Below are 46,859 nucleotides of genomic sequence, written 5' to 3'. Positions count from 1 at the left end.
AAACTCAATCAAGGATGAGCCAGAGCCTCCAAAACAAAACCCGCTCTGATGTCCCAAATTATCTGACGACGGACACCAAGTTGATCTACCTCGCCATCCGCAAATTCGAAAAGGAGGGCCGCAATGTCAGGGAATGGTTTGCAGCGCGCAATCAGTTCGCCATAATGTTCGGCGAGCGCTTCGACGCTTGAGTATCTGAAACCGCATGGGCCGGGCCAGATACACAGAGTTCATGACACTCCCACCCCCGGGGATATCGGAGTAGGAAATCGTCGCCCCCTCCGAAGACGTGATGACAAGTTCTGCTGCGCCTTGATAAACCGGCGATGTCGTCCCACCGCTTAGAACAAAACCCTGGATCGTAGTGGTCGTCATGGCTTTCCCCCTTCAATGTCCTCTTCAAACCCGCAAGGCGCAAAGTGCCTCTTAGTCCATGAGTATAGTTAACATTGCGTTGGTTTCTGTCCACAGTTCAGCAACATTTTGTTGATCATTGTTAATATGTTGCATCTCCCACGACATGCTTCATGCCTAAGAAATGCGCACAGGCGATCCGCACCAGGTGCGTCGCCCTCTCCGCAACCTCAATTCTGATCGGTTTCGGGTAAGAAGCGGGGCTATGAGGGAAACAGGGTGCTGCCCTGTTCAGTCATCTGCCGGCTTAGACATTCAACGCGGCAAAGCGACGGGCACTACGAACGCACTTCGCTTACAAGTCTCTCAGCTGTGAACTTGTCGGTCACGAGGATGTCGATAACACCGGTGCGCAGCGCACCTCTGATTGCGTCGGTCTTTCGGTCTCCACCGGCAAGGGCGATGACGCGGCCTACCGTTGACAGCTCCTCAAGTGTCATACCGATGACCCGGTCGTCTAACGGTGTCTTCACGAAACGCCCGCTCTCGTCGAAGAACCTTAAGCTGATATCGCCGACGCCGCCCGCTTCTTCGATCTCCGCCAGCTCACGCGAGGAAAACACATTGCCGCTGCGCGACAGCATGGACGATGGTTCCGTTGCACCGATGCCGACGATGGCCAGGGTGATCCGGCCGAACAGGTCCATCGTTGACCGCACATAGGTATCACCAAGAAGAACCAGCTTGGCCTCGCGCGATTGCGCGACACCCGGCGCGGTCAGCAAATGCGGTTCGGCCCCGGTCAGCTTTGCCAGTCGTGTCGTCAGGTGGTTTGCATGTGTCTGCACTGTCGGGTCGCCCATGCCGCCAAGCGTTTGCACGACGTATTTCGCTTTGCCCGATTTCATCGGGTGGATGTTGTCGACCATGCGCAGGATGGTTTCGGACCAGCTTGACACACCGATGATTTCATCAGTTTGCAAGGTGGCCTCCAGGAAATGAGCCGCAGCTTCGCCGATGCGCGACATGACTGCGCCGGGGCGGTCCTCGGAACACTCCGCCACGATGGCCTCCGACAGTCCGAAGCGCGCGCGAAGGCCTGCTTCAAGTTCTGCATAAGTGCCCGAGGGGGCGACCACAGTGGTGCGCACGATTTCTTCTTCCTGCGCCTTCTTCAGCATTCGAGAGACGCTGGCCTGTGAAATCCGCAGATGCTTCGCTATGTCGGCCTGTCTTTGGCGTTCGACGTGATACATCTGCGCCACGCGGGAGATCATGCGAAGCTCGTTCAGGCGGGACATGTGTGTTACGGGCCATCCAGTGTATGAGGCAGTGAATAGATATTCATTACACGCTCAGCAAAGTGCGGGCAACGGCTTTGCGCCACGCGTCCAAGTCACGTTCTCGCGCCTGGGTCTCCTGTTGCGGAGCCAACGTGTCCGCATGGTTGGCCAGCTTGGAAATGGACTCCAGATCAGGCCACAAGCCGGTTGCCAAACCTGCCAGATGGGCCGCGCCTATGGCCGACGCCTCAGAGTTTCGGCAGGGCGTCACGGGGTGATCCAGCGCGTCGGCAACCATCTGCATGAGATAGGGATTTCGGCTTGGTCCGCCATCAACGAACAGCCGTCCAATGCCGCCAGCCGCTTGAGTCATGATCGCAAAAACATCAAAGACCTGAAACGCGATGCTCTCGGCCGCCGCACGGGCGATATGGGCGGGTTTCGTGCCGAATGACAGGCCGCAAACCAACCCGCGCGCGTCGGCATTCCAATGCGGAGCGCCAAGGCCCACATGAGCAGGGACCAATGACACCCCCCCAGTGTCGCCAACGGTCTGCGCGAGATCCAACAACGCATCAACGCCATCCAGCCCAAGCATTTCTGCGGTCCACGGCAGAATAGAGGCACTGACCAGAATGTTTCCTTCAAAGGCGTAGGTCGATTGTCCGTTCAGGGACCAGGCGATGGTGGTCGTGATGCCAGTTGGCGGAACGATAAAGCCCGGGATCGTCGTCATGACGGAAGACCCTGTGCCGAATGTCACCTTCCCGTCACCAGCCCCAAAGGCCCCATGCCCGAACAACGCCGCATGAGAATCACCAATTGCCGAAGCCACTGGAAGGCCGTCCGGCAGGCCAGGAATGCCCTTCGTCGTTGCGAAGACACGGGCGGAGTCATGCACCTCTGGCAGCATCGCGGGATCAATACCGAAGAGCCGGCACAGATCATCGTCCCACTGGCCCTGCGCGAGGTTGAAAAGCTGCGTGCGCGCCGCGTTTGACCGGTCGGTCGCATGAACCGTACCACCCGATAGACACCAGATCAGCCAGCTGTCCACCGTGCCGATACAGATATCCGCACCCGTGCCATGATGCTCCAGCAGCCACGCCGCCTTCGTTGGTGGGAAGAGCGGGTCGAGCGGCAGGCCGGTGCGCGCAATCACCTCTGCCTCATGTCCCGCCGCCCGCAGGGCCGCGCAGGTATCAGCGGTCCGGCGGCATTGCCAAGTGATGACCGGACCAAGCGGTGCGCCGGTTTTGCGATCCCAGATCAGGATCGATTCCCGCTGGTTCGAAATGCCAAGCGCCACAACGTCCACCCCTGGGGCGGCCGCCAGGCACGCGGCCATGGCTGTTTTGGTTGCCTGCCAGATCTCTCCCGCATCTTGCTGCACCCAGCCCGAGGCTGGGTGGGAAATGGGCACAGGAGCCGATCCGGTTGCAAGGATTTCACCGTCTTCCGCAACAAGTACCGCCTTGGAATTGGTTGTGCCCTCGTCGATCGCTAGAACGGCCCGCTGCACCATCGATTACCCTTTCCGTTTGATCAACGCCGCGGCGCTTTTCGCGATGCCTTCGGGCGACATACCGAACTCGTCCAGCAGGAAATTGGCAGAGCCCGTAGGGGCGAAGATACCCGGAACGCCAAGCCGCGTCATCGGCACGGGGTGATGGTCGACCACCACCTCGGCCACGGCACTTCCCAGGCCACCAAAAACAGTGTGTTCTTCGCAGGTCAGGATCGCGCCTGTGTCCTGTGCCGCCTCAAGGATGGCGTCAGCGTCGATTGGACGGACAGTGGCCATGTTCAGAACGCGCGCAGACACGCCTTGCGTGTCCAGAATGGCTGCCGCTGCGACGGCACGATGGGTCAGCACACCGTTGGCGATGATCGTCAGGTCGCTGCCATCGCGCAGGCGGTTGGCCTTGCCGGGTTCAAACACATGATCTTCGGGCAAAAGGTCGGGCACACCCACGCGGCTGAGCCGCAGGAAACAACCGCCTTCATATTCTGCCGCCCACTTAACTGCTGCAGCCGTTTCGATCCGGTCTGCGGGCGCAATCACCGGCACATTGGGCAGCGCGCGGATCCAGGCGAAATCCTCGATCGAGTGGTGCGTTGCCCCAAGCTCGCCATATGCCATGCCGGAGCTGATTCCAACGAGCTTTACGTTGGTTTCGGAATAGGCAACGTCGGCCTTGATCTGTTCAAGGGCGCGGCCAGTCAGGAAGGGAGAGGCGGCGCAGACAAACGGGATCTTCCCGCCATTGGCAAGCCCCGCGCCGACACCAACCATGTTCTGTTCGGCAATGCCCACGTTGACCAGCCGGTCGGGAAACTTTTCCCGGAACCCGCCAAGCTTCGAAGACCCAACAGAATCGTTGCACACTGCGACGATGTCGGTGTTTTCGGCGCCGAGCGCCTCGAGCATACCGACGAAGGCATCGCGGCAATCGTGCAGTTTCGCGGTTTCAAACGGGGCATTCATTTTGCAGCCTCCTCAAGCTCGGTCATGGCCTGCTTGTATTGTTCTTCGGTCGGCACCTTGTGATGCCAGGCAACATTGTCGGACATGAAAGAAATACCTTGCCCCTTGTTGGTATGGGCAACGATGCATTTCGGCTTGCCGGGGGTGATCGTATCGGGCGACAGGGCGGTGCAGATCTGCTCCATATCGTGGCCGTCGATCTCTTCTACCGCCCATCCGAAGGCGGCGAGCTTTGGGGCCAGAGGGGCCAGGTTTATGGTATCGGCCAGCCGTGCGCCTTGTTGCAGGCGGTTGTGGTCGATGATGAGCGTCAGGTTGTCCAAGCCGAACTGCGCGGCAGACATGATCGCCTCCCAGTTCGATCCTTCCTGCATTTCTCCATCGCCAGTGATGACGAAGGTGCGCCAGCTGGCTCCATCCAGCTTCGCGGCCTTGGCCATCCCAACACCCACGGGCAGCCCATGACCAAGCGGACCCGTATTGGTTTCCACCCCCGGCACCTTGGTGCGATTCGGGTGGCCGTTCAGGCGCGAGTGGGGCTTGAGGAAAGTCGAGATCTCTTCGGGGGGAATGAACCCCTTTTCGGCAAGCGTGATATAGAGCGCCAGCGCGGTGTGACCCTTGCTCAACACCAGACGATCACGGTCAGGATCGCGCGGGGACTTGGGATCAACAGACATGATATGGAAGTAGAGCGCGGTCAGGAGATCGGTGACGGACATCTCGCCTCCGATATGGCCAGCACCCGCTTCGAAAACGGCGCGCAGATCCCGGCGGCGAATCTTGTTGGCGATGGCGCGAAGGTCGTGAGTTTCCATGAGAGCCTCTGAATATTTATTCGATATACAGTAAACATTCTCACCTGCAATCTGTCAAGACGCTTCCTCGGCGATGCAGTCAGGAGCCTATTTCTATAGTTCAAACAGACATTGCGGCGAAATAGGTGCTGTTGATCAGCGGCCTCTCTTGACAGACTCACGGCTGTTGGCTAAGCATGTTTCATCAAGCCTGCATAATTATGCGAACAGGGAGGAGGCAATGAGCATGGTGAACTCTTCGGGCAAAGAGAAGATGCCGCTGCGCGAGGTCTTCTCGCTTGGCGGCGCGACAGGGCCACTTATCGGGCTTCTGATTCTCTGCGCTTTCCTTTCAATTGCGACCGACTCGTTCCTGTCGTTCCGCAACTTCCTAAACATTCTCGACCAGATCACCGTGCTGGGGATCATGGCCGTTGGCATGACATTCGTCATTCTGATCGGTGGTATCGACCTCTCGGTCGGCTCGGTTCTGGCGCTGTCGATGATGGTTCTGGGCTATCTCAACGTTCAGGTTGGCCTGCCGATGAGCGTGGCTATCACGGGCGCACTCATTGCCTCAGCGCTGAGCGGTCTGGTCTCTGGCATCCTCAATACCGCCTTCAGAGTGCCCGCCTTTATCGCGACACTGGCAATGATGTCGATCGCGCGGGGTCTTGCCAACATGATCACCAACGGGTCGCAGATCATCGGCTTCCCGCCCTGGTTCAACATGGGCGCCATCATCCGTAATTTCGGCTTCCTGACCATGACCGTGGCCGTGATGCTGATCGTCTTTGCCGTGGCCATCCTGTTCCTAAGGTATCGTGAAGGCGGTCGCGCGCTCTATGCCATCGGCGGCAATCCCGAAGTGGCACGGCTTGCAGGTATCAACGTCGGCCGCACGACCGTACTGGTTTATGTGACGTCAGCCGTTCTTTCCGGTCTTGGCGGCATCCTTTTGGCGGCGCGGCTCGACTCGGTTCAGCCAAGCTCGGGCGTGGCCTATGAACTCGATGCCATCGCAGCGGTTGTGATCGGGGGCACAAGCCTGTCCGGCGGCACAGGCGGCGTTGTCGGCACGATTATCGGCGTTCTGATTATCGGGGTACTGCGAAATGGTCTGAACCTGCTTGGCGTCTCGCCATTCCTGCAGGCTGTGATCATCGGCACCGTCGTGGTGCTGGCCGTCGCCGCCGAGACCATCAAACAACGCGGAAAATGAGATCTGGGGATCCGGGTATTGACCCGGTCCCCCGAAAACCTGGCCCGATCCGGGCCGCAACAGGGTCCAAGACAGCAAGACCCACCACACGGAGGAGAAACCAATGAAACCCACAATGAAGGCCCTTTCGGCCGTCGCACTTGCCGCGGCGATCGCAAGCCCCGCCGCCGCACAGGAAGTCGAGCGTATCGGCCTGGCGGTTCCGAACCTGCAAGCCGACTTCTTCAACCAGATCCGCCTCGGCGTTGAAAGCTACGGCGCCGAACTGGGTATCGAAGTGATCACCGTCGATGCCGGCAACGACACCGCGACCCAGGTCAGCCAGGTTCAGGACCTTATGACCCAGGGCATCGACGCCTTCATCTACATCCCCGCTGGTGCCGCCGCGGCCGCCGTTCCGACCCGCCTGGCCCGCGCCGAAGGCATCCCGGTCATCAACGTGGACCGCGTGCCAGATGGCGCACCCGGCGACACCTTCATCGCAGGTGAAAGCGTCGAGTCTGCCTACCAGGTGTGTAACCACATCATCCAGCTGGCTGGTGGTGAAGGCCAGATCGCGATCATTCACGGTCAGCGCGGCACCACCCCCGAGGTCGACCGTTATGCAGGCTGCTCGCGCGCAATCGAGGAAAACCCGGGCGTGGAACTGGTCGCGCAGCAGTGGAGCCAGATGTGGTCGCCGGATGAAGGCTTCTCCATCGCGCAGGACATCCTGCAGGCGAACCCCAACCTGCGTATGATCTTCGGTCAGGCCGACGGTCTTGCCATGGGTGCTGCTCAGGCGGTTGAAGTGGCCGGTCTTCAGGACCAGGTGATCATCGGTGGTTATGACGGCGACGTTGCAGCGCTGGAATACCTGGCTGCCTGCGAAGGTCCCTTCGTTGTGACCGCCACCCAGTCCACGCAGCTGATGGGCCGTCTTGCCGTTGACAGCGCACTGGCTGTTGCTGCGGGCCAAGAAGTGCCGGAGCGCCAGATCCCGAACGCCGTTCTGACGACCTGTGAGAACGCACCCGAGTTCGTGGCCAACCACCCGTAATCGGCGAAACCCGACACCCGTGAACACAGAGGCAACGCCATGACCAATTCCGGCAAGACCCCGATCCTATCCCTGCGGAACATCCACAAGTCCTATGGACCCATCGAAGTTCTGCACGGCATTGATCTGGATATTCATGCTGGTGAGGTCGTGGCGCTGCTTGGTGAAAACGGGGCCGGCAAATCGACCGTATCAAACATCATTTCTGGGACGGTTCTCCCTTCGTCCGGAGAAATGACTTGGCAGGGCGCGAGCTACGCGCCCGCCAATCCGCGAGAAGCGCTCGATTCCGGGGTGGGAATGATCCACCAGGAGCTGATGCTGCTACCGCACCTATCCATTGCAGAGAATATCTTCGTCGGGCGCTACCCGATGAAAGGCGGTCGAGTAGACCGCCGCGAGATGGAGAGCCGGGCCCATCATGGGCTCGAGCGGCTCGGCCTCGACATCTCGCCACGTCGCCTCGTCCAGGGGCTATCCACGGCCAACCAACAGTTGATCGAGATTGCCAAGGCGTTGACGCTCAATGCGCGGCTTCTGATCCTGGACGAGCCGACGGCGGCGCTTGGGGGCGAGGAAACCAAGCTCCTGTTCAAGCAGATTGAGCGCCTGAAGGCAGAGGGTGTGGGGATCATCTACATTTCCCACCGGCTGGAAGAAATCAAACAAATCGCCGACCGGATCGTGGTCATGCGAGATGGCTCGAAGGTGCAGGAATTCGACACCGCCGACCTGCCGGTTCGAACCATCGTCGAGGCAATGGTTGGTCGCAGCATGGAACAGATGTTCCCACCATTGGCCACGCCGACCGAGGACACTCTGCTAGAGGTCAAGGGGCTGGCATCGCCCGCCGGGCATTTTAGAGATGTCAACTTTTCCGTCCGAAGAGGCGAAATCTTTGGCATCGCCGGTCTTGTTGGCGCAGGTCGCACAGAACTGGTGCGCGCTATCGCGGGGGCCGACCCGATTTCCGAAGGCACCGTGACGCTGAACGGCGAGGATATCACGCCGTCGTCACCCAGGGACGCGATCCAAAACGGCATCGTCCTGGTCCCGGAAGACCGCAAGCTGCAGGGGGTCGTGCTGGATCACGCGATCCGTGAAAATATCGCCTATTCGAATTTCGAATCCGTGGGCAAATCTGGCTGGATCAGTGGCCGCCGTCTCCGCAGCTTTGCGGATGAGAATATCGCGCGCTTCGGCGTCAAGGGACAGGGCCGGCAGAAGGCTTCCGAGATGTCGGGTGGCAACCAGCAGAAGGTGGTGATTGCCAAGTGGCTAGCCCGCAATCCACGCGTGGTGCTGCTGGATGAGCCGACCCGCGGCATTGACGTCGGTGCGAGATCGTCGATTTACGAGATCATCCATGGGCTGGCCGCCGAAGGCGTGGCCGTGATTATCGTCAGTTCCGACCTCGAAGAGGTTCTCGGCGTGTCGAACCGCATCCTTGTCATGGCGGCGGGGCGGCAGACGGGTATCCTAGATCATTCAGAGGCCAATGACGTTTCGGTCATGGAACTCGCGACGGCCTAAGAAAAAGGACAAACGTATGCAACGTTTCAAAGGTCAGACTGTCGTTGTGACCGGCGGCAACAAGGGTATCGGCTTCGGAATTGCAGAGCGGTTCGCAGCTGAAGGTGCCAGCGTGGTCATCGCCTCGATCGAACCGCAGGTCGAAGAGGCCGCCGCGAAGCTGCGCGACTCCGGTGCCCGGGCGTCCGGTGTTATCTGCGACGTGACAGATCGCGGCGCTGTCACTGCACTCTATGACCGGGCGGAGGAAGAGTTCGGTTCTGTCGATGTCTCGATCCAGAATGCGGGCATCATCACCATCGCCAAGGTCGAAGATCTGACCGAGGGCGAATGGGACGCGACCATGGCGGTCAATACGAAGGGCGTTTTCCTGTGCTGCCAGGAAGCGATCAAGCGCATGCGCGCCTCTGGCAGGGGTGGGCGGTTGATCAACACGGCATCTGGCCAGGCGCGCGACGGGTTCATCTATACGCCCCACTACGCAGCTTCGAAGATGGGGGTCGTGGGCATCACCCAGAGCCTCGCCAAGGAGGTCGCACTTGATGGGATCACCATCAATGCAATCTGCCCCGGCATAATCTACAGCGAGATGTGGGACTACAACGATAAGATCTGGGGCGATATGCTAGGCAACTACGCGCCGGGCGAACTGATGAAGGACTGGGTCGAGAACAAGATCCCCATGAAGCGCGCAGGACAGCCCGCTGACGTTGCCGGCCTTGTTGCCTTTCTCGCCAGCGAAGATGCAAGTTACATCACCGGCCAGACCATCAATGTTGATGGCGGCCTGATCATGTCCTGACGTGCTAAGCCGCGCGGACTAAAACAGAAAAAGTCGGAGGACCAAATGGCTGGTATCACCCTAAACGCACCGGCGATGTTCGACCTGACGGGTCGTGTCGCCCTTGTCACCGGGGCGGGCAGCGGCATCGGCCAGCGCATCGCCATGGGGTTGGCGCAATGCGGGGCCGACGTAGCCCTGCTGGACCGGCGCACAGATGACGGGCTTGCGGAAACGGCCGATTTCGTCGCCCAAGCGGGACGTAAATCGGTTCAGATTTCCGCCGATGTGACATCGGGCGAAGCGCTGGCAGAGGCCGTCCGCCAGACCGAGGCCGATCTTGGCCCCCTTCGCCTTGCCCTGAACGCTGCCGGTATCGCGAATGCCAAACCCTGTGAGGAAATGGGAGAAGATCAGTACCAGACCCTCATGGACATCAACATGAAGGGCGTCTGGCTGTCCTGTCAGGCCGAAGCCCGCGCCATGCTGGCCCATGGGCAAGGCGGATCGATCGTCAACATCGCGTCGATGTCTGGAGTGATCGTCAACCGGGGCCTCACACAGGTGCATTACAACGCGTCCAAGGCGGGTGTCATCCACATGTCGAAATCCATGGCCATGGAATGGGTGGACCGCGGCATCCGCGTCAATTCCATCAGCCCCGGCTACACCGCCACGCCGATGAACACCCGCCCTGAGATGGTCCATCAGACCAAAGAGTTCGAAAGCCAGACCCCAATGCAGCGCATGGCCAGCGTTGACGAAATGGTCGGGCCCGCGGTCTTCCTGCTGTCTGACGCAGCCTCTTACTGCACCGGCGTCGATCTTCTGGTCGATGGCGGCTTCTGCTGCTGGTGAGGCAAAACCCGATGCATACGAAGCTTGTTGCCGGCAACTGGAAAATGAATGGCCTCAGCGGCGATCTGGTTGAGATCGAGCGGCTGAAGGACGGCATGGACGCGGCCGATTGTGAGGTGCTGGTCTGCCCACCTGCAACCCTGATTGCCAGGATGCACGATATGGCCATCGGCTCTGAATTGCTGATCGGCGCGCAAGACTGCCACGCGGCACTATCCGGGGCGCATACGGGCGATCTGTCGGCAGCGATGCTGGCCGATGCCGGAGCAAGCCATGTCATCCTAGGCCATTCAGAGCGCCGCGCAGATCATGGTGAAACCGACGCGCTGGTTCGCACCAAGGCACAGACCGCCTTGGATCGGGGACTGACCGTGATCGTCTGTGTGGGAGAAACCGAAGCAGAGCGCGATGAACAGCGCACGCTGGACGTGATCGGCGCGCAACTGTCTGGATCACTGCCCGATGGTTGCCTCGCGGCGCACACGGTCATCGCCTATGAACCGGTCTGGGCCATCGGAACCGGCCGCACACCAACGCTTGAGCAAATTGCCGAGGTGCACGGATTCCTGCGCAGGACGCTATCAGAGCGGTTCGGCAACGAGGGCCAGGAAATGCGGTTGCTCTACGGGGGCTCGGTCAAGCCTGGCAATGCGGCTGAAATATCTGCCCTGTCAGATGTCGATGGCGCCTTGGTCGGCGGGGCGTCGCTGAAAGCAGATGAGTTTCTGCAAATCATCAGGGCGTTTTCGGACCAATAGCCGGAAAAAATGCCGCGCAATGAACGTACGGATCGCGCCCTGTACAAGCCGCAACCCTCGTTTGCGTCAGGCTGCCTGATCAACTGCCAGAGCCGCCCCGTTGCGTAAGGTGCCTAGCGCGGATTGGGCGTCATCATGGCCTTTCTGCACAACATGCGCTTTGTAGATACTGATGTGTTGAAAGGTTCTTCGGCATCCTATGTGCCCCTTCCTTGGCCACGGGACCGCACCAGCCCCCACAAGACCGCCGACATCAGAAATCCCGGCTGTTTTGGGTCAGGACTCGATCTTGTTTCGAAGCTAGAACAAGACGACCTGCGCGAGGGCGATGGCTGACACAAAGACCTTTCAGCATCGGTCTTATCTGGTTGCGTCCTTCAACCCGCCGAACATGATCACGATGCGGTTGCGGCGTATGTACCGGCGTTTGTCGGATAACGGTATTGGTGCGCTGCTTCTGGGCAGGGATATGTCTCCGCTTGTTTTCCGGCGGTGACTCATGCCCACATTCGGAAATCAATGGGTCCTGACCCTAGGAAATATTTCTCAGACTCTTCCCGGTTGCATTCTCCAAGGCGAGGGCGGGCAGCGCCCGGCAAAGTTGAGGATTACAGATTTCAGGATATTGGAGACGAGTCATTCAGCATGGTTCAGAGTCCTCTTATCCGTCGTTAGTTCACTCTGTCATCTGGCGCTGCAATATTGCCGAGCTTGCTTCAAACACTCGCGCAAGGACTGTGTCCGCTCCTGCCGTTTTCAGGAGCGATGTCATGGGGACCTCAACCGAAAGGGGCGTGTTGGATGGGAGAGCGTCAAGGTAGACGGAGAGTTCTATCTCCCCCTCGCCCGGTGCCAAACGCTCATCTCGTGCGGCGTGAAGCAGCTCTGCTTCGCTATAAGTCTTCATGACGGGAGCGTCGCATAGATGTGCAAATGGAATGCGATGCGGGGGGAGCGCACGAAGATCATCGAATGAGGACTCTGAACGGTCAAAATGGAGTGCGTCTGGCAAAATACCAACAGTGGGGCCCGCGGCATCGACAACTTTTTGCGCGCTTTTTAAGTCTGGAACAACGGTCCATGGAAAGAACTCCAGAACGGTTCCGAGGCCTCGTTCGCGCGCGAGTTCATCAATCTCAGCAAGGGTGCTGGCCAAACGCCCTAGATTGGGGTCGTAGGGAGCCGTGATGACATGCTGAGCGCCAAGCTCAGCCCCCGCATCAAGAAACTGACAGAGATCACGCGGACGTGTTTCGGGCATGATCCTGACAAACTCGATATCCCAGACGCGAGTACCAGTAGATGCAAGCGCAGCTTTGGTGGCCCGCATCATAACTGGATCATCCATCAGCGGATATCCTGGGCCGTCAGGCGTGACGCGAATTAAACGTAATCCAACGCCATCGAACCCCACGCGTGCAGCAGCTTCGATGAAGGCTGGCGGGTCAAGGGTGATCGCCGTCAAGTGCGCAACCGAAAGAAGTCGGCTCATGTTACTCCCCCCGCTGCATGGCGCCCCGCGATAAATCCGAAGGTCATCGCGGGACCGAGGTTGATGCCGCCGCCCGGGTAGAAACCGCCAAACGGGCTGGCCGCGTCGGTGCCCGCTGCGTATAGCCCGGGTACCGCAGAGCCGTCCTCGCGCAGAACGCGGGCATGGCCGTCTGCCGCAAGACCTGAAAACGTACCGAAACTGCCGGGGACAACCTCGACCGCGTAGAACGGGGCATGGTGGATTGGGGCGACACAGGGATTCGGGCGCTGTTCCGGGTCGCCTTGTAGACGCATGTAGGGCGTGGTTCCGCGCCCAAAGGCTGGATCGTCGCCGCGCTCGGCGCCTGCGTTCCAGTCTTTCAGCGTTGCACTTAATCCTTCAGGGTTAATGCCACAGGCTTGCGCCAGTTCCGAAGGTGTCGCGCCGGTCTTGAGATAGCCGGAGCGAATCCAGCTGCGGAACGGAACCGGCGCGGGCCGCACGATTCCAAGGCCGAAGCGACGTAGGAAACGGTGATCACACACCAACCAAGACCGCGCGGGCCTGTCATCGGGGACAGCGGTTAGCATTGCCTCTACGTAGTCGTGATATCCAAGCCCCTCGTTGCAGAAGCGCTCGCCATTTTCGAGCACCCCGATCACACCGGGCTTTCCCCGGTCGATAATGTGAGGGAAACGCCCCTCAGTTCCGTCGGGCCAAGGCACACGTGACACAGGGCAAAAGGCGGCGGGGCGCGCTTCGGTACCGGCGACATGAGCCCTGACGGATTGCCCGAGCCGCAAACCATCACCCGCGGCCTCTGGTACAGCGAGAGCTAGGTGTTCGCTATCACGCGGAAAGCTGTCAGCTCGGCGTGCCGTGTCATGGGGGAAGCCACCGCTGGCGAGCACTACGCCGCGGCTCGTACGCAAGTTGCTCCCGTTTTGCAGAGCTACGCCTGTCACCCGGTCATCTTCGGATAACAACCCAACCACAGCATTGTTCACACGGACATCAACTCCATGATCTAGCGCTGAGCGCAGCAGCCGTGCGACCAGCGCATTGCCGTTGCGCAACTCCATCCCCCGGCCATGCAAAGCCATATCGCGAAGGTGACGTAGAACCCGACGACCGGCATAGGCGAACGATTCGGCTGACCGGTTCATGGTCATGAAGGCGCGCAGATCAGGACCGGCCTGGATGGTCATTCCATGAAACGTGGTCTCCGGCGCGGGCAAGCGTAACAACGTCAGCGCCTCACCAAGGCCGCGGGCGTCGTAGGCTGAGGCAATAACGGACCGCCCCCCGCTGCCTGCGCCGGGATGCTGGCCGTATGTGTCCGGAATGGTCAAGCCGCCCTCGAACTGCAACGTCGTTCGGCTTTCGAAGAAAGCTACCATCTCGGGCGCAGCTGAAAGAAAAGCATCAACACGTTCAGGGTTGAAGTGATTGCCTGTCACCGCTTGCAGATAGGCACGCGGCAGGGCCTTGTCCTCGACAATCCCCGCCCGCACGGCAACCGGGTTTCCGGGACACCAGATCCAACCGCCTGACCAGGCGGTGGTGCCGCCAACAGTCTCGGCTTTTTCAAGAAGCACAACCTTGAGACCGTGGGCCGCCGCAGTCACGGCGGCGGACAGGCCGCCCGCGCCGGACCCGACAACGGCAAGATCAAATTCGGCATCACTGTTCGTCTGGTGCCTTGCTCCCACACCCAACCCCTGCATTGGCTCTCGCTATGCGGAGAATTCAGCAGCTTGTACATAACGTCAAATGCCTACACTTTCGTTTGCATAACGTAATGTTAATTATGATCACACATGGGAGGGGGTTATGCGGGAAATCACGCTTCGACAGATCGAGGTGATCCGGGCGGTCATGCTGCGCGGCACGATCTCGGGCGCGGCGGAGCACTTGGGTGTTTCCGCCCCCGGTATCAGCCGGTTGATCAAGCACACCGAGGAATCGCTCGGTGTCCGGCTCTTTGATCGGCGGGCAGGACTATTCGTGCCCTCGGTCGAGGCCGACAAGGTCTTCGACCAGATCCGGGAGGTCTACAAAGGGGTCGAGAACCTGCAAACCGCCCTTGGATCTTTGCAGAAGGGGGAGGATGTGCAACTTGCCTTCGCATCAGCCCCATCGGTCGCACAGTTCGTAGCTGCCCGCGCTATCGGGCGCGTACGGCGTCATTTCCCTGACTTGTTCATCGATCTCAATATCCTGAAGATCGAGGAAACGCTCGACTACCTGCTATTGGAGCGGGGAGAGTTCGTCATCATGTCCTCCGCCATCGAAAATCCAGGGATTGAAACCGAAAAGATTGCTGAGGCCGATTTCGTAGTAATCCTGCCCGAGGATCATCCCCTCGGGGAGAAGGATGTTATTTCCGTGCATGACCTTGTCGACCAACCTTTGATAGGCGTAGATCCAAATGACCCCTACGGTCGCCATATTTCAAAGGTCTTTGAAAACGCCGGTGTACCGCTGCGCCATTCCATGCGGGGCCGCTTCTCGCAAACCGTGGTCAGCCTCGTGCGGCACGGGCTCGGAGTGGCGGTGATCGACGCGTTCTCGGTTTCCGAAAAGGTCCTGCCCGGTTTCCAGCGCCGCCCGCTAAAAGAGGCCGGGGCGATCTCGATCTATGCCACAACCAAGAAGGGGCGGGGGCTGTCTAGTTTTGCAGAGTACGCGATTGCCCAGTTTCGCCGGGAACTATCGGCGGCCGTGGATGGGCCCATTGCGCAGATCATGCAACACAAGAAATAACATGATGTTAATGTCAGTGCGATAATAATACTTGAGGTTAGCAAAAACCCTTGTGAAACTTAAAAGCGTGTTCCGGCAAGGAGAGGCCGATTAAATGGGAGGACCATCATGAAGCACATCATTCTCAGCGCCACGTCGGCGCTTGTTCTCGGTGCTGGCGTTGCCGCCGCGCAGGACTATCCGGCCCAGGAAATCCAGGGCATCATCCAGTGGGGGGCCGGCGGCTCTACCGATACCGTGATGCGTTCGATTACGCCCCATGCGGAAGAAATTCTTGGTGGTACCGTCGTGATGCAGAACATGACCGGCGCAGTGGGTGCCATCGCGCTGAACTATGTCGCCGATCAGGATGCCGACGGTTACACCCTGCTGATGGGCGCTGAGAACCCGATGCTCTATCGCGTCATGGGCCTGGGCGAACGTGACTACGGCGAATTCATTCCGATCAACCTCTTGGCCCGCGGCACGCCCATGCTTGTGACCCGCCCCGACGCCCCCTTCTCAGACTATGCCGGCATGATGGCCTATATCGCCGAAAACCCGGGCGAAGTGCGCTTCGGCTCGACCGGTCCGGGCGGCCTGCCGTCCGTGGTCACCGCGATGATGCAGACCGTTGAAGGCGACCTCGACGTGACCTTCGTGCCCTACGATGGCGATGGCCCGGCGCTGACCGCGCTGCAAGGTGGCGCGATTGACGTGATGCCCGCAGTTCTGGGTGCCGCGATCGAGCCGATCCGCGCGGGCAACCTGGTGCCGCTGGCCATGTTCGACACCGAACCGAACCGCTTCCTGCCTGACACCCCGATCGCGCCCGCGTTGAACGAGGGCTACTCCACATACCTGCCCTGGGGACCGTTTTTTGGTGTGTTCGTGCGCGAAGGCACCCCGGATGAAGCCGTTGAGGCCCTGACCGCTGCCTATGGCGGTGCCGTGGAGAACGAAGACTTCCTTAGCCTGATGGACAGCCGTGGCTTCACTATCATGAACATGTCGGGCCAAGAGGCCGAAGACTTCCTCGCCGCGTGGCAGTCGACCACCGCGTGGCTGCTGCATGACGCGGGCCTGTCGCAGAACGACCCGGCAGAGCTGGGTATTCCGCGCCCGGGCGAGTAATCTCTCCCCACGGCGCACTCAGATGCGTCGTCTACTCGGGCGCCGCCCTTCCCCCGAGGAGGGGCGGCGTTTTCTATTTTCAGGCTGCACAGACAAGCGGGGGACGCCATGACCAATCCTGACCTCGAATACGACGACCACCACGAAGGCACGTCTGATGCGACGCCGGGCGGGTATGAAAACGCTCGCCGCCCCGGAGAGCTGGTATTCGCCGCGCTTCTGACCGGTGTGAGCCTGTTCCTGCTATGGGAGGCCTACGGAATCTCCGGGTTCCGTGCGCTATCCTCGCCAGGATCAGTGCCGATGGCCACAACCGCGGTGATGGTAATCACCAGTGTCATTGTCCTGCTCAAAACACTGCGGTTGCCTAAGGTAGAGACCGAGAGCGTCGCGCGAGACATCCTGCCCGTGTCGGTGATCGTGCTGGCACTGATGCTGGTCGCCTATGGCGTTCTGCTGCGACCGCTTGGCTTCCTGCCGACCTCGGCCCTGTTCCTGATCTTGGCGATCAAGTTCCTGGCGCGCCGGTCCTGGGTGTTCACGCTGTCGGTGTCGCTTGGTAGTCTCGTGCTGATCTGGGTCATCTTCCGCCTCGTCTTTACCGTGCTGATGCCCGCCGGCATCGTGCCCGAAGCGCAATTCGTCCAAATCCTTCGCGATCTTTTCACCGGGGGGGCGAATTGATGGACGCACTTCTTGCGTTTCTTACGGTCTTCACGCAGCCCCAGTTACTGCTCCTAGTGGGCCTTGGTACTTTCGCAGGTGTCTACGTGGGCGCGATCCCGGGACTGTCAGTCACCATGGCAGTGTCGATCCTAATCTCCTTCACTTTCAGCTGGGACGTCTACCCGGCGATTTCGCTTATGATCGGGATCTACATGGGCGGGGTCTATGGCGGGTCTAGAACCGCGATCCTTCTAAACATACCCGGTGCACCCTCTGCGATTGCCACCGCGATGGACGGCTATCCCATGGCCAAGCGCGGTGAGGCAGGGCAGGCCATCGGCACCACCACAGTCATGTCATTTTTTGGCGGCTTCATAGGTATCGGTGTCCTGGCACTGGCTGCCCCTTTGGTGTCGGACTTCGCCCTGCGGTTTCAGCCGCGTGACTACATGCTGCTGGCAGTGCTTGGCATCTTGCTTGTGGGATCATTGTCCACGGGCAGCCTTGTAAAGGGCGTGTTCGCTGGGGCCTTTGGCATCGCCATCGGCGCGGTCGGGATGGATCCGCTTACCTTCACAGCGCGCTTTACCTTCGACATTCCACTGCTGCGTGGGGGGATTTCGTTCATCGCGGTAATGATCGGCATGTTCGGCGTGTCCGAGGCGCTGCTTCAACTGCACCATGTCAACGCGCCATCGGTGCGCCAGGCGATCAAAAAGATCGTTCCGTCATGGGGTACCGTTCGCAAACATCTACCGCTGAGCCTTCAGACCTCCTCCATCGGGGTCATTGTCGGCGCGTTGCCGGGCACCGGCGGGGACATTGCGGCGCTGATGGCCTACGATCACGCCAAGCGCGTGACCAAGAACCCCGAACGCCCCTTCGGCGAGGGTGCAATGGAAGGGCTGGTCGCCCCGGAGACCGCAAACAATGCCGCCGTGGGCGGGGCCTTCATCCCGATGATGACGCTCGGTATTCCCGGCGACGCGGTGACCGCGATCATGATCGGCGCACTCTTCATTCATGGACTCAACCCGGGTCCGATGCTGATGATCGACCAGCCCCAGATGTTCTGGTTCATCGTAGGCGCATTGGTAACTGCCAACTTCTTCATGCTGCTATTCGGGCTAACAGGAATCCGGCTGTTCACCAAGATTGTGGAGATGCCCCGATCTGTCTTGATCCCGCTGATCATGCTCCTGTCTATTGTGGGTGCTTACGCCGTGAACAACTCGATCACCGATGTCTATTGGATGCTCGGCTTTGGGGTGCTTGGTTACTTCATGCGACTCTACGGCTATCCGCTTGGTCCGGTGATCCTCGGCGTGATCCTGTCGCGGCTGCTCGATGACAACTGGCGGCGCGCCATCATCTCCGAACGCGAAGATCTCGGGCGCTTCTTCGACGGCATCTTTACCAGCCCGCTGTCTCTGGTGCTGTTCCTAGCCGTGATCTTGGTCTTCGTCTCGCAGACGCCAATCTGGGCCTGGGGTAAGCGCAAACTATTCAGGAAACCTTCCAATTCGGATGCATCGTGACGCTGACTTCTCCCTCCCTGACCAAGCTAAAACTCGGGCTTATCGGCGACAACATCAGTCGGTCACGCTCGCCGCGGCTTCACCGGCTCGCCGGGGAAATGGCTGGAAACGAACTGACCTATGACCGGCTGGTGCCAACCGATCTTGGCCAAAGCTTTGAAGGGGTATTTCAAAGCGCCCGCAAGGCCGGCTATCGAGGTCTCAACATCACTTATCCCTACAAGGAGCGCGTGATTGCGCTGGTCGAAATCGTCGATCCCGTCTTACGTGCGATCGGAGCGGTCAACACCGTGCTGTTCGAGCCCGGAGGTCCGCAGGGGCACAATACGGACTTCACCGGGTTCAAGGCGGCATATCAGCATGTGCGCGGAGTGGCGGCCCCCGGTGAGGTGCTGCTGATTGGAACCGGCGGCGTCGGTCGCGCCATCGCTTTCGGCTTGGCTGACCTTGGTATAGCAGCGCTTCGGCTGGTCGACCGCGACAGAGCCAAGGCCGAGGCATTGGCTGCCGATCTCGCGAAAATGTTCCCCGATTTGGCGGTAAAGCTGTCGGCGACGGCGGAAGAGGCGGCATTGGGCGTGCAGGGACTGGTTAATGCCACGCCTGTAGGCATGGTCGGATACGAGGGCACCCCTCTTGCCCGATTGGCGATGGCAAAAGCAGAATGGGCTTTCGACGCTGTTTATACACCCAAGGACACCCTGTTCCTGCAGGATGCCGAAGCCGCCGGGCTGGATATCGTGTCGGGCTGGGAGCTGTTCTTTTACCAAGGAGTGCATGCCTGGAAGCTTTTTTCAGGCTCGGACGCGAGTCAGGACGACCTTCGCAGCAAGCTTCTGAGCGAGGAGCACGACACATGAAAACCGGAATCGCAACTGTTTCGATCTCAGGCAATCTCGAGGAGAAGATCGAGGCCATCGCAGCCGCGGGCTATGACGGTATCGAGATCTTCGAACAGGACTTCATTGCCGATGCCAGAAGCCCTCGTGACGTGGGCAACCGAATCCGCTCTGCAGGGCTAGAACTTATGCTGTTCCAGCCGTTCCGCGATTTCGAAGGGCTGCCGGGCGCGCTGCGTGCCAAGGCTTTCGACCGGGCTGAGCGCAAATTCGACCTGATGCAAGAATTGGGCTGTGACCTTGTTCTGGTGTGTTCCTCAGTCCATCCCGAGGCGCTTGGCGGCATAAACCGTGCGGCAGATGATTTCGCGGAACTGGGTGAGCGCGCCGCAAAGCGTGGCCTGCGGGTAGGATACGAGGCGCTGGCCTGGGGGAGGCATGTTGACGATCACCGCGACGCCTGGGAAATCGTGCGTCGGGCCGATCATCCAAATGTCGGGCTGATCCTCGACAGTTTCCACACGCTCGCCCGCGGTATCGATCCCGAAACGATCCGACGCATTCCAGGGGACCGCATCTTCTTTGTGCAGCTGGCCGATGCGCCGCGCATCGACATGGATTTGCTGTACTGGTCGCGCCATTTCCGTAATATGCCAGGCGAGGGGGATCTTGATGTCACCGCCTTTGCGCGCGCAGTGATGGCGACAGGGTATGCCGGGCCGATCAGTCTTGAAATCTTCAACGACCAGTTCCGTGGCGGCGTGCCCAAGGCAATTGCGCGCGACGGCCACCGGTCGCTGATCCACCTTCTGGATGCAGTGCGCCGGGCTGATCCAGATCTGGCCATCGACCTGCCACCGATGCCTGCACCGGCTCGTGTTCACGGCACCGCATTCATCGAGTTCGCAACGCGCGGGGTGGAGGCGGAAACAATCTCTGCCCTTCTCCGCTCGCTTGGATTTGCATGTGTTGGGCGGCATATCGCAAAGGACCTCGCGCTGTGGCAACAAGGCGAAATTCGCATCGTTCTCAACGCAGAGACCAAGGGCCATGCCGATCACAGCTTCACAGTGAGGCGCAGCAATGTCTGTGATATCGGTCTGACGGTCGCGTCCGCTGCTGACACTATGGCGCGTGCCGTGGCACTCGATTCGAAGCCTTTCGAACAGGAGCGGGCGCCCGGCGAACTGGATATCCCGGCGATCGAAGGGTTGGGCGGGTCTGTTCTGCATTTCCTGGACAACTCACTGGATCATGTCTGGGACACCGAATTTACACCAACAGGTGAGGTACCCGGTGCGGCAGGACTGACCCGGATCGACCACGTCGCCCAGACCATGAGCTATGACGAAATGTTGAGTTGGTCGCTCTTTTACACCACGCTGTTCGGGATGGAGAAATCCTCAATGGTGGATGTGATTGATCCTGACGGGCTGGTCCGCAGCCAGGCGCTTGCAATCCCAGATGGACGCTTCCGCATCACGCTGAACGGGGCCGAGACACATCGTACCCTGGCGGGCGGGTTTCTCGCTGACAGTTTTGGCGCCTCGGTTCAACACGTGGCCTTTTCGACGGATGACATCTTCGCTTCAGCCCGGCAACTCGCTGATCTCGGTTTTCAACCTCTACCAATGAGTGAAAACTACTATGCTGATCTCGACGCGCGCTTTGATCTTGCGCCCGAGTTTCTTTCAGATTTGAAAGCCGCGAATATTCTTTATGACCGGGAGGATGGTGCTGAGTTTCTACAGCTGTATTCTCGTCCGTTCGGCACTGCGATGTTTTTCGAGATCGTGGAGCGACGCGCTGGCTACAAAGGTTATGGCGCGCCAAACGCGCCGTTTCGGATCGCAGCTCAAAAACGGCTAGAGCGGCCAAAGGGAATGCCTAGAATCTAGGCATCCGCAGATTGCACCTCCAAGGGCTGCTCTGCGCCCACGGCGCTTTTTAAACCCTCGTGTCCGTCGCAGCGAAGGTCAGCAGTCCGCCCTATGTTGCCGTTGCCAGAGCCCAACACTCACGTCCGATCTGGGGCAGCATGCCCGTCGTTCTTCCGGAATAGTATGAATACAGGGATATGGAACCACTGCATAAAAGGGGGGGTACCCCCGGGGTGGGGTCATGGGACTGGACTAGTTTACGGAAATAGGGGCCTAGGACAGCTAGCTACTAGCATCGTGTCAATCCTGGCGACAAAGCATTCGCGTGAAAGCCATGTGAAAGCTGCACTTGAAGGGCAACTTCTTTCTTCAGCGCTAAGTCATTGATTTCAGTGGTGAGCCGTGCAGGATTCGAACCTGCGACCCACTGATTAAAAGTCAGTTGCTCTACCAACTGAGCTAACGGCCCACTCTTGTGCAGCGTTGGCTTGCGGCCCCTGCTACAGGCGGCTTCTCTATAAACCCGATCCCGGGGCGTCAAGCAGAAAACGGCCCTTTGGGATTTCAAATCTTTCGGTGAGGGCGTATATGCGCGCCCATGGTGGAAAACGGACCCATAACCGGCCTGCCCTTCATGAAGATGCATGGGCTCGGCAATGACTTCGTGGTGATCGACGCGCGGGAGACCGCCGTGACGATGACCGCGCCGCTGGCGGCTGCGCTGGCGGACCGGCATCGCGGGGTGGGATTCGATCAGTTGGCGGTGATTCACCAGGGTGACGGGGCGGATCTGGCTCTGATCTTCTACAATGCCGATGGATCGACCGCCGGGGCCTGCGGCAATGCAACTCGCTGCGTTGCTCGGTATGAGATGCAGCGCACCGGGGCCACGGCACTGACCCTGCGCACGGAACGCGGTATCTTGCAGGCGGTGGATGTGGGCGGCGGGCTGACCTCGGTCAATATGGGGCAGCCACAGATGGATTGGCAGGACATCCCCCTGGCACATGAGATGGACACGCTGAAGCTGCCGATCGAAGGCGCGCCGACCGCAACAGGCATGGGCAACCCCCATTGCACGTTCTTTGTTGAGGATGCCGAGACCGTGGACCTTGCCGCGCGGGGGGCCGAGATGGAGCATCACCCGCTGTACCCTGAACGGACCAATGTTCAGTTCGCCCATGTGATCGGACCGGATCACCTGCGTATGCGGGTCTGGGAACGGGGCGTGGGGGTGACGCTTGCCTCCGGTTCTTCGTCCTGCGCGACTGCCGTTGCCGCCGCGCGCCGGGGGCTGACCGGGCGCAAGGTGACCATCGAACTGGACGGCGGCACGATCCAGATCGACTGGCGCGACGATGGCGTGTGGATGACGGGGCCGACGGCCCATGTCTTTGACGCGGCACTGACCTCGGAATATTTGGCAGCGCTGTGATGTCCACCAAGCCCCCTGTCTTCCACACGCTTGGGTGTCGGCTCAACGCCTACGAGACCGAAGCGATGAAGGCCCTGAGCGATCAGGCCGGGGTCGACAATGCCGTTGTCGTGAACACCTGCGCCGTGACAGCAGAGGCCGTGCGGAAGGCCCGGCAAGAGATTCGCAAGCTGCGCCGCGACAACCCGGAGGCGCGGATCATCGTCACCGGATGCGCCGCACAGACCGAGCCTGACACGTTCAAGGCGATGGAAGAGGTCGATCTGGTGATCGGCAATACCGAGAAGATGCAGCCAGCGACTTGGGCGGGCATCGCGGGTGACTTCATCGGTCAGACCGAGAAGGTCATGGTGGATGACATCATGTCAGTCACCGAAACGGCGGGCCACCTGATCGACGGGTTCGGCACGCGGTCGCGCGCTTATGTGCAGGTCCAGAACGGGTGCGATCACCGCTGCACCTTCTGCATCATTCCATACGGGCGCGGCAATTCCCGGTCTGTGCCTGCCGGTGTCGTGGTGGACCAGATCAAGCGGCTGGTGGGCCGTGGATATAACGAGGTGGTGCTGACAGGTGTGGACCTGACCAGTTGGGGGGCGGACCTGCCTGCGCAGCCAAAGCTCGGCGATCTGGTCATGCGCATCCTGAAACTGGTGCCGGACCTGCCGCGCCTTCGCATTTCCTCCATCGACTCGATCGAAGTCGATGACAACCTGATGCAGGCCATCGCGACGGAACCGCGCCTGATGCCGCATCTGCACCTGTCACTTCAGCATGGCGATGACCTGATCCTCAAACGCATGGCCCGTCGGCATCTGCGCGACGACGCCATCCGTTTCTGCGAAGAGGCGCGGCGCCTGCGCCCGGAGATGACCTTCGGCGCCGATATCATCGCAGGCTTCCCGACCGAGACCGAGGCCCATTTCGAGAACTCGCTGAAACTGGTGACAGAGTGCGACCTCACATGGCTGCACGTCTTCCCCTATTCCAAGCGGAACGGCACACCGGCGGCACGCATTCCCAATCAGGTCAATGGCAAGGTGATCAAGGATCGCGCAGCGCGGTTGCGCGAGGCGGGGGAGCGTCAGGTTGCGGCGCATCTGGCCGCTCAGGTGGGGCGCACACACAGGGTTCTGATGGAGAACCCTCATATGGGCCGGACCGAGCAGTTTGCAGAGGTAACCTTCCGCGAATCTCAGCCCGAGGGGCAGATTCTGAAAGTGGTAATATCAGGTATTATGGCAACGAAACTGAGTGCATGAAAAGGTCATCTCCAGCTTTCGACTGGCTTGGATATACGACCCATTTTCGGTTTGACCTCAGCTAGGATAAGCACCACTTCTTCTCCTTTGCCTCTGTTGCGCGGTATGGCAATTTTTGGTAATCTTAAGTGAGGAGATCAGTCTGACTATGAGTTACCTGGTCACATCTCGATATTTAAAACTGAAAGCCGTATTGTCAGGAGTTGCGGCTGTGTTTTGGTTGGCACCTGGTATTATCCTAAATGTGATTGCTTTTGACTACTTCCAGTACGGATATGGAACGATGATATTGTTGTTCTTTTTTCCATATTTGGCCATATTCGGAGTTCTCGTCTACATTTCGGTTACTGCGCTTCGAGAAATCCAAAGATTTCAACGACGTTGACCTCTAGTAAAAATATTGACCTGTGTTTTAGGCTAATGTCGATGGTTGGGTAGATCGAAGCGTATCTGCACGATCAGCTTCATCTAGATGGAGCACGGTCATCAAGTTCCAAGACCGCGGGTATCAGACGCAAGCTTTTTCTGCATTGAATATAACAGCTTAACCCCTAGTACGTGCTGCTCCGATCTGCTTTGGTCAGCCCGAGAACCGAGTGAATATCAGTCCTGAGCCGCTTGATCAGCAGGGTCACCAGCATCGACTCGATATTCGCCACGATTCCAAGGAATGTCGCGGTGATGAAGACCGGGCGGGAATAGCCAAAGTAGAACAGCCAGACGAAAAAGACGCCTGACCCAACGGCTGCCAGTTTCGACGAATAGAGGTGAAAGGCGGGGAGAGTCCGAAATTTGACCAATGAGATACCCGCCGCCCCGGCGTAGCTGGCGAGGAATACGTATAGCCAGGCAATGTCGGGCCGGATGCTGTCCCCCTCGAACAGATAGACCCCCAGCAGGCCAGCCAGCACCGTGCCCCCGTCCGCGATGGTATCAAGCCGGGCACCAGCGCTTGTTTCTTGCTTCAGCCAGCGCGCAAGCGGACCATCCAGCAGATCGCTGAGCAAGCTAAGAACAATCACAGCAAAGAAGATGTCCCGCAAGCCAGCCAGCGCCAGAACGGCCGCAGCGGGTGCCGCTGCCAGCCTGTAAAGCGTCATCAGGTTCGGAATCGTGGGCGTCACATCATCCCCTCGTGGCGCGCAGGCACCATCAGGGCGACAGTGGGCGAAGGTCCGTCGCAGGTCAACGGCAGGGCGATCTTCCGGCCACCTGTTTGTGCTTCAAGCGCCTGGCAATGTGCGCCGCAGCGTGCGCTTGGACCGGATCGGTTATTCGGGCCGTTTGCGGATCCGTCCCGCTATCGTTCCACAAAGCGCATTCCGGAGAGCCCACATGCCCGACGATCTCAGCCCGGCCCGCCCGTCGCCGGTTTAGAGAAGAAGGGGTGAATGGCGGGCAGACTCCGAGAGCTTCTCCAGCGACAATCCAAATGCAACGGGGTCGCTGCCAACTCGTGGAGCGTCAACAAGCTGGACATCGAGAGCATCAACGCATCCCCGATCGTCCCGGCGGGCCCTCAGTCGATATCGCCAACCCCGGCCAGTCGCCAGTCTCCCGAAACGGGTGTGTCGATGTTGAACCCGCCCACGCGCTGACCTCCCTGTATGCTCCAGCCATGAACCTGTCCGTCGCGGCGCTGCCAGACCAGATCGTCAATTCCGTCGCCGGTGATGTCGCCAACTGCGGCCAGGGTCCAGTCCGCCGAGACCGGATCGCCAATATTGATCCCGTCTACCCGACGGCCCGCGTTCATTGGCCAGTAATGCACTTGGCCACTGATGTTGCGCCAGACGATGTCATCGGTGCCATCGCCGTTCAGGTCGCCCGCGCCCACAAGCGTCCAGCCGGCGCCAACCGGGGTGCTGATGTCGATACCGTCCACGCGTTCGCCATTGCGCATGGGCCAGAAATGAACCTGTCCATCGCGGCGCAGCCAGAGGATATCGTCGGTGCCATCGCCATTCAGATCGCCAACCCCTGCCAGTTGCCAGTTGCCGGAAACGGGCGTGTTGATGTTGAAGCCCCTGACCATATGGCCACCGTTCATTTCCCAGCCATGGACCTGCCCGTCGCGGCGTTGCCAGACCAGGTCGTCATGCCGTCGCCGGTGATGTCCCCCGACCCGAGCAGGGTCCATTCAGCCCCAACCAGCCCGGAGATATTTACGCCCCCCAAGCGCTCGCCATTGCTCATCGGCCAGTAGTGAATACGCCCTTCCCGGTGCTGCCATAGGATCGACTCGGTTCCCTCGGGCGCTACCTGTGCCTGACCCGGACCAGCGAAGACTGTGGCCAGGACCAGCATTGGGACAGCGGCCAGTCGCATGATGCGGGTTTGTGTCAGGCTGGTGGTGTGAATACGCATCGAGGCTCCAATTCAAAGTGTATCGCCGGTGCAAATCAGCACCAATCGGGAGACAGTGGGCAATGTCTCCCTCAGCGTCAACGGAAAGCGAATTGCCAGCAGAGCTGGAACCAACAAGCCGCGAATTTGCGCGACACGCGGTCTTTGGGTCTTCTTTTTTTTCATCGTTGTGCAGCGCTTGTCGCGACGCATTTCTCACGCCGACAATCCTGGTTCAATTTTTCTGGCCTAGTGACGATCCATCACACTATCGTTCCACTGACCGCATACCGGAGAAACCCCATGCCCGATGATTTCAGCCCAACCCGCCCGCCCCTTCAGGCGCGCAATCCCGAAGGCGGCACCGCGCCGTCTCCTAACTGGGGCATCGACTCCGAATATGGCGTGCTGCAAGACGTGCTACTCGGTCCCGTGGAAACCTTCGGGCACATGGACAATGTGGCCTTCAGCTCGATCTACAGGGAAACCGCGAGGACAGGGCGCGCCTGGGATCATCAGGTGGCGGTCAGGCAATACCGCGAGATGTGCGATGCCTATGAAGGTGCGGGCGTGACCATCCACACACTGCCTGCTGACGAGCACCTCAAATACGGCGTCTATGCCCGCGATTCCAGTTTCATGACCCCATGGGGCGCGGTGATCACCCAGATGGCCAACCCGCGCAGGCGGGGCGAGTATTCGGCGGCGCTGCGCTTCTACCTCGGGGCCGGTATCCCGATCTACGACATGGTCAGCGCAGGGAATTTCGAAGGTGGCGATTTCCACATCATCGAACCGGGCGCGGTGCTGATCGGCTACACGGGCCTGCGCTGCGAAGAGGTCTCGGCCCGCCAGATCGGGGCCTGGGTCGAGAAAGAGGGGTGGGAGGTGCACTATGCCTATATCGACCCCTACTACGTGCATATCGACCTGATGGTCTGCATGATCGCCCCGAAATGCGCGGCGGTCTGTCTGGAAACGACCCCCGATCACGTCACCGACTGGCTGAAATCCCGTGGGGTGGAGATCATCCCCGTAGGCTTCCGCGATACGATGGCGCTTGGCTGCAACGTGATGTCTCTGGGGAACGACAGGGTTCTCGCCCCGGCTGCCAGCGCAGACCTGATCACCAAGCTGCGGGCCAACGGGTTCACCGTCTACGACCCTGAAATGGACATGTTCACAATGATGGGCGGCGGCATCCACTGCATGGCACAATCGCTCAGGCGCGAACCGGGTTGAACCTTCAGTGCCAAGGCTGCCGTGGCGCGGGCGGCGCGGCGGCAGGGCGTTCGGATTTGGGGGTTATGACTGTGATGATCCCGGCCGCAACAATGGCCCCCATGCCGATGAAGCTGATCCAGTCGGGGAACTGCGCAAACAGGATAACATCGAAGCCGAGTGCCCAGATCATGCCTGTATAGTCAAACGGTGCGAGCTGAGAGACGGGCACCCGTGCGGCAGCCTCGGTCGCCAGGATCTGGGCAACACCGCCAAGCAGCCCTGCGAAGATCAGATACCACAGTACGTTGCCAACCATCGGAACCCATCCAAGCGGCAGGCTAAGCAGCCCGATGCCGGAGCAAATGACCGAGAACCAGAAGGCAATCGTCACGGCACTTTCCGTCTTGGTCAGGTTGCGGATCTGAACCCGGACCAGCCCCATGGTGGCCGCAAAGGCCAGACCGGCAGCAATCCCGATCAACTGGCCCGGGTCGGCATCGGGTCGCACGATGTTGCTGGCCAACATTAACAGCACACCGCCAAAGCCGACAAAGGCCGCCCAGATGATCCGGCGGGTCAGAACCTCGCCCAAGAGCATCGCCGCGAAGGGCAGCGATACCAGAGGACCGAGAAAAGCCAGTGCGGTGGCATTGGCGACCGGTAGATAGGCCAGAGAAATGAAGGACAGCACCATAGATATGCCGCCGAACAGCCCCCGCATGAAATGGCCGCCGGGGCGTTTGGTCAGGAACCCGTTCGGGAAGCGACCGATCCACGCCATGTAGATCACGATTGGAATGATGGCGACAAAGCTGCGCCAGAATACGATCTGCCCGACAGGGACGCTATGGGACAACCCATGCACGGTGGCGGACATGGCGGCGAAGAAGCCGACCGAGAGCAGGCGCAGGGCGATGCCATTCAGCATAAGGGGGACTCACGGGAAGGGTCAGGGGCACCATGAGCCGATCGGCGGGGGTCTACAAGGGGGGCGCGGCAGATGTCGCCACGCCCCAAGCTCTTACGCCGCCTTTTCGATGGCCAGCGCGGAGCGGGTACGCAGGATGCCAAGCGCAGCTTGGGCTGCCTCACGTCCTTTTTGTACGAAATGGTCCTTGTAGATGCCGATGTGATGCTCGGTTTCCTGGAAATGATGCGGGGTCAGCGACACGGATAGAACCGGAACGCCGGTATCCATCCCTGCGCGCATCAGACCGTCAACCACGGCCTGCGCGACGAAGTCATGCCGGTAGATACCGCCATCAACCACCAGCGCGGCGCAGGCGACAGCTCCATAGCGGCCCGAGGCAGCAAGATCGCGCGCCAGTAGCGGCATCTCGAATGCGCCGGGCACATCAAAAACATCGACCTGCTCGGCGGGAATAAGCTGGTTGAAGCCTGCAAGGGCCTGATCCACGATCTCGGAATGCCAGTTGGCTTTCACGAACGCATATCGGGTGTGTGTCATGATCTTGATCTCCTTTCGACAACTGACACGTCACCCAAGGCGATCACGGGCAGGGCCGCACCCGGATTGGGAGCGTCCTGCTCGTTCTCTTTCATCCGGACTATGACCGTCGGCCCCGGCATCTCACCGGATCTGCTGACCCCCCGGTCAGGCCGGGGGCGCTCGCGGGCTCATGGGACATGCCCATATACCGCCGGTGGGGAATTTCACCCCGCCCTGAGAACGACGCGACTATTGCAAAGTGCGCTTGTCTGCGCAAGCTGCGCAAACGACCAATCAAGGCAGGAGAACGCCCATGCATCCCAACCCGGCGTACCGTCAGGAAAGCCGCGACCGGAACCTTAGTTTTGCTCGCGATCGGGGATTCGGTGTGCTGTCGGTGAACGGCGACCCGGCGCCGTTGATTTCTCATATCCCGTTTGCCTTGTCTGACGATGGCAGCAGGGCCGATATCCACCTTGTGCGGTCAAATCCCATCTCCCGCTTGGCAACCGGCCCCTTGCCCGCCGTGATCGCGGTCATCGGCCCTGATGGCTATATCTCGCCTGACTGGTATGGCGACCCGGCACAGGTGCCGACATGGAACTATGTCGCTGTCCACCTGCGCGGCACGCTTCATCCCTTGCCGGACGAAGCGTTGCGGGCATCACTTGAAACGCTGACCGAGACGTTCGAAACCCGTTTGTTGCCCAAGAAACCCTGGACGCTGGACAAAACGCCAGCCGATGTTCAGGCAAGGCTGATGCGCATGATCCGCCCCTTCCGTTTCGACGTGGCAGGGGTGGATGGCACCTGGAAACTGGCCCAGAACAAGCCCGATCACGCGCGGCATTCGGCAGCCACCCACCTGCAAGGCACGCATATCGGGCAGGAAACCGCCCTTTTGGCCGCGCTGATGATGGGCGTAGAGGACGGGGAATAGACAGGACGCCCCTGCGACCCTACCTATTGAAGCAGGAGGATCAGATATGCCCATAGCCCTTCCGCCCCTTGCAGGGATCGCGTTGAAATACGGAACTGTCGCTATTGCGGGCTACCTGTTGGCGCGAGCCACGTCCCATGGGCGGCTCGACCAGCCGCTGGAGGACATCATGGACGCCACGCCCGAAGGCGCAACGCTGCGAACCGCTGAAGGTCAGGCCAACGCGACGTTTCGGTGGCGGCGAGTCTTCCGTCTGAATTCAACCGGCCGCGGGGTCGAGATCGACGCCACGGCCCTGACCCGATTGAAAGTGAAACGCCTGACATGATGACGCTTCTTTCCGCGCCAGCCTCGCCCTTCGTGCGAAAGGTGCGCGTTCTTCTTCTGGAAACAGGGCAGGACGATATCGCTCTGCAAGAGGTTGCCACCACACCTATCGCCACCGCGTCCGAGGTTGCCGCCGCGAATCCCGTTGGCAAGATCCCTGCGTTGATCCGCGATGACGGCCCGACGCTCTATGACAGCCGGGTGATCACAAGATTCCTGGACGATCGGGCCAAATCGGGGCTCTACCCGGAGCACCAGCTTTGGGACACGCTGACACTGGAGGCGACTGCCGACGGGATCATGGAGGCCGCCGTATCCATGACCTATGAAAAGCGGATCAGGCCCGAAGAATTATGGTACGACCCCTGGCTTGATGCACAGTGGGCCAAGGTGACTCGTGCGCTTGATGCGATTGACTCCCGCTGGATGGCGCATCTTCACGGTCCGCTCGATATGGGCCAGATCGCCGTAGGGTGCGCGCTTGGCTATCTCGATCTGCGCCATGACGATCGCAACTGGCGCAAAGGACGCGATGTGCTGGCCGCGTGGGAAGCGCGCTTTGCCGAGCGTGAGTCAATGCGTGCGACCGTTCCGTCTGCATGAGAATCTCGGTCGCTGACACAGCGGAAGACCGCGCCGCCTGCTTTGCGGTGCGTAGGGCGGTTTTCATGGGTGAACAGAACGTCAGCGAGGCCGAGGAATGGGATGGGCTTGATGATTCCTGCACCCATTTCCTTGCAGGAGCAGCTTCAAATCCCGCCGGATGCGCGCGACTGTTGCCCAAGGGCGACACGGCAAAAGTGCAGAGGGTGGCGGTGATGCCACCCCATCGGGGAACCGGGTTGGGGCGGCTTATCATGCTTGCCGTGCTGGACCACGCGCGCGCTGCCGGGTTCGTCGAGGTTATTCTTGATTCCCAGACCCATGCGGTTCCTTTCTATGAAAAGCTAGGCTTCATCGCCCATGGGCCAGAGTTCGACGACGCGGGAATCCCTCACCGATCCATGCGACTCAGAACGCCCTGACGCACACGTAAGACGGGTTTTTCACCCCCGGAATGCTCCATCCCCTTGCTCTTGATGCAGATATGCGACAATTCGGGCGCTGTGCGCGCGTTTGTCCGCTGGACGCCGCGCCCCTTGCGCTTGTAGAAGGCGCAACAATGGCTGCGCTACGCCCGCGGCCTCGCTAGGATTTTTGGCCCGGGGACATGGGCCGCTGATGAGGGAGACGCTTTCGGTGTCACACGCAGAAGATCATCCCAGCACCCGCCGCGACTTTCTGTACTACGCCACTGGTGGCGTGGGTGCAGTGGCGACCGGTGCTGCCGTCTGGCCGCTGATTAACCAGATGAACCCGTCCGCTGACGTTCAAGCCGCTTCGACCAAGCGCGTTGACGTGGCCGACCTTGCCCCCGGCACGCAGCTGACCGTGCTGTTTCTTGGCAAGCCGATCTTTATCCGTCGCCGCACGGAAGAAGAGATTGCAGAAGCCAACGCGGTCGAGCTTTCCGAGCTGGTTGACGACAATGCGCGCAACCCGAACATCGGCGATGCCGCCCTTGCCACCGATGACAACCGTACACTCGCCGATTTCTCTGGTGAGAACAGCGGTGAATGGCTGGTCATGTGGGGTGTTTGCACCCACCTGGGCTGTGTGCCGCTTGGCGACGGTGCCGGCGATTTCAATGGCTGGTTCTGCCCCTGCCATGGTTCGCACTATGACACCGCCGGCCGTATCCGCCGCGGACCCGCACCTGAGAACCTCTGGGTTCCCAATGCGGCGTTCGTCGACGAAACCACCATCCTTCTGGGTTAAGGGAGCGAGACATGTCCGGCATTCCCCACGACCATTACGAGCCGAAATCCAACGCGGAAAAGTGGCTGCACCGCCGCCTTCCCATCGTCGGCCTGCTCTATGACACCCTGATGATCCCCACACCCAAGAACCTTAACTGGATGTGGATCTGGGGCATCGTTCTGGCCTTCTGCCTTGTTCTGCAGATCGTCACCGGCATCATCCTGGTGATGCACTACACCCCGCATGTCGATCTGGCCTTCGCCTCGGTCGAGCACATCATGCGCAACGTGAACGGTGGCTGGGCCATCCGTTACATCCACATGAACGGCGCTTCGCTATTCTTCATTGCCGTATATCTGCATATCTTCCGCGGTCTTTACTACGGCTCTTACAAAGCCCCGCGCGAAGTGACGTGGATCATCGGGATGCTGATCTACCTGATGATGATGGGCACCGCCTTCATGGGCTATGTTCTGCCCTGGGGTCAGATGTCGTTCTGGGGCGCCACGGTGATCACCGGCCTCTTCGGCGCGATCCCTTTTATCGGCGACTCGATCCAGACCTGGCTTCTTGGCGGACCCGCAGTGGACAACGCCACGCTGAACCGCTTCCTGTCGCTGCACTATCTGCTGCCCTTCGTGATTGCGGGCCTTGTGGTTGTCCATATCTGGGCCTTCCACCACACCGGCAACAACAACCCCACGGGTGTTGAAGTGCGCCGTTCCTCGCGCAAGGAAGCAGACGCCGACACGCTGCCCTTCTGGCCGTATTTCGTGATCAAGGACGTCTTTGCTCTGGCCGTTGTCTTGGTTGGTTTCTTCGTGGTTGTCGGCTTCATGCCGAACCTGCTTGGCCACCCTGACAACTACATCGAAGCCAACGCCCTGGCGACGCCTGCACACATCGTTCCGGAATGGTACTTCCTGCCCTTCTACGCGATCCTGCGTGCCTTCGACGGCGATGTTTGGGTCGTGATCGCGGCCAGCTGGCTGACCGGTGGCATCATCGACGCCAAGTTCTTCGGTGTGATCGCGATGTTCGGCGCAATCGCCGTGATGGCCATCGTTCCGTGGCTCGATACATCGTCGGTGCGCTCCGGTCGCTATCGTCCGATGTTCAAGTGGTGGTTCGCCCTGCTGGTCGTCGACTTCATGGTGTTGATGTGGGTTGGCGCCCGCCCGGCGGAAGGGATCTATCCCTACATCGCCCTGATCGGGTCGGCCTACTGGTTCGCCTACTTCCTGGTGATCCTGCCGCTGCTTGGCATCTTCGAGAAGCCGCTGCCGCAGCCCGCGACCATCGAGGAAGACTTCAAAGAGCACTACGGCAAGTCCGGGTCCAACGGCGACAACGCCGCGACCCCGGCCGAGTAAAAGAAAAGGACTGAATAACATGTTCAGGAAACTTGCACTCACCGCGCTGACTGCCGTTGCTCTGGCTGGCACCCCGGCGCTGGCGGCTGGCGAAGGCGGTCACGTGGAGAACATCCGCTTCTCCTTCGACGGGCCCTTCGGCACCTATGACCAGAACCAGCTGCAGCGCGGCCTTCAGGTTTACACCGAAGTCTGCGCGGCCTGCCACGGCCTGCGTTATGTCCCGATCCGGAGCCTGTCAGACGAAGACGGCCCCGGCATCCCACCGGATCAGGTGCGCGCCTATATCGAACAGAACTTCATCGAAGTCTGGGACGAAGACCTGCGCGACTACCGTACTGCTACTCCGAACGACAACTTCCCGGAAAACACCGCAGCCGGCGCACCCGATCTCAGCCTGATGGCAAAGGCACGCCTTGGCTTCCACGGCCCGTGGGGCACCGGGCTGAACTCGCTGGTCAATGGCATCGGTGGCCCGGAATACATTGCTGCGCTTCTCACCGGCTATAACGGCCATGACGAAGAAATGGCTGGTACGTTCCTTTATGGCAACGACGTCTTCCCCGGTGGCCTGCTCTCGATGGCGCCGCCGCTCTATGACGGGCAGGTGGAATTCAACGACGGTCACGCCAACGACGTGCACCACATGGCCGAAGATGTCGCCGCCTTCCTGATGTGGGCCGCAGAACCAGAGATGATGGCGCGCAAGCGGATGGGCTTTACGGCCGTTATCCTGCTGCTGGTGCTGTCGACGATGCTCTACCTCACCAACAAGCGCATCTGGGCGCCGGTGAAGCGGGCCGCCAAGGAAAGCTGATCCATCAGCAAACGACCTAAGAAACGCGCCCTTTGGGGCGCGTTTTTTGTTACAACCAGGGGATCAGCGGTGCGGGAGGATCGGCCAGCATGGGGTGCAACGCCCCGCTTAGCGTGATGGAGCCGTCTTCGAGCAGGCACAAATCGGTACACAACCGTTCCGCATCACGCAGATCGTGGCTGACCATCACCAAGGTCAGATCTTCTGCCGTACAAAGATCACCCACCAATGCCAGCATCTCTCGCTTTAGGCCCGGGTCTAGCGCCGCAAAGGGTTCGTCCAGCAATGCCAACGGCTTGCGCCGAAGCAACATCCGCGCCAAAGCCACACGCGACCGTTGGCCTCCGGACAGGTCGCCGGGCTTGCGGTCGCCCTTGTCTTTAAGACCGACCTGATCCAGCGCACGGGCTACATTGGCGCGGTCTTCCTCGTCCAGCTTCAGGCTCGGCTTTACCCCAAGCGCAACATTGTCGAACGCTGTCAGATGCGGAAACAGGTTGCCCTCCTGAAACAGGATCGACAGGGGCCGGTCCTGCACCGGCCAATCCGTCACTTCCTGCCCATCCATCAGAATGCGCCCCGCATCGGGCCGCAGAAAGCCCGCGATGGCGCTAAGCATTGTCGTCTTGCCCCCACCTGATGGACCAAGAACCGCCAGCCGTGCTCCCCTGGGAACCGACAGATCTGCAGCCAGGGTAAACCCCTCGAACCCAAGCAAAACGCTTTCAAGTCGCAGCATTCACCCGCCCTCCGCGGTCAAAGATCCAGAAAAGTGCAAGGCTTAGCACCAGCAACACCAGCGCCGCCGCTTCCGCATCATCCGTGCGATACGCCCCCCTGAGGCGGAGCATTTCCAACGGCAGCGTTCCCTCCTGCGGCGCCGCAAACAATGTGATGACGCCAAGATCCCCCATCGACATCGCCGCCGCCAGCCCCGCCCCGAACCCAAGCGGCCTGCGAATTCGTGGCAACAGTACGTGGCGCAAACGCTGCCAGCCCGTCATCCCAAGCGAATCCGCTAAGGGGCCATAGCCCGCCTCGGCCGCTTGAATAGCAGGCACAAGGGCACGCAGCAGGAAAGGTAGCGCCGCCAATGCGTTGACCAAGCCGGTAACCGGCAGGGCGGAACTGGACGGGTTCACGTATGGCCGCAGGATCAGGAAAATCCCGGTGCCAATCACCAGGGGCGACACGGCGATCGACAAGGCACCTATGGTTTCCAGCAACCCCCTCGCCCGCCCTCGTGCGATCAACATGGCCATGGGCAAAGCCGCAAGAACCGCCAACGCGGCCGTGGCAAGTGACAGCAAGACAGACCGCTCAGCCGCGACCCAGACCGAACCGGGCAAAGTCAGCACACCGCCGATCCCACGCACCAGAACGGCCAGAATCGGCAACATCAGGAACAGAGCGGCAAGCGCAATGGCTAGCCAGTCGCCCGCCCTCTGCACAGCGCTTTGCCGGTCAAAACGTTCCAATGGCCGGTCAAGCCCCGTGCCCATGGCCGCAGGCACCGCAACGCGCAGCACCATAAGCCCCGCCACCACGCAGATCGCAACCTGAACCAGCCCCAGCATCGCAGCGCGACCGAGGTCAAACTCATATCGGAAAGCCTGATATATCGCGAGCTCGACCGTCGTGGCGCGCGGTCCGCCGCCAAGGATCAGGGCCACCGCGAAAGAGGTGGTGCAGATCAGGAAGATCACCAACAACGCCCCTGGCGCTACCTGCCTCAGCATCGGCCATTCCATGTGTCTGGCGATATCGCGGGGGCTGAAGCCCAGTGTCGCGGCCAACCGGAACCGTTCAGCCGGAATCGCCAGCCAACCTTGCAGGAACAGCCGCACTGCAAGGGGAAGGTTGAAAAACACATGGGCCAGAATGACCCCGTGGGCACCGTAGATTTCAAGGCCAGGCAAGCCGAGCGCCGCCAGTCCTTCGTTCAGGATGCCCTGCCGCCCAAAGATGGAAATCAGGCCAAAGACAGCGACGATTACCGGCAGGATAAAGGGTGCGCCCATAAGCGCGATCAGCGCTGTGCGCCCGGGGAACCGGCGCCGGGCCAGGGCGCGCGCGACAGGGATCGCCAGCGCGACACTGAACAGCGCCGACAGGCCCGCTTGCCAGATGGTGAAGCGGATGGCGGACAGATCGGCGGGACCAAGCCCCGAGATGGACTCGGCCCGCCACAGAACCGCGCCTAGCGGTCCCAGAACGGCCAGCAGGACGAGCGCGGCAATCGCAACGCCCGCCCCCTGAACCGCGCTTATTGGCTGAGCGCGGCTTGCCATTCGGCCAGCGCCTGATCCCGCAGATCCTGCGATACCTCAGGGCTGAGCAACAGGGCCGTCTCTGGGACAACGAGCGTCTCGAACCCTTCGGGCAAATCCTCGGCAGGAAGGGCAGCGGGATACATCCAGTTAGTCGTGGGAATGATCTGCTGGAAGGCCGGAGAGATCATGAACTCCATGAACTGGTGCGCAAGCTCCATCTCATTGGAAATATTGATGATTCCAGCAACCTCCACCTGCATGTAATGGCCCTCTTCAAAAGCCGCGACGGTGTGGCTGTCATCCTCTTCCGCGATCAGGTGATAGGCGGGCGAGGTGGTGTAGGAGAGCACCATATCGGCCTCACCTTCCAGATAGAGCCCATAGGCTTCGGACCAGCCTGGCGTGACGGTGACAATGTTGTCGGCCAGCCCTTCCCAGATGCTTGCGGCCTCATCGCCATAGGCGGCTTTCACCCACATCAACAGCCCGAGACCTGGAGTGGAGGACCGGGGATCCTGGATCACGATGCGTAGATCGCTATCGGCTAGCTCGCGGAAATTCGACGGGGAATTTTCCAGATCGGTTCCGTGAACGAAGGCGAAGTACCCCCAGTCATAGGGGAGGAATTGGGGATCGTCCCAAGATATTGGCATGGTGAGGGCGTCGGCTGTGAGGCCGTGCGGCGCGATGAGATCCATCTCTCGGGCCGCGGCGATGAGGTTGGTGTCAAGGCCGAGAACGACATCCGCGCCTGTCTGGGCGCCCTCAAGAAAAAGCCGCGCCAGAAGCGCCGCGCCATCGCCTGCACCGACGAATTGCAGGTCACAATCGCAGGTTTCCTCAAAGGCCGCTTCGATCGCCGGGCCGGGGCCCCAATCGGACACGAAGCTGTCGTAAGTATATACAATCAATGCGGAATCTTGCGCCATTGCCGTGCTGGCAAGAAGGGCAAATCCCGTGGCGATGATGGGTGTTTTCATAGTCACAGTCTCCATTTCGCGACGGGCGGTGGAGAAGTGGCGGGATGTGCCCGCTTAACCTTCCCTCCGCCGGTCCTAACCGGTTCAGGTTCAACGGGTTCGCGTGGTGCATCTCAGGCCCTTTTAGGGCCACCCCGAGGTAAGGGTGCAGGTAGCGCAGATCGCGCCCGGCGGCAAGGGATTCCCGTAGAAAGAAGGGGGCACCCCCCGTACACCACCCGCGTATAAGGGAACGCGGTTTCGCCGCGCATTGCGCGTCGACCCGGGGGCGGCCCTCCTCAACCCCCGGCTTTCGCCGGAGGCCTCGTCGGTCCGCGTTGCCACGGAAGAATGTGGACGGTCGGCGCATCGGGTCGGAGGGTGGTACGGTTGTCTGGGTCAGGATGCCCCCGGCGGAGCTGTTTCCCGCCAGGATGAAGAAGCGGGATTGCTGGACATACCGTGCTGGCGCACCATGCATGGGTGGCATTGGAGGAAAAGAGGTCATGCAGCGGCGCAGCGTATTGACAGGATTGGCAGCGGGGATGTGCGGGGCCTTTCTGCCGGTGAATCGCGGGATGGCAAGCGGTGTGAGACTGACAGGCTATCTGCGCACGAACTGGAGCCGGGACCGGTTCAGCTACGGATCCTATTCCTACACACCGCGCGGGGTGTACCGGGCTGCGAATCGGACTTTGGCGGAGCCGGTGGCGGCGCGCATCTTTTTCGCAGGCGAGGCGGCAAATCCCGAGTACAGCAGTACCGTGCACGCGGCCTATGAATCGGCGGAGCACGCGGTGGCGGCCCTAGAGGAAGAGGATCACGAAGACATCGCGGTCGTCGGGGCCGGCATTTCCGGGTTGCGCACAGCCCAATGGCTTGCTGACGAAGGCTATGACGTAACAGCTTACGAGGCGCGAGACCGGATCGGCGGCCGTCTCTGGACTGACCGGAGCCTTGGGGTACCCCTGGACATGGGTGCGAGCTGGATTCACGGGCTGGAGGGCAATCCGCTTGTGGATCTGGCCGATGAGGCGGGTGTTGAGCTGATCGAGACAGGCGATGACAGCGTCGTTCGGATGCGGGATGGCGCATTGTTGGCGCCTGAGGAGGTGCCAGACTGGCTTGAGGAAGTCATTTCCGTTCAGCACAACGCGGGCGCACAGCGCGCTGAGATCAATCTTGCGGCATTTCTGGCACCAGGTGATTACGGTGGGCCAGAGGCGGTTCTGCGTGAAGGCTATGACCTGCTCTTGCCGGAACTGGCCGGGGAGTATGCACTTTTGACGGGCCATGATCTGCGGCGTGTCACGCTGGACGGAGATGTCCGGCTTGGCTTTGCCGATGGAACGGAAGCGCGGCATGATGCGGTTGTGCTGACGGTGCCGTTGGGGGTTTTGCAGCAGGGCGTGATCAGTTTCGTCCCCCCCCTGCCCCAGCGCAAACGAGAGGCCATAGGCGCTTTGGGGATGGGTTTGCTGGACAAGCTCTACCTGCGGTTCGATGCGCCGTTCTGGGAAGGGGACCCGAGCTGGATTGTGACCGCTGATACGGGATTGCCGCGCGGGCAATTCAACCAGTGGCTTAATCTGGCGGACGTTTTCGGCGAGCCGATCCTTATGGGGATCAACGGAGCCGATGCGGCGCGGGACCTGGCCGGGCTTGAGGACGAGGCCATGATCAGCGTGGCGTTGACCGTGTTGGAGCGGGCCTATGGGCTGTAGGGGCCATATGAGCCTTGGATTCCGGGGCTTGGCACGCTAACCGGGGGCAGGAAAACGGAGCGCCCCCATGTCCATGAACAGCTTTGGCCATCTTTTTCGAGTTACCACCTGGGGCGAGAGCCATGGGCCCGCGCTTGGTGCGACGGTGGATGGCTGCCCTCCGGGTGTGCCGATCGAGGCCGATGCGTTGCAGCACTGGCTGGACAAGCGCAAACCGGGGCAGAACAAATACACCACGCAGCGGCGTGAGCCCGATCGGGTGGAGATCCTGTCCGGCGTTTTTGAGGGCGTCAGCACGGGCACGCCCATTCAGTTGATGATCCGCAACACCGATCAACGGTCGAAGGATTATGGCGATATCGCCGAGAAGTTCCGGCCCGGACATGCCGACATCACCTATTGGCAGAAATACGGCATCCGCGACTATCGCGGTGGCGGGCGGTCCAGTGCGCGCGAAACGGCGGCGCGGGTGGCTGCGGGCGGCGTGGCACGCGAGGCGCTGAAGCAGCTGGTGCCGGGGCTGTCTATCACGGGGTACATGGTGCAGATGGGCCCGCATGGGATTGATCGCGGCCGGTTCGACTGGGATGAGATCGAACGCAATCCATTCTGGGTACCGGACGCGCAGGCAGCGGCGGACTGGGCCGAGTATCTGGACGGGCTGCGCAAGTCTGGCGACAGCGTTGGTGCGATTATCGAGGTAACCGTGCGCGGGATGCCTGCGGGATTGGGCGCGCCGATCTATGGCAAACTGGACACGGATCTGGCCGCCGCGATGATGTCGATCAACGCCGTGAAGGGCGTCGAGATCGGCGAAGGAATGAACGCCGCCAGCCTGACCGGCAGCGACAATGCGGATGAGATTCGCATGGGGCCTGACGGGCCGGTCTATAGCTCGAACCATGCGGGTGGGATTCTGGGTGGGATATCCACCGGGCAGGATGTGGTTGTGCGGTTCTCGGTCAAGCCGACCTCGTCTATTCTGACCACCCGAAAGACCATAACAAAATCCGGCGAAGAGACTGATATTATTACAAAAGGTCGCCATGATCCTTGCGTGGGAATCCGCGCTGTACCGGTGGCCGAGGCGATGGCGGCTTGCGTTCTGCTGGATCATGTTCTGCTGCATCGTGGCCAGATTGGGGCAAACCGCGGGCAAATCGGCTAAATTTTCCCCTAATTTCTCCATTCTCCGTTGATAGCTGTGATGCTCACGCGATGTCCTCGGAGCTTGGCTCATGCTGAAAACGTTCATCCTGTCGGAATCCGGTGCAGTGACCACGGACTACGTGGTGCTGTGTTCTGGCGTGGTGGGTGTTGGAATTGCAGTGCTGAATTCCACTTCCGCCGGGGTCGAGAACCTGGCCGCTGACATCGACGCCGCCCTGCGAGGCGAAATCGTGAATACCACCTTTGCACGACAGAGCTACTTCGATGATTTCGAGAACGGCGCTGGCTTTTGGTTTGGGGGTGTAACCGACGATTCGGATCCGGCTTATGGCGGGCTGCTTGGGCCCTATGGCGGCAGCGGTGGGGCCGAGATTGTGACCCGGACCTATGACCTGATGTCTGGGTATGACACGGCAGTGATCGAGTTTGACCTGCATGCCATCGACAGCTGGGACAATGAAGAGTTCATCATGTTCGTGGACGGCAACCCAATCAGTTCGCATAGCTTTTCGTGGCAATCTGACGGGGTGACAGACAGTTGGACCACATCAGACGGGAACTATAGTGTCACGATCGAACCATCGGGGGACCGTGGGCATATCGGTTACAGCTCATCCTGGGTGGATCAGAGCTTCTCCGTGCGCGTGGAAGTAACCGATCCGGGCCCGTCGATGACCGTCGGATTCGGATCAACTTTGAACCAGAACGTTGCCGATGAAAGCTGGGGCGTGGACAATGTCGCCGTGACATCGACCAACGACCCATCCGAGGTTTGATCCCCGGTCAGCTAAGCCCCAAATCCATCAGAGATTGAATTGCAGACCGGCTGGTTCCCGCTACGATGCGGCCTAGTTCCTGCTCTCCGCGCAAGACAACCAGCGTAGACCGGCGCGGGATTTGCAGGCTTTGGGCCAGCTCGCCACGGCCATAGGTGTCCCAATCCACACGAATGAAGGTCATCGCTGCATCATAGGCCGGGTTCTCGGTTCGTAGCGCCTCGACATGGCGTTCCTGGGTGCGGCAGGTCGAGCACCATGGCGCGAAGAAATCTACAAACAGCGTTTCGCCAGCGGCAAGGCGCTGCTGTACGAGGCCCGGGGTGTAGTCGATATTCGTGGCGCCCGCACGGCCCGCCAGCAACAGCGCGGCCCCGCCCATGATCATCAATTCGCGTCGGTTCATCGGGTATCTCCCTTACAGGGCCACTGAGAGATCTTGCAGCCAATAGGGCAAGACATCGAGCAGCCAGTTTTCTATGACATGGTGCCAGCGCAGCAGGATCGCCGTGCCGACAAGGATGAAGATGCCGCCAAGCAGCGGGCGGGATCGTTCGGCAATCGCCTGCATCAGCGCCCGGCGGCGTTGAAAGAAGGACCGCGCGCCGTAGCCCAACGCCAGGATGATGGTGGACACGCCAAACGCGAAGAACACCATGATCGCAGCCGCGCGGCCGATCTGTTCACCGGCGCTGGCCAGTGCGATGGCTCCGCCCAGGGTGGGCCCGACACAAGGCGACCAGACCGCGCCAAGCAACGCGCCGCCAATGGCCTGTCCCTGCCAGCCTTCGCGACCGTTAAGCGCCATCATCTGGCTATCCGCGCCGGATGACACGCCCGCCGTTGCAGTGGCGAAGGCGGCGGAAAAGCGGGGGATCAGAAGCACAAGGCCAAAGGCGATCATCAGAACCGCGCCCGCCTGCCCGACAGTCTGCTCATCAATCCCCACAGCCCGTCCGGCCAGCGCGACGGTCAGGCCGAGCGCAACGAAAGACAGGCTCATCCCCCCGGCCAGGGCCAGCGGGCCAAAGCGGCTGGCCTGCAAGGATCCCGCCAACACGATTGGCAGCACCGGCAGAACGCAGGGGTTGATCAGGGTCAGTAGACCCGCGCCATAGGCAAAGAGAAGCTCTAACATGCGCCTTTTCTGGCGCGGACGCGCTGTAATGTCATCTGACGCCTGCGTGAGCGGGCATCACAGTGACGTCAGCGCGCCGCGCGGGCCAGCTGCACCGCAAGGATACCCGCCGCGATAATCGTAACGCCGAGAATGTCGACCCAGCCCAAGCGTTCGCCAAGGATCGCCGCCGCGATGGCCACGCCGAAGAACGGGTTGAGGAAGTGGAAGGTCGCGCCACGCGTGGCCCCGATGCGTTGCACCAGCAGGAACCAGATCCAGGTGGCCAGCAGGCCGGGGGCGAAGACGGTGTAGGTGAAGGCCGCCAGTAATTGCCATGACCATTGCACCTCCAGCGTTTCGAAGATGAGCGCGAAGGGCAGCAGCACGGCGGACCCGACCAGCATCTGTAACCCTACGATCATCAGAACCCCACCGCTTCCCGCAGAGGACGCGCCGCGCACGGTGAGTGTTGCCACCGCGAGCGCCACAGCCCCGATCAGGCAGAGCGTGACGCCAAGCGGATCGACGCCGCCGCCAAGGCGCTGCGTCATGATCAGGGCAACACCTCCGAACCCTGCCATAAGGCCGAGGACACCCATAACGGGCAGTTTTTCGCGGAAGATCACCCAGTTTGCGGCGGCCACAATGAGCGGCATGGACGAAGCGATGATGGCGGCCAGCGATGCCTCGATCCACTGCATCGCCACGAAGTTAAGGCCCAGATAGAGCGCGTTTTGGCAGATGCCGAAGATGATGACTGACCGCCATTGCGCGCGGCTGAGGTTCCAGTTCTGGCCGAACATGCGGGCGAGGATCACGCCCACCGCACCGGAAATGGCAAAGCGCAGGGCCAGCGAGGCAATCGGCGGGGCGGCGGCCACGATGATGCGCGCGGACGAAAAGGCCGAGGACCAGATAAGAGCGAAAGCCAGCCCCATGGCGATTGCGCGCAGATCCATCCTCTGTCTCCGTTTCTTGCCCTGTTAACCGCCATAGCCTGCGGCGCTGGAAAGGTCAGCCCCCATTCCGCAACTGGTCAACGTAGTCGCGCAGCAGTGGCACCCGGTTCGGGCGGAAGGAGTCGTTTGTGTGTGTCAGAGCTTCGATCTGTTCGGGGTCGAATTTGCGAAATCCCTGCCGCAGGCAACACCATGCAAGTACGAACTGGCGCTGTTCCAGAAAGATCACCGAAAGGGGCCAGATCCGTCGTTTCGTAAGGGCCCCCAGCCGGTCGCGATAGGTGATATCGACGGCGCGTTCCTGCCAGGACGCCTGGCGCAACGGTTCCAGCAGGTCCGACGCGCGAGCAGAGGGGCGGAACCTGTAGACCATGCTGACCGCATGGGCCGCCTGTTGCGCCACGCGCTGCGGCAGGCGGGCCGTGATCTTGGACAAAGCCCGGTCCGCCGCTTCGGCCAAGGCACTGTCGCCGGTCGCGCTGACCTCTGACAGGCCCAGAACCAGCGCCTCTACCTCGTGCCGGTCAAACATCTGTGGTGGGACGGCGGGGTCTTCCGTCAGGCGGTAGCCATAGCCCGCCTCACCATCAATCAGCGCACCCGCCGCGCGCAGGCTGTCGATATCACGATAAAGCGTGCGTTCGGATACGCCGGTTTCCTCTGCCAGCCGCGCGGCGGTGACGGGCGCGGGCAGACTGCGCAACAGATGCAGCAGGCGGAACAGTCGGTCGGTGCGGGGCATAACGCTCCTGACGGAATCTGACAGGATAGGGGGAGCATAGAGAGATCACACGGCAACTCAACACAAGAAGGATCAATCCCGTGCTGACTCTTTATCACGCCCCTTTCAGCCGCTCGTCGCGGATCGTCGCCCTGATCGACGAACTGGGCTTACAGGACAGGGTTCACATCGAACCAGTTACCGTCCCGCGCATGGATGGCGGCGGCGGGCGCGACCCGAAGAACCCGCATCCAGAAGGCAAGGTGCCTCTGTTGGTCCATGACGGTGCGATGATCCGGGAATCAACGGCCATCGCGCTCTATCTGGCCGAACTGGCGCCAGAGGCCGGATTGGCCGGCCCTGTTGGCGCACCGGATCGCGGCACATTTCTAAGCTGGCTGGCATGGTATAGCGGCGTGCTGGAGCCGGTGATTGTTTTCACGCTGTGCGAGATGGACCACCCGGTACTGGCCACCACCTTTCGCGGTCTGCCTGAAGCCATCGACCGGCTGGCCGTGGCTCTGCACGGGCAGCCCTATCTGATGGGTGATGACTATACGGTCGCTGATCTGATCATCGCCTCGACCTTCAGCACGCTGCCACAGGTGATGCCCGAAAACCCGGATATTCAGGGTTGGGTTTCCCGCTGTGCGAACCGGCCGGCGATGAAACGCGCTGTGGCCTACGATGCAGAGCTGATGGCGGCAACGGCCTGAGGCGCTGCGCCAAATGAAAAGGGTCGCCCAGTGGGCGACCCTGATACTGTCGGATCGGTCCGGCGATTAGCCGTTCACGCTGTCCTTCAGGGCCTTCGCAATGGTCACTTTGACCACCTTGTCGGCTTCTTTCTTGATCTGCTCACCCGTTGCGGGGTTACGCACCATACGCTCGGGGCGCTCACGGCAATACACTTTGCCGATGCCCGGAAGGGTCACGGCGCCGCCAGCGGCGACTTCTTTGGACACAACGGCCGTTACGGCGTCGAGTGCGGCGGAAGCGGCTTTCTTGTCGCTGCCCATCTCTTCGGCGAGAGCCGCAACAAGCTGGGTCTTGGTCATGGGCTTTTGTGCCATGTTCTGTTCTCCTTAACTGCCCGAACCCATGGGGCTCGTTGCGGGAAAGCTACCCGAATATTGTAGGCACACACAATGACTAGTGTGCCATTTCCTCAAAAAACACGCATTTTGAGGCGTTTTCCCCGGCGTCACAGGAAGGCTGTCTCCTCGAAACTGCGCAATTTCCGGCTGTGGAGGCGTTCCAGCGGCATTTCCCGCAGGGTTTCCATGGCCCGGATTCCGATCAGCAAATGCCGCGAAACCTGCGTTTTGTAGAAGGCGCTGGCCATGCCGGGCAGCTTCAGTTCGCCATGCAGGGGCTTGTCCGATACGCAAAGCAACGTGCCATAGGGCACCCGAAACCGGAACCCGTTGGCCGCGATGGTGGCGCTTTCCATGTCCAGCGCAATGGCGCGGGACTGGGACAGACGATGCACCGGACCAGACTGATCGCGCAGTTCCCAGTTGCGGTTGTCGATGGTGGCGACAGTGCCGGTCCGCATGATCTTCTTCAGCTCATAGCCAGACACCTCGGCCACATCCGCCACAGCACCTTCCAGCGCAATCTGAACCTCGGCCAGGGCTGGGATGGGCACCCAGACCGGCAGGTCGTCGTCTAACACGTGATCTTCGCGCAGGTATGCGTGGGCAAGTACGAAATCTCCAAGGCTTTGGGAATTCCGCAGACCCGCGCAATGGCCCACCATCAGCCACACATGCGGGCGCAGAACGGCGATATGGTCAGTCGCCGTTTTGGCGTTTGACGGGCCGACGCCGATATTGACCAGCGTGATGCCGCCCCCGCCCTTTCGTTTCAGGTGATAGGTCGGCATCTGCGGCAGCTTGGCGGGCGTGTTCAACTGCTGATCGGGCGAGGTAATCACGTCATTCCCCGGCCCAACTAGCGCGGTGTAGCCACTGGCCTCATCCGCCAGCATCTGCCGGCCGTAAGCTACGAACTCCTCAACGTAGAACTGGTAGTTGGTGAACAGAACGTGGTTCTGGAAATGCTCCGGCCCCGTGGCCGTGTAATGCGACAGCCGCGCCAGCGAGTAATCCACCCGCTGCGCGGTGAACGGGGCCAGCGCGCCCGACCCATCCTCGTTCTTGAAACCGTAGCCGTTGACGATGTCGTCATTGGTGGTGCCAAGATCTGGCACGTCAAAGACGTCGCGCAGCGGGAAGGCCATGGCCCCGTCATGCGGGACTTGCAGATCGGCATCGTTCAGCACCGCGAAATGCACCGGGATCGGGGTTTGCGAGGCGCAGACGCAGACCGGCACGCCGTGATTGTCGATCAGCAGTTTGATCTGTTGGGTCAGGTAATACTGGAACAGATCAGGCCGCGTGACCGTGGTGGCATAGGTGCCCGGTTCCGCGACATGGCCAAAGGACAGGCGGCTGTCGACATGGCCATAGCTGGTCGTTGTAATCCTGATCTCGGGATAGAAGGCACGGTAGCGGCGGTCAGGCTGACCCGAGGCAATGACCTCGGAAAACCGGGCCTGAAGGAAGTTTGTTGCATCGGCATAAAGCTTTTGCAGATAACCCACGGCTTCGCCCGGATCAGAGAAATAGCGCGGCTCAGCCTCTTTCGGGGTTTCGAGCGGGAGTTGTTTGGAAACGGGGGTCATTGGTCGCCCTCCACAAAAAGAGAGGTCAGTTCGAACGTGGTCACGTCCACCAACCCGAGATCGGAGATACGCAAGGACGGAATGACCACAAGCGCCAGAAGGGAA

Annotated in this window: 49 protein-coding genes, 1 tRNA gene, 1 pseudogene and 2 riboswitches; of the genes and pseudogenes, 29 read left to right on the top strand and 22 right to left on the bottom strand. The window is 60.6% G+C overall.

Annotation, left to right across the window (positions count from 1 at the left end; genetic code table 11):
• Positions 1–191, top strand: a pseudogene (locus ACROHD_RS16570) (hypothetical protein); the annotation flags it as partial.
• Positions 192–692: 501 nt separating this feature from the next.
• Here the strand turns inward: ACROHD_RS16570 and ACROHD_RS16565 are convergent.
• The 4 genes from ACROHD_RS16565 to ACROHD_RS16550 are packed head-to-tail and all read right to left on the bottom strand — an operon-like array spanning position 693 to position 4,943.
• Complete coding sequence (locus ACROHD_RS16565; RefSeq protein ID WP_432679457.1) at positions 693–1,655, bottom strand: sugar-binding transcriptional regulator; 963 nt, start codon at positions 1,653–1,655, stop codon at positions 693–695.
• A 46-nt stretch (positions 1,656–1,701) separates the two neighbouring features.
• Entirely contained in the window at positions 1,702–3,162 is a 1,461-nt protein-coding gene (locus tag ACROHD_RS16560; protein ID WP_432679456.1) for an FGGY family carbohydrate kinase, read from the bottom strand.
• 3 nt (positions 3,163–3,165) lie between these two features.
• On the bottom strand, positions 3,166–4,125 hold the full coding sequence (locus tag ACROHD_RS16555; protein ID WP_432679455.1) for a transketolase family protein: 960 nt from the start codon (positions 4,123–4,125) through the stop codon (positions 3,166–3,168).
• A complete protein-coding gene (locus tag ACROHD_RS16550) occupies positions 4,122–4,943 on the bottom strand; it encodes a transketolase (RefSeq protein ID WP_432679454.1) in 822 nt (273 codons plus the stop codon). The genes ACROHD_RS16555 and ACROHD_RS16550 overlap by 4 nt, the downstream gene beginning before the upstream one ends.
• A 220-nt stretch (positions 4,944–5,163) precedes the next feature.
• Between ACROHD_RS16550 and ACROHD_RS16545 the strand changes: the two genes are divergently transcribed.
• The 8 genes from ACROHD_RS16545 to ACROHD_RS16510 all read left to right on the top strand — a co-directional run bounded on the left by ACROHD_RS16545 (position 5,164) and on the right by ACROHD_RS16510 (position 11,609).
• Positions 5,164–6,144, top strand: coding sequence for an ABC transporter permease (locus tag ACROHD_RS16545; RefSeq protein WP_432679453.1), 981 nt, complete (start codon positions 5,164–5,166; stop codon positions 6,142–6,144).
• 103 nt (positions 6,145–6,247) lie between these two features.
• Positions 6,248–7,183 (top strand): substrate-binding domain-containing protein, encoded by a 936-nt coding sequence (locus ACROHD_RS16540; RefSeq protein ID WP_432679452.1) that lies wholly within the window; start codon positions 6,248–6,250, stop codon positions 7,181–7,183.
• A gap of 39 nt (positions 7,184–7,222) precedes the next feature.
• Entirely contained in the window at positions 7,223–8,716 is a 1,494-nt protein-coding gene (locus tag ACROHD_RS16535) for a sugar ABC transporter ATP-binding protein (RefSeq protein ID WP_432679451.1), read from the top strand.
• A gap of 16 nt (positions 8,717–8,732) precedes the next feature.
• Positions 8,733–9,518, top strand: coding sequence for an SDR family NAD(P)-dependent oxidoreductase (locus ACROHD_RS16530; RefSeq protein ID WP_432679450.1), 786 nt, complete (start codon positions 8,733–8,735; stop codon positions 9,516–9,518).
• Positions 9,519–9,563: 45 nt separating this feature from the next.
• Entirely contained in the window at positions 9,564–10,355 is a 792-nt protein-coding gene (locus tag ACROHD_RS16525; RefSeq protein WP_432679449.1) for an SDR family oxidoreductase, read from the top strand.
• A gap of 11 nt (positions 10,356–10,366) precedes the next feature.
• Entirely contained in the window at positions 10,367–11,113 is a 747-nt protein-coding gene (gene tpiA / locus ACROHD_RS16520; protein WP_432679447.1) for a triose-phosphate isomerase, read from the top strand.
• Positions 11,114–11,248: 135 nt separating this feature from the next.
• A complete protein-coding gene (locus ACROHD_RS16515) occupies positions 11,249–11,449 on the top strand; it encodes a hypothetical protein (protein ID WP_432679446.1) in 201 nt (66 codons plus the stop codon).
• A complete protein-coding gene (locus tag ACROHD_RS16510) occupies positions 11,442–11,609 on the top strand; it encodes a hypothetical protein (protein ID WP_432679445.1) in 168 nt (55 codons plus the stop codon). The genes ACROHD_RS16515 and ACROHD_RS16510 overlap by 8 nt, the downstream gene beginning before the upstream one ends.
• A gap of 180 nt (positions 11,610–11,789) precedes the next feature.
• Here the strand turns inward: ACROHD_RS16510 and ACROHD_RS16505 are convergent, their stop codons facing one another.
• Positions 11,790–12,605, bottom strand: a complete 816-nt coding sequence (locus ACROHD_RS16505; protein ID WP_432679443.1) for a sugar phosphate isomerase/epimerase family protein — start codon at positions 12,603–12,605, stop codon at positions 11,790–11,792.
• Positions 12,602–14,299 carry an FAD-dependent oxidoreductase gene (locus ACROHD_RS16500; protein ID WP_432679441.1) on the bottom strand — a complete coding sequence of 566 codons (1,698 nt, stop codon included), beginning with the start codon at positions 14,297–14,299 and terminating at the stop codon, positions 12,602–12,604. The genes ACROHD_RS16505 and ACROHD_RS16500 overlap by 4 nt, the downstream gene beginning before the upstream one ends.
• A 121-nt stretch (positions 14,300–14,420) precedes the next feature.
• Here ACROHD_RS16500 and ACROHD_RS16495 point away from each other — a divergent pair, with 121 nt between their 5' ends.
• The 6 genes from ACROHD_RS16495 to ACROHD_RS16470 all read left to right on the top strand — a co-directional run bounded on the left by ACROHD_RS16495 (position 14,421) and on the right by ACROHD_RS16470 (position 21,407).
• Positions 14,421–15,353 (top strand): LysR family transcriptional regulator, encoded by a 933-nt coding sequence (locus ACROHD_RS16495; protein ID WP_432679440.1) that lies wholly within the window; start codon positions 14,421–14,423, stop codon positions 15,351–15,353.
• A 108-nt stretch (positions 15,354–15,461) separates the two neighbouring features.
• Positions 15,462–16,466: a Bug family tripartite tricarboxylate transporter substrate binding protein gene (locus tag ACROHD_RS16490; RefSeq protein ID WP_432679439.1), complete on the top strand. Its 1,005-nt coding sequence runs from the start codon at positions 15,462–15,464 to the stop codon at positions 16,464–16,466.
• 108 nt (positions 16,467–16,574) lie between these two features.
• Positions 16,575–17,150: a tripartite tricarboxylate transporter TctB family protein gene (locus tag ACROHD_RS16485; RefSeq protein ID WP_432679437.1), complete on the top strand. Its 576-nt coding sequence runs from the start codon at positions 16,575–16,577 to the stop codon at positions 17,148–17,150.
• The gene (locus ACROHD_RS16480) at positions 17,150–18,670 is read left to right on the top strand and encodes a tripartite tricarboxylate transporter permease (RefSeq protein WP_432679435.1); all 1,521 of its coding nucleotides are present in this window, start codon (positions 17,150–17,152) and stop codon (positions 18,668–18,670) included. The genes ACROHD_RS16485 and ACROHD_RS16480 overlap by 1 nt, the downstream gene beginning before the upstream one ends.
• The gene (locus ACROHD_RS16475) at positions 18,667–19,530 is read left to right on the top strand and encodes a shikimate dehydrogenase family protein (RefSeq protein ID WP_432679434.1); all 864 of its coding nucleotides are present in this window, start codon (positions 18,667–18,669) and stop codon (positions 19,528–19,530) included. The genes ACROHD_RS16480 and ACROHD_RS16475 overlap by 4 nt, the downstream gene beginning before the upstream one ends.
• Positions 19,527–21,407 (top strand): bifunctional sugar phosphate isomerase/epimerase/4-hydroxyphenylpyruvate dioxygenase family protein, encoded by a 1,881-nt coding sequence (locus tag ACROHD_RS16470; RefSeq protein WP_432679432.1) that lies wholly within the window; start codon positions 19,527–19,529, stop codon positions 21,405–21,407. The genes ACROHD_RS16475 and ACROHD_RS16470 overlap by 4 nt, the downstream gene beginning before the upstream one ends.
• Before the next feature lie 375 nt (positions 21,408–21,782).
• On the opposite strand, the gene ACROHD_RS16465 is transcribed toward ACROHD_RS16470, so the two are convergent.
• Positions 21,783–21,858 (bottom strand) — tRNA-Lys (locus ACROHD_RS16465).
• Positions 21,859–21,987: 129 nt separating this feature from the next.
• Here ACROHD_RS16465 and dapF point away from each other — a divergent pair.
• Both dapF and mtaB read left to right on the top strand, forming a co-directional pair.
• Entirely contained in the window at positions 21,988–22,824 is an 837-nt protein-coding gene (gene dapF, locus ACROHD_RS16460; RefSeq protein ID WP_432679431.1) for a diaminopimelate epimerase, read from the top strand.
• Positions 22,824–24,086 (top strand): tRNA (N(6)-L-threonylcarbamoyladenosine(37)-C(2))-methylthiotransferase MtaB, encoded by a 1,263-nt coding sequence (gene mtaB, locus ACROHD_RS16455; protein WP_432679430.1) that lies wholly within the window; start codon positions 22,824–22,826, stop codon positions 24,084–24,086. The genes dapF and mtaB overlap by 1 nt, the downstream gene beginning before the upstream one ends.
• A gap of 551 nt (positions 24,087–24,637) precedes the next feature.
• Here the strand turns inward: mtaB and ACROHD_RS16450 are convergent.
• The 3 genes from ACROHD_RS16450 to ACROHD_RS16440 form a co-directional block, all read right to left on the bottom strand.
• Entirely contained in the window at positions 24,638–25,210 is a 573-nt protein-coding gene (locus tag ACROHD_RS16450; protein WP_432679429.1) for a CDP-alcohol phosphatidyltransferase family protein, read from the bottom strand.
• Positions 25,211–25,605: 395 nt separating this feature from the next.
• The gene (locus ACROHD_RS16445; protein ID WP_432679428.1) at positions 25,606–26,136 is read right to left on the bottom strand and encodes an FG-GAP repeat domain-containing protein; all 531 of its coding nucleotides are present in this window, start codon (positions 26,134–26,136) and stop codon (positions 25,606–25,608) included.
• Entirely contained in the window at positions 26,133–26,453 is a 321-nt protein-coding gene (locus tag ACROHD_RS16440) for a hypothetical protein (protein ID WP_432679427.1), read from the bottom strand. Before ACROHD_RS16440 ends, ACROHD_RS16445 begins: the two co-directional genes overlap by 4 nt.
• Positions 26,454–26,735: 282 nt before the next feature.
• Here ACROHD_RS16440 and ACROHD_RS16435 point away from each other — a divergent pair, with 282 nt between their 5' ends.
• A complete protein-coding gene (locus tag ACROHD_RS16435; RefSeq protein ID WP_432679426.1) occupies positions 26,736–27,674 on the top strand; it encodes a dimethylarginine dimethylaminohydrolase family protein in 939 nt (312 codons plus the stop codon).
• A 4-nt stretch (positions 27,675–27,678) separates the two neighbouring features.
• On the opposite strand, the gene ACROHD_RS16430 is transcribed toward ACROHD_RS16435, so the two are convergent.
• Positions 27,679–28,584, bottom strand: a complete 906-nt coding sequence (locus tag ACROHD_RS16430; protein WP_432679425.1) for a DMT family transporter — start codon at positions 28,582–28,584, stop codon at positions 27,679–27,681.
• A 93-nt stretch (positions 28,585–28,677) separates the two neighbouring features.
• Positions 28,678–29,124, bottom strand: a complete 447-nt coding sequence (locus ACROHD_RS16425) for a 6,7-dimethyl-8-ribityllumazine synthase (protein ID WP_432679424.1) — start codon at positions 29,122–29,124, stop codon at positions 28,678–28,680.
• 79 nt (positions 29,125–29,203) lie between these two features.
• A riboswitch (FMN riboswitch) is annotated at positions 29,204–29,352 on the bottom strand.
• Positions 29,353–29,419: 67 nt separating this feature from the next.
• Here ACROHD_RS16425 and ACROHD_RS16420 point away from each other — a divergent pair.
• The 7 genes from ACROHD_RS16420 to ACROHD_RS16390 all read left to right on the top strand — a co-directional run bounded on the left by ACROHD_RS16420 (position 29,420) and on the right by ACROHD_RS16390 (position 34,363).
• On the top strand, positions 29,420–30,046 hold the full coding sequence (locus tag ACROHD_RS16420; protein ID WP_432679423.1) for an FMN-binding negative transcriptional regulator: 627 nt from the start codon (positions 29,420–29,422) through the stop codon (positions 30,044–30,046).
• Positions 30,047–30,092: 46 nt separating this feature from the next.
• Positions 30,093–30,374 (top strand): hypothetical protein, encoded by a 282-nt coding sequence (locus ACROHD_RS16415; RefSeq protein WP_432679421.1) that lies wholly within the window; start codon positions 30,093–30,095, stop codon positions 30,372–30,374.
• Positions 30,374–30,976, top strand: coding sequence for a glutathione S-transferase (locus ACROHD_RS16410; RefSeq protein ID WP_432679459.1), 603 nt, complete (start codon positions 30,374–30,376; stop codon positions 30,974–30,976). Before ACROHD_RS16415 ends, ACROHD_RS16410 begins: the two co-directional genes overlap by 1 nt.
• Positions 30,977–31,041: 65 nt before the next feature.
• Entirely contained in the window at positions 31,042–31,398 is a 357-nt protein-coding gene (locus ACROHD_RS16405) for a GNAT family N-acetyltransferase (RefSeq protein WP_432679419.1), read from the top strand.
• Positions 31,399–31,612: 214 nt separating this feature from the next.
• Positions 31,613–32,191 (top strand): ubiquinol-cytochrome c reductase iron-sulfur subunit, encoded by a 579-nt coding sequence (petA, locus tag ACROHD_RS16400; RefSeq protein ID WP_432679417.1) that lies wholly within the window; start codon positions 31,613–31,615, stop codon positions 32,189–32,191.
• Positions 32,192–32,202: 11 nt separating this feature from the next.
• Positions 32,203–33,546: a cytochrome b gene (locus ACROHD_RS16395; RefSeq protein WP_432679415.1), complete on the top strand. Its 1,344-nt coding sequence runs from the start codon at positions 32,203–32,205 to the stop codon at positions 33,544–33,546.
• A 19-nt stretch (positions 33,547–33,565) separates the two neighbouring features.
• Positions 33,566–34,363, top strand: coding sequence for a cytochrome c1 (locus ACROHD_RS16390; protein WP_432679413.1), 798 nt, complete (start codon positions 33,566–33,568; stop codon positions 34,361–34,363).
• A gap of 49 nt (positions 34,364–34,412) precedes the next feature.
• On the opposite strand, the gene ACROHD_RS16385 is transcribed toward ACROHD_RS16390, so the two are convergent.
• Genes ACROHD_RS16385 through thiB form a run of 3 tightly spaced genes read right to left on the bottom strand, consistent with a single transcriptional unit; the run spans position 34,413 to position 37,616 of the window.
• Positions 34,413–35,102, bottom strand: a complete 690-nt coding sequence (locus tag ACROHD_RS16385) for a thiamine ABC transporter ATP-binding protein (RefSeq protein ID WP_432679411.1) — start codon at positions 35,100–35,102, stop codon at positions 34,413–34,415.
• Complete coding sequence (locus tag ACROHD_RS16380; RefSeq protein WP_432679409.1) at positions 35,089–36,654, bottom strand: thiamine/thiamine pyrophosphate ABC transporter permease ThiP; 1,566 nt, start codon at positions 36,652–36,654, stop codon at positions 35,089–35,091. Before ACROHD_RS16380 ends, ACROHD_RS16385 begins: the two co-directional genes overlap by 14 nt.
• Positions 36,630–37,616 carry a thiamine ABC transporter substrate binding subunit gene (gene thiB / locus ACROHD_RS16375; protein ID WP_432679407.1) on the bottom strand — a complete coding sequence of 329 codons (987 nt, stop codon included), beginning with the start codon at positions 37,614–37,616 and terminating at the stop codon, positions 36,630–36,632. The genes ACROHD_RS16380 and thiB overlap by 25 nt, the downstream gene beginning before the upstream one ends.
• 44 nt (positions 37,617–37,660) lie before the next feature.
• Positions 37,661–37,763, bottom strand: a riboswitch (TPP riboswitch).
• A 338-nt stretch (positions 37,764–38,101) separates the two neighbouring features.
• Here thiB and ACROHD_RS16370 point away from each other — a divergent pair.
• The 3 genes from ACROHD_RS16370 to ACROHD_RS16360 all read left to right on the top strand — a co-directional run bounded on the left by ACROHD_RS16370 (position 38,102) and on the right by ACROHD_RS16360 (position 41,265).
• Positions 38,102–39,319 (top strand): flavin monoamine oxidase family protein, encoded by a 1,218-nt coding sequence (locus tag ACROHD_RS16370; RefSeq protein ID WP_432679405.1) that lies wholly within the window; start codon positions 38,102–38,104, stop codon positions 39,317–39,319.
• Between the two features lie 67 nt (positions 39,320–39,386).
• Positions 39,387–40,487, top strand: a complete 1,101-nt coding sequence (gene aroC / locus ACROHD_RS16365; protein WP_432679403.1) for a chorismate synthase — start codon at positions 39,387–39,389, stop codon at positions 40,485–40,487.
• 70 nt (positions 40,488–40,557) lie between these two features.
• The gene (locus ACROHD_RS16360; RefSeq protein ID WP_432679401.1) at positions 40,558–41,265 is read left to right on the top strand and encodes a hypothetical protein; all 708 of its coding nucleotides are present in this window, start codon (positions 40,558–40,560) and stop codon (positions 41,263–41,265) included.
• A gap of 7 nt (positions 41,266–41,272) precedes the next feature.
• Here ACROHD_RS16360 and ACROHD_RS16355 read toward each other — a convergent pair whose 3' ends face one another.
• The 4 genes from ACROHD_RS16355 to ACROHD_RS16340 form a co-directional block, all read right to left on the bottom strand.
• A complete protein-coding gene (locus ACROHD_RS16355) occupies positions 41,273–41,671 on the bottom strand; it encodes a thioredoxin family protein (RefSeq protein ID WP_432679399.1) in 399 nt (132 codons plus the stop codon).
• A gap of 12 nt (positions 41,672–41,683) precedes the next feature.
• A complete protein-coding gene (locus tag ACROHD_RS16350) occupies positions 41,684–42,403 on the bottom strand; it encodes a cytochrome c biogenesis CcdA family protein (protein WP_432679397.1) in 720 nt (239 codons plus the stop codon).
• 68 nt (positions 42,404–42,471) lie between these two features.
• Positions 42,472–43,344, bottom strand: a complete 873-nt coding sequence (locus ACROHD_RS16345) for a DMT family transporter (RefSeq protein ID WP_432679395.1) — start codon at positions 43,342–43,344, stop codon at positions 42,472–42,474.
• Between the two features lie 55 nt (positions 43,345–43,399).
• Positions 43,400–44,086, bottom strand: coding sequence for a helix-turn-helix transcriptional regulator (locus ACROHD_RS16340; RefSeq protein WP_432679393.1), 687 nt, complete (start codon positions 44,084–44,086; stop codon positions 43,400–43,402).
• An 80-nt stretch (positions 44,087–44,166) separates the two neighbouring features.
• Between ACROHD_RS16340 and ACROHD_RS16335 the strand changes: the two genes are divergently transcribed.
• On the top strand, positions 44,167–44,781 hold the full coding sequence (locus ACROHD_RS16335; protein ID WP_432679391.1) for a glutathione S-transferase family protein: 615 nt from the start codon (positions 44,167–44,169) through the stop codon (positions 44,779–44,781).
• Positions 44,782–44,847: 66 nt separating this feature from the next.
• On the opposite strand, the gene ACROHD_RS16330 is transcribed toward ACROHD_RS16335, so the two are convergent.
• From ACROHD_RS16330 to ACROHD_RS20795, 3 genes are all read right to left on the bottom strand, one after another.
• The gene (locus tag ACROHD_RS16330) at positions 44,848–45,138 is read right to left on the bottom strand and encodes an HU family DNA-binding protein (RefSeq protein WP_071691181.1); all 291 of its coding nucleotides are present in this window, start codon (positions 45,136–45,138) and stop codon (positions 44,848–44,850) included.
• Positions 45,139–45,269: 131 nt separating this feature from the next.
• Positions 45,270–46,754 carry an AMP nucleosidase gene (locus ACROHD_RS16325; RefSeq protein WP_432679389.1) on the bottom strand — a complete coding sequence of 495 codons (1,485 nt, stop codon included), beginning with the start codon at positions 46,752–46,754 and terminating at the stop codon, positions 45,270–45,272.
• Positions 46,751–46,859: adenine deaminase C-terminal domain-containing protein (locus ACROHD_RS20795; RefSeq protein ID WP_490166578.1), on the bottom strand; the 109-nt coding region annotated here is incomplete at its 5' end. The genes ACROHD_RS20795 and ACROHD_RS16325, both read right to left, overlap by 4 nt.

Origin of the sequence: Nioella aestuarii, from assembly GCF_050896395.1 — a bacterium.
GTDB lineage: Bacteria > Pseudomonadota > Alphaproteobacteria > Rhodobacterales > Rhodobacteraceae > Nioella > Nioella aestuarii.
Note: the sequence above shows the minus strand (reverse complement) of the source record. Positions and strands in the feature narration are given on the sequence as shown.

Excerpts from the sequence above, each read along its gene's own strand:
- ACROHD_RS16565 (WP_432679457.1), bottom strand. The coding sequence starts at position 1,655 with ATGTCCCGCCTGAACGAGCTTCGCATGATCTCCCGCGTGGCGCAGATG.
- ACROHD_RS16560 (WP_432679456.1), bottom strand. The coding sequence starts at position 3,162 with ATGGTGCAGCGGGCCGTTCTAGCGATCGACGAGGGCACAACCAATTCC.
- ACROHD_RS16555 (WP_432679455.1), bottom strand. The coding sequence starts at position 4,125 with ATGAATGCCCCGTTTGAAACCGCGAAACTGCACGATTGCCGCGATGCC.
- ACROHD_RS16550 (WP_432679454.1), bottom strand. The coding sequence starts at position 4,943 with ATGGAAACTCACGACCTTCGCGCCATCGCCAACAAGATTCGCCGCCGG.
- ACROHD_RS16545 (WP_432679453.1), top strand. The coding sequence starts at position 5,164 with ATGAGCATGGTGAACTCTTCGGGCAAAGAGAAGATGCCGCTGCGCGAG.
- ACROHD_RS16540 (WP_432679452.1), top strand. The coding sequence starts at position 6,248 with ATGAAACCCACAATGAAGGCCCTTTCGGCCGTCGCACTTGCCGCGGCG.
- ACROHD_RS16535 (WP_432679451.1), top strand. The coding sequence starts at position 7,223 with ATGACCAATTCCGGCAAGACCCCGATCCTATCCCTGCGGAACATCCAC.
- ACROHD_RS16530 (WP_432679450.1), top strand. The coding sequence starts at position 8,733 with ATGCAACGTTTCAAAGGTCAGACTGTCGTTGTGACCGGCGGCAACAAG.
- ACROHD_RS16525 (WP_432679449.1), top strand. The coding sequence starts at position 9,564 with ATGGCTGGTATCACCCTAAACGCACCGGCGATGTTCGACCTGACGGGT.
- tpiA (WP_432679447.1), top strand. The coding sequence starts at position 10,367 with ATGCATACGAAGCTTGTTGCCGGCAACTGGAAAATGAATGGCCTCAGC.
- ACROHD_RS16515 (WP_432679446.1), top strand. The coding sequence starts at position 11,249 with ATGGCCTTTCTGCACAACATGCGCTTTGTAGATACTGATGTGTTGAAA.
- ACROHD_RS16510 (WP_432679445.1), top strand. The coding sequence starts at position 11,442 with ATGGCTGACACAAAGACCTTTCAGCATCGGTCTTATCTGGTTGCGTCC.
- ACROHD_RS16505 (WP_432679443.1), bottom strand. The coding sequence starts at position 12,605 with ATGAGCCGACTTCTTTCGGTTGCGCACTTGACGGCGATCACCCTTGAC.
- ACROHD_RS16495 (WP_432679440.1), top strand. The coding sequence starts at position 14,421 with ATGCGGGAAATCACGCTTCGACAGATCGAGGTGATCCGGGCGGTCATG.
- ACROHD_RS16490 (WP_432679439.1), top strand. The coding sequence starts at position 15,462 with ATGAAGCACATCATTCTCAGCGCCACGTCGGCGCTTGTTCTCGGTGCT.
- ACROHD_RS16485 (WP_432679437.1), top strand. The coding sequence starts at position 16,575 with ATGACCAATCCTGACCTCGAATACGACGACCACCACGAAGGCACGTCT.
- ACROHD_RS16480 (WP_432679435.1), top strand. The coding sequence starts at position 17,150 with ATGGACGCACTTCTTGCGTTTCTTACGGTCTTCACGCAGCCCCAGTTA.
- ACROHD_RS16470 (WP_432679432.1), top strand. The coding sequence starts at position 19,527 with ATGAAAACCGGAATCGCAACTGTTTCGATCTCAGGCAATCTCGAGGAG.
- dapF (WP_432679431.1), top strand. The coding sequence starts at position 21,988 with ATGGTGGAAAACGGACCCATAACCGGCCTGCCCTTCATGAAGATGCAT.
- mtaB (WP_432679430.1), top strand. The coding sequence starts at position 22,824 with ATGTCCACCAAGCCCCCTGTCTTCCACACGCTTGGGTGTCGGCTCAAC.
- ACROHD_RS16445 (WP_432679428.1), bottom strand. The coding sequence starts at position 26,136 with ATGAACGGTGGCCATATGGTCAGGGGCTTCAACATCAACACGCCCGTT.
- ACROHD_RS16440 (WP_432679427.1), bottom strand. The coding sequence starts at position 26,453 with ATGCGTATTCACACCACCAGCCTGACACAAACCCGCATCATGCGACTG.
- ACROHD_RS16435 (WP_432679426.1), top strand. The coding sequence starts at position 26,736 with ATGCCCGATGATTTCAGCCCAACCCGCCCGCCCCTTCAGGCGCGCAAT.
- ACROHD_RS16430 (WP_432679425.1), bottom strand. The coding sequence starts at position 28,584 with ATGCTGAATGGCATCGCCCTGCGCCTGCTCTCGGTCGGCTTCTTCGCC.
- ACROHD_RS16425 (WP_432679424.1), bottom strand. The coding sequence starts at position 29,124 with ATGACACACACCCGATATGCGTTCGTGAAAGCCAACTGGCATTCCGAG.
- ACROHD_RS16420 (WP_432679423.1), top strand. The coding sequence starts at position 29,420 with ATGCATCCCAACCCGGCGTACCGTCAGGAAAGCCGCGACCGGAACCTT.
- ACROHD_RS16415 (WP_432679421.1), top strand. The coding sequence starts at position 30,093 with ATGCCCATAGCCCTTCCGCCCCTTGCAGGGATCGCGTTGAAATACGGA.
- ACROHD_RS16410 (WP_432679459.1), top strand. The coding sequence starts at position 30,374 with ATGACGCTTCTTTCCGCGCCAGCCTCGCCCTTCGTGCGAAAGGTGCGC.
- ACROHD_RS16405 (WP_432679419.1), top strand. The coding sequence starts at position 31,042 with ATGGGTGAACAGAACGTCAGCGAGGCCGAGGAATGGGATGGGCTTGAT.
- ACROHD_RS16395 (WP_432679415.1), top strand. The coding sequence starts at position 32,203 with ATGTCCGGCATTCCCCACGACCATTACGAGCCGAAATCCAACGCGGAA.
- ACROHD_RS16390 (WP_432679413.1), top strand. The coding sequence starts at position 33,566 with ATGTTCAGGAAACTTGCACTCACCGCGCTGACTGCCGTTGCTCTGGCT.
- ACROHD_RS16385 (WP_432679411.1), bottom strand. The coding sequence starts at position 35,102 with ATGCTGCGACTTGAAAGCGTTTTGCTTGGGTTCGAGGGGTTTACCCTG.
- ACROHD_RS16380 (WP_432679409.1), bottom strand. The coding sequence starts at position 36,654 with ATGGCAAGCCGCGCTCAGCCAATAAGCGCGGTTCAGGGGGCGGGCGTT.
- thiB (WP_432679407.1), bottom strand. The coding sequence starts at position 37,616 with ATGAAAACACCCATCATCGCCACGGGATTTGCCCTTCTTGCCAGCACG.
- ACROHD_RS16370 (WP_432679405.1), top strand. The coding sequence starts at position 38,102 with ATGCAGCGGCGCAGCGTATTGACAGGATTGGCAGCGGGGATGTGCGGG.
- aroC (WP_432679403.1), top strand. The coding sequence starts at position 39,387 with ATGTCCATGAACAGCTTTGGCCATCTTTTTCGAGTTACCACCTGGGGC.
- ACROHD_RS16360 (WP_432679401.1), top strand. The coding sequence starts at position 40,558 with ATGCTGAAAACGTTCATCCTGTCGGAATCCGGTGCAGTGACCACGGAC.
- ACROHD_RS16355 (WP_432679399.1), bottom strand. The coding sequence starts at position 41,671 with ATGAACCGACGCGAATTGATGATCATGGGCGGGGCCGCGCTGTTGCTG.
- ACROHD_RS16350 (WP_432679397.1), bottom strand. The coding sequence starts at position 42,403 with ATGTTAGAGCTTCTCTTTGCCTATGGCGCGGGTCTACTGACCCTGATC.
- ACROHD_RS16345 (WP_432679395.1), bottom strand. The coding sequence starts at position 43,344 with ATGGATCTGCGCGCAATCGCCATGGGGCTGGCTTTCGCTCTTATCTGG.
- ACROHD_RS16340 (WP_432679393.1), bottom strand. The coding sequence starts at position 44,086 with ATGCCCCGCACCGACCGACTGTTCCGCCTGCTGCATCTGTTGCGCAGT.
- ACROHD_RS16330 (WP_071691181.1), bottom strand. The coding sequence starts at position 45,138 with ATGGCACAAAAGCCCATGACCAAGACCCAGCTTGTTGCGGCTCTCGCC.
- ACROHD_RS16325 (WP_432679389.1), bottom strand. The coding sequence starts at position 46,754 with ATGACCCCCGTTTCCAAACAACTCCCGCTCGAAACCCCGAAAGAGGCT.